Origin of the sequence: Paenibacillus barengoltzii NBRC 101215, from assembly GCF_004000745.1 — a bacterium.
Classification (GTDB): Bacteria; Bacillota; Bacilli; order Paenibacillales; family Paenibacillaceae; genus Fontibacillus; species Fontibacillus barengoltzii.
In genome coordinates, this window is record NZ_BILV01000023.1 from 1 (window position 1) to 57,671 (window position 57,671).

48 protein-coding genes (1 of these 48 running past the window's edge) are annotated in these 57,671 nt (G+C 53.6%); 9 read left to right on the forward strand and 39 right to left on the reverse strand.

Annotation, left to right across the window (positions count from 1 at the left end):
- Positions 1 to 305: 305 nt before the first annotated feature.
- The 3 genes from rhaD to rhaB form a co-directional block, all read right to left on the reverse strand.
- Entirely contained in the window at positions 306 to 1,151 is an 846-nt protein-coding gene (gene rhaD, locus PBA01S_RS08565; protein ID WP_371859516.1) for a rhamnulose-1-phosphate aldolase, read from the reverse strand.
- A 74-nt stretch (positions 1,152 to 1,225) separates the two neighbouring features.
- A complete protein-coding gene (gene rhaA, locus PBA01S_RS08570; protein ID WP_127575786.1) occupies positions 1,226 to 2,482 on the reverse strand; it encodes an L-rhamnose isomerase in 1,257 nt (418 codons plus the stop codon).
- A gap of 69 nt (positions 2,483 to 2,551) precedes the next feature.
- Positions 2,552 to 4,009: a rhamnulokinase gene (gene rhaB, locus PBA01S_RS08575; protein WP_127575787.1), complete on the reverse strand. Its 1,458-nt coding sequence runs from the start codon at positions 4,007 to 4,009 to the stop codon at positions 2,552 to 2,554.
- Between the two features lie 255 nt (positions 4,010 to 4,264).
- Here rhaB and PBA01S_RS08580 point away from each other — a divergent pair, with 255 nt between their 5' ends.
- Positions 4,265 to 5,020: a DeoR/GlpR family DNA-binding transcription regulator gene (locus PBA01S_RS08580; RefSeq protein WP_028537402.1), complete on the forward strand. Its 756-nt coding sequence runs from the start codon at positions 4,265 to 4,267 to the stop codon at positions 5,018 to 5,020.
- 22 nt (positions 5,021 to 5,042) lie between these two features.
- Here the strand turns inward: PBA01S_RS08580 and PBA01S_RS08585 are convergent, their stop codons facing one another.
- From PBA01S_RS08585 to PBA01S_RS08635, 11 genes are all read right to left on the reverse strand, one after another.
- Positions 5,043 to 5,774, reverse strand: coding sequence for a LutC/YkgG family protein (locus tag PBA01S_RS08585; protein ID WP_127575805.1), 732 nt, complete (start codon positions 5,772 to 5,774; stop codon positions 5,043 to 5,045).
- Positions 5,767 to 7,347: a LutB/LldF family L-lactate oxidation iron-sulfur protein gene (locus PBA01S_RS08590; RefSeq protein WP_085168770.1), complete on the reverse strand. Its 1,581-nt coding sequence runs from the start codon at positions 7,345 to 7,347 to the stop codon at positions 5,767 to 5,769. Before PBA01S_RS08590 ends, PBA01S_RS08585 begins: the two co-directional genes overlap by 8 nt.
- Complete coding sequence (locus PBA01S_RS08595; protein ID WP_085278102.1) at positions 7,344 to 8,072, reverse strand: (Fe-S)-binding protein; 729 nt, start codon at positions 8,070 to 8,072, stop codon at positions 7,344 to 7,346. The genes PBA01S_RS08590 and PBA01S_RS08595 overlap by 4 nt, the downstream gene beginning before the upstream one ends.
- 113 nt (positions 8,073 to 8,185) lie before the next feature.
- Complete coding sequence (locus PBA01S_RS08600) at positions 8,186 to 10,267, reverse strand: bifunctional aldolase/short-chain dehydrogenase (RefSeq protein ID WP_127575788.1); 2,082 nt, start codon at positions 10,265 to 10,267, stop codon at positions 8,186 to 8,188.
- Positions 10,268 to 10,967: 700 nt separating this feature from the next.
- The gene (locus PBA01S_RS08605) at positions 10,968 to 11,621 is read right to left on the reverse strand and encodes a ThuA domain-containing protein (protein ID WP_028537398.1); all 654 of its coding nucleotides are present in this window, start codon (positions 11,619 to 11,621) and stop codon (positions 10,968 to 10,970) included.
- A gap of 21 nt (positions 11,622 to 11,642) precedes the next feature.
- Positions 11,643 to 12,620, reverse strand: coding sequence for an aldo/keto reductase (locus PBA01S_RS08610; protein ID WP_085168767.1), 978 nt, complete (start codon positions 12,618 to 12,620; stop codon positions 11,643 to 11,645).
- Positions 12,621 to 12,679: 59 nt separating this feature from the next.
- Complete coding sequence (locus PBA01S_RS08615) at positions 12,680 to 13,408, reverse strand: SDR family NAD(P)-dependent oxidoreductase (protein ID WP_085278038.1); 729 nt, start codon at positions 13,406 to 13,408, stop codon at positions 12,680 to 12,682.
- Positions 13,409 to 13,547: 139 nt separating this feature from the next.
- Positions 13,548 to 13,979 (reverse strand): L-fucose mutarotase, encoded by a 432-nt coding sequence (gene fucU, locus PBA01S_RS08620; protein WP_127575789.1) that lies wholly within the window; start codon positions 13,977 to 13,979, stop codon positions 13,548 to 13,550.
- Positions 13,973 to 15,547: a rhamnulokinase gene (locus tag PBA01S_RS08625; protein ID WP_028537396.1), complete on the reverse strand. Its 1,575-nt coding sequence runs from the start codon at positions 15,545 to 15,547 to the stop codon at positions 13,973 to 13,975. Before PBA01S_RS08625 ends, fucU begins: the two co-directional genes overlap by 7 nt.
- 17 nt (positions 15,548 to 15,564) lie before the next feature.
- Entirely contained in the window at positions 15,565 to 16,224 is a 660-nt protein-coding gene (locus PBA01S_RS08630) for a class II aldolase/adducin family protein (protein ID WP_028537395.1), read from the reverse strand.
- Between the two features lie 45 nt (positions 16,225 to 16,269).
- A complete protein-coding gene (locus PBA01S_RS08635; protein ID WP_028537394.1) occupies positions 16,270 to 18,060 on the reverse strand; it encodes an L-fucose isomerase in 1,791 nt (596 codons plus the stop codon).
- A 212-nt stretch (positions 18,061 to 18,272) separates the two neighbouring features.
- Between PBA01S_RS08635 and PBA01S_RS08640 the strand changes: the two genes are divergently transcribed.
- Complete coding sequence (locus tag PBA01S_RS08640; protein ID WP_016311321.1) at positions 18,273 to 19,115, forward strand: AraC family transcriptional regulator; 843 nt, start codon at positions 18,273 to 18,275, stop codon at positions 19,113 to 19,115.
- 41 nt (positions 19,116 to 19,156) lie between these two features.
- Here the strand turns inward: PBA01S_RS08640 and PBA01S_RS08645 are convergent, their stop codons facing one another.
- The 22 genes from PBA01S_RS08645 to PBA01S_RS08750 form a co-directional block, all read right to left on the reverse strand.
- A complete protein-coding gene (locus PBA01S_RS08645) occupies positions 19,157 to 20,854 on the reverse strand; it encodes a DUF8769 domain-containing protein (RefSeq protein ID WP_127575790.1) in 1,698 nt (565 codons plus the stop codon).
- 4 nt (positions 20,855 to 20,858) lie between these two features.
- Positions 20,859 to 23,099 (reverse strand): glycoside hydrolase family 88/105 protein, encoded by a 2,241-nt coding sequence (locus PBA01S_RS08650; RefSeq protein WP_127575791.1) that lies wholly within the window; start codon positions 23,097 to 23,099, stop codon positions 20,859 to 20,861.
- Positions 23,100 to 23,140: 41 nt separating this feature from the next.
- Positions 23,141 to 24,988, reverse strand: a complete 1,848-nt coding sequence (locus PBA01S_RS08655; protein WP_307719236.1) for a hypothetical protein — start codon at positions 24,986 to 24,988, stop codon at positions 23,141 to 23,143.
- Between the two features lie 51 nt (positions 24,989 to 25,039).
- Positions 25,040 to 25,915, reverse strand: a complete 876-nt coding sequence (locus PBA01S_RS08660) for a carbohydrate ABC transporter permease (RefSeq protein WP_028537391.1) — start codon at positions 25,913 to 25,915, stop codon at positions 25,040 to 25,042.
- Positions 25,916 to 25,968: 53 nt separating this feature from the next.
- A complete protein-coding gene (locus PBA01S_RS08665) occupies positions 25,969 to 26,871 on the reverse strand; it encodes an ABC transporter permease (protein WP_028537390.1) in 903 nt (300 codons plus the stop codon).
- A gap of 80 nt (positions 26,872 to 26,951) precedes the next feature.
- Positions 26,952 to 28,568 (reverse strand): extracellular solute-binding protein, encoded by a 1,617-nt coding sequence (locus tag PBA01S_RS08670; RefSeq protein ID WP_127575792.1) that lies wholly within the window; start codon positions 28,566 to 28,568, stop codon positions 26,952 to 26,954.
- Positions 28,569 to 28,809: 241 nt separating this feature from the next.
- On the reverse strand, positions 28,810 to 31,068 hold the full coding sequence (locus PBA01S_RS08675) for a helix-turn-helix domain-containing protein (RefSeq protein ID WP_127575793.1): 2,259 nt from the start codon (positions 31,066 to 31,068) through the stop codon (positions 28,810 to 28,812).
- A 387-nt stretch (positions 31,069 to 31,455) separates the two neighbouring features.
- Positions 31,456 to 33,114 carry a response regulator transcription factor gene (locus PBA01S_RS08680; RefSeq protein WP_085278043.1) on the reverse strand — a complete coding sequence of 553 codons (1,659 nt, stop codon included), beginning with the start codon at positions 33,112 to 33,114 and terminating at the stop codon, positions 31,456 to 31,458.
- A complete protein-coding gene (locus tag PBA01S_RS08685) occupies positions 33,101 to 34,909 on the reverse strand; it encodes a cache domain-containing sensor histidine kinase (protein WP_127575794.1) in 1,809 nt (602 codons plus the stop codon). Before PBA01S_RS08685 ends, PBA01S_RS08680 begins: the two co-directional genes overlap by 14 nt.
- Positions 34,910 to 34,952: 43 nt before the next feature.
- Positions 34,953 to 35,789, reverse strand: coding sequence for a carbohydrate ABC transporter permease (locus PBA01S_RS08690; RefSeq protein WP_371859511.1), 837 nt, complete (start codon positions 35,787 to 35,789; stop codon positions 34,953 to 34,955).
- Between the two features lie 12 nt (positions 35,790 to 35,801).
- Entirely contained in the window at positions 35,802 to 36,677 is an 876-nt protein-coding gene (locus tag PBA01S_RS08695) for a carbohydrate ABC transporter permease (protein WP_127575795.1), read from the reverse strand.
- Between the two features lie 114 nt (positions 36,678 to 36,791).
- On the reverse strand, positions 36,792 to 38,108 hold the full coding sequence (locus tag PBA01S_RS08700; protein ID WP_127575796.1) for an extracellular solute-binding protein: 1,317 nt from the start codon (positions 38,106 to 38,108) through the stop codon (positions 36,792 to 36,794).
- Positions 38,109 to 38,412: 304 nt separating this feature from the next.
- Positions 38,413 to 39,432, reverse strand: coding sequence for a glycoside hydrolase family 130 protein (locus PBA01S_RS08705; protein WP_016311306.1), 1,020 nt, complete (start codon positions 39,430 to 39,432; stop codon positions 38,413 to 38,415).
- Between the two features lie 191 nt (positions 39,433 to 39,623).
- Positions 39,624 to 40,346, reverse strand: a complete 723-nt coding sequence (locus PBA01S_RS08710; protein ID WP_028537383.1) for a GntR family transcriptional regulator — start codon at positions 40,344 to 40,346, stop codon at positions 39,624 to 39,626.
- 11 nt (positions 40,347 to 40,357) lie between these two features.
- A complete protein-coding gene (locus PBA01S_RS08715) occupies positions 40,358 to 41,380 on the reverse strand; it encodes a sugar kinase (protein ID WP_085168752.1) in 1,023 nt (340 codons plus the stop codon).
- Positions 41,373 to 42,128 (reverse strand): 2-dehydro-3-deoxy-phosphogluconate aldolase, encoded by a 756-nt coding sequence (gene dagF, locus PBA01S_RS08720; protein ID WP_016311303.1) that lies wholly within the window; start codon positions 42,126 to 42,128, stop codon positions 41,373 to 41,375. Before dagF ends, PBA01S_RS08715 begins: the two co-directional genes overlap by 8 nt.
- A 1-nt stretch (position 42,129) precedes the next feature.
- Positions 42,130 to 43,233 (reverse strand): DgaE family pyridoxal phosphate-dependent ammonia lyase, encoded by a 1,104-nt coding sequence (locus PBA01S_RS08725; protein WP_016311302.1) that lies wholly within the window; start codon positions 43,231 to 43,233, stop codon positions 42,130 to 42,132.
- Positions 43,199 to 44,311: an amidohydrolase/deacetylase family metallohydrolase gene (locus PBA01S_RS08730; protein ID WP_085168844.1), complete on the reverse strand. Its 1,113-nt coding sequence runs from the start codon at positions 44,309 to 44,311 to the stop codon at positions 43,199 to 43,201. Before PBA01S_RS08730 ends, PBA01S_RS08725 begins: the two co-directional genes overlap by 35 nt.
- A 423-nt stretch (positions 44,312 to 44,734) precedes the next feature.
- Entirely contained in the window at positions 44,735 to 45,001 is a 267-nt protein-coding gene (locus PBA01S_RS08735) for a hypothetical protein (RefSeq protein ID WP_307719237.1), read from the reverse strand.
- Positions 45,002 to 45,046: 45 nt separating this feature from the next.
- Positions 45,047 to 45,325 carry a holin gene (locus PBA01S_RS08740; protein ID WP_016311299.1) on the reverse strand — a complete coding sequence of 93 codons (279 nt, stop codon included), beginning with the start codon at positions 45,323 to 45,325 and terminating at the stop codon, positions 45,047 to 45,049.
- A gap of 20 nt (positions 45,326 to 45,345) precedes the next feature.
- Positions 45,346 to 46,278 carry a peptidoglycan recognition protein family protein gene (locus PBA01S_RS08745; RefSeq protein WP_255315313.1) on the reverse strand — a complete coding sequence of 311 codons (933 nt, stop codon included), beginning with the start codon at positions 46,276 to 46,278 and terminating at the stop codon, positions 45,346 to 45,348.
- 428 nt (positions 46,279 to 46,706) lie between these two features.
- On the reverse strand, positions 46,707 to 46,994 hold the full coding sequence (locus tag PBA01S_RS08750; protein ID WP_028537377.1) for a hypothetical protein: 288 nt from the start codon (positions 46,992 to 46,994) through the stop codon (positions 46,707 to 46,709).
- A gap of 291 nt (positions 46,995 to 47,285) precedes the next feature.
- Between PBA01S_RS08750 and PBA01S_RS08755 the strand changes: the two genes are divergently transcribed.
- From PBA01S_RS08755 to PBA01S_RS08765, 3 genes are all read left to right on the forward strand, one after another.
- Entirely contained in the window at positions 47,286 to 47,642 is a 357-nt protein-coding gene (locus PBA01S_RS08755) for a helix-turn-helix domain-containing protein (RefSeq protein WP_164744127.1), read from the forward strand.
- A 121-nt stretch (positions 47,643 to 47,763) separates the two neighbouring features.
- Entirely contained in the window at positions 47,764 to 48,363 is a 600-nt protein-coding gene (locus tag PBA01S_RS08760) for an ImmA/IrrE family metallo-endopeptidase (protein ID WP_085168748.1), read from the forward strand.
- 3 nt (positions 48,364 to 48,366) lie between these two features.
- Positions 48,367 to 48,756 (forward strand): hypothetical protein, encoded by a 390-nt coding sequence (locus tag PBA01S_RS08765; protein ID WP_028537374.1) that lies wholly within the window; start codon positions 48,367 to 48,369, stop codon positions 48,754 to 48,756.
- On the opposite strand, the gene PBA01S_RS08770 is transcribed toward PBA01S_RS08765, so the two are convergent.
- Positions 48,741 to 49,904, reverse strand: a complete 1,164-nt coding sequence (locus PBA01S_RS08770) for an oxalate decarboxylase family bicupin (protein ID WP_028537373.1) — start codon at positions 49,902 to 49,904, stop codon at positions 48,741 to 48,743. The genes PBA01S_RS08765 and PBA01S_RS08770 overlap by 16 nt on opposite strands.
- Before the next feature lie 288 nt (positions 49,905 to 50,192).
- Between PBA01S_RS08770 and PBA01S_RS08775 the strand changes: the two genes are divergently transcribed.
- Positions 50,193 to 51,173: a glycoside hydrolase family 43 protein gene (locus PBA01S_RS08775; protein ID WP_028537372.1), complete on the forward strand. Its 981-nt coding sequence runs from the start codon at positions 50,193 to 50,195 to the stop codon at positions 51,171 to 51,173.
- A 57-nt stretch (positions 51,174 to 51,230) separates the two neighbouring features.
- Here PBA01S_RS08775 and PBA01S_RS08780 read toward each other — a convergent pair whose 3' ends face one another.
- Both PBA01S_RS08780 and PBA01S_RS08785 read right to left on the reverse strand, forming a co-directional pair.
- Entirely contained in the window at positions 51,231 to 52,520 is a 1,290-nt protein-coding gene (locus PBA01S_RS08780; RefSeq protein ID WP_051416777.1) for an S-layer homology domain-containing protein, read from the reverse strand.
- Between the two features lie 7 nt (positions 52,521 to 52,527).
- The gene (locus PBA01S_RS08785) at positions 52,528 to 54,177 is read right to left on the reverse strand and encodes a glycoside hydrolase family 27 protein (protein ID WP_127575798.1); all 1,650 of its coding nucleotides are present in this window, start codon (positions 54,175 to 54,177) and stop codon (positions 52,528 to 52,530) included.
- 363 nt (positions 54,178 to 54,540) lie between these two features.
- Here PBA01S_RS08785 and PBA01S_RS08790 point away from each other — a divergent pair, with 363 nt between their 5' ends.
- The 3 genes from PBA01S_RS08790 to PBA01S_RS08800 all read left to right on the forward strand — a co-directional run.
- On the forward strand, positions 54,541 to 56,139 hold the full coding sequence (locus PBA01S_RS08790) for a catalase (RefSeq protein ID WP_174844473.1): 1,599 nt from the start codon (positions 54,541 to 54,543) through the stop codon (positions 56,137 to 56,139).
- Between the two features lie 299 nt (positions 56,140 to 56,438).
- Positions 56,439 to 57,320, forward strand: coding sequence for an AraC family transcriptional regulator (locus PBA01S_RS08795; protein ID WP_028537370.1), 882 nt, complete (start codon positions 56,439 to 56,441; stop codon positions 57,318 to 57,320).
- 113 nt (positions 57,321 to 57,433) lie between these two features.
- Positions 57,434 to 57,671 carry the 5' end (the start) of a glycoside hydrolase family 27 protein gene (locus PBA01S_RS08800; protein WP_028537369.1) on the forward strand. Its footprint extends 1,046 nt past the window's final position, so the window shows 238 of its 1,284 coding nt (coding positions 1-238); the start codon lies at positions 57,434 to 57,436; its stop codon lies off the right edge, out of view.

The following is a 57,671-nucleotide window of genomic DNA, read 5'->3' on the forward strand; positions in this document are numbered from 1 at the left end:
GTTAGCCCAACTCATCAAGCGGCTTTCCTACACATTAAGCTCCTTCCAAACTCATCAAGCGTACAACAGCACACCAAACTCCTTTCCAGCTCATCAAGCTCCTTTCGAGAAAACCCCATCACGAAAAAACAGACCCCATTTAAACCGGAGTCCGTTTTCATGCTCTGGACATGTCTACTATGTCTACGATTATTTTCTCCTCTATACTAGCTCTCCATCCTTTCCCTCATGCCCTCCACGCACAATCCAAACCTCAGCATCTGCCCACGGCTTGTGCCCGCGGACCGAAACTGCTGTATCTTTCCCTAGCTCAAAATCCCTGGCTGCGGAGTTACGCCAAATGCGGCCGCTAAGTCGCGCAGCTGAGCGTCGGTGATTTTTTGCAACACCGGGCGATCGCCGAGCAGCATGTAGATTTGCGCGGCCTTCTCCACCGTCTCGATCAAGCCAAACGCTTCGTCGATCGTCGTGCCGGCGGCAAAAATCCCGTGCTGCGGCCATATCACCACGCGGTGCTCACACATCTTCGCTGCAGTCGCCCGCCCGATGTCCGGGCTGCCGGGCACCATCCACGGCACGATCCCGATGCCGTCGGGGAATACCACAAGGCATTCCGTGCACATTTCCCACAGCGTTTTCGTCAGCTTTTTCTCGTCCAGCTCATGGACAAAGGTCATCGCCAGCGTATGCGTGGCGTGGCAGTGCATAATGACCCGGTGTGCCGGATCGACCTTCAAGCGCTCGATATGGCTCATCAAATGGGACGGCAGCTCGCTGGTTGGCAACGCCCCGTCCCGCAGGCCCCACAGCACCTCGACTTCATCGCCGCCTTCACTCACCCGCAACACACCCAGGTTTGCCTCCGGATCGGAGATCACATTTTTGAAATACTTGCCCGAGCCCGTTACGATAAAATAACATCCCGCCAGCTCCTTCACCGGAAACGTCAGCGGCAGCTTACGTCGCTCCGCAGCAGAGGCGGTTCCGATATATTTTTCTACCTCCGCCTCATGGAGCAAATAGCTGATGTTGCCGCCGTTGCGCTCATCCCAGCCCAACCGCCACATATGGTACGTAATTTCCGCCATCTCCCGGATAAACGGGACTTCCAAACCTGGGAGCCGCCAACCCTTCTCCACTTCCGATAACATTGTACTCACAGTAGGTTCCTCTCCTTACTCAAATATATAATGCTAAAAAAAAGCAGCTGCATGAGTTACCTTCGTTACCGCGCCGCGAGCACCTTCGTCTCGTAGTCTTTCAGTTCCGCCAGCCACGCCTCCCGCACCGGCACACCTTGGGAAGCGCAGAAGTAATCCCAAATCGCGCCGTACGGATACGATTTAAACTCTTCGACCAGCGCCAGTCGAGACGTGTAATCGCCGTCCAGCTCCAGCTGCTTTAACGTGTCAACCGGCTCCAGCATCGCCCGCAGCAGCGCTTTTTGGGTGTTGCGCGTACCGATGACCCAAGCCGCGATATGATTGATGCTGCCGTCGAAGAAATCGAGACCGATATGCGTGCGGTCCAGCAGTTCCCCACGCACCAGCTCACGAGCGATTTCCAACAGCTCGTCGTCCATCGTTACGACGTGGTCGCTGTCCCAGCGCACCGGACGGCTGACGTGCAACAGCAGCGCACGGCCAAACAACAGCCAGGAGGACAGCTTGTTGGAGATCGTCTCCGTTGGATGGAAATGACCGGCGTCGAAGCAAACCGCTTTGCCCCGGGATAACGCATAGCCCATGTAAAATTCATGCGAGCCAACGACATAACTTTCCGAGCCAATGCCAAACAGCTTGCTCTCGACCGCGTCGATGTTGTATTTCTCGTCGATTGGCTCGGCAAAAACTTCGTCAAGCGCCTCCATCAGACGGGCCCGCGGTGAAAGCCGATCCACCGGCGAGTCCTTGAACCCGTCCGGAATCCAGACGTTGGTGACGCAAGGCTGCCCAAGCGCACGACCAAACGATTCAGCGATTTTGCGCGATGCCTTACAGTGCTCGATCCAAAACTTGCGTATCTCCGGGTCCGGATGGCTGAGCGTAAATCCGTCCTTCGCTTTTTCATGGGAGAAGCAGGTCGGGTTAAAATCCAGCCCCAGCCCCCGCTCCTTCGCCCAATCGACCCAACCGGCAAAATGCCGCGGTTCCAGCGCGTCCAGCTCAACTGCTTCATCCGTATCTGCGTAAATAGCGTGCAGGTTGACTTTATGCTGACCCGGTATCAAACGAAGCGCTTGGTCCAGGTCTTGGCGCAGTTCCTCCGGCGTCCGCGCCCGCCCTGGATAACTGCCGGTAACCGCCAGGCCGCCGCCCAACTCCTGATCCTTGTTGAGGAATCCCTTAACGTCATCCCCCTGCCAGCAATGCAGCGAAATTTTGATTTGAGCCAGCCGGGCCAGCACAGCGTCGACGTCAATTCCATGGCGTTCATACAGCTTTTTTGCTTCGTTGTAGCTGGTTTGAATCGCGTTGTCCATGTTTGCTCCTCCTTTTTGGCCTAGATTCATTTATCTATCCGCTCAATGCTATAATCATCAATCCAATCGTCACCGCGCCAGCAAAGCCGCGAACCGTTTCCTTGCCTCTGCTATCTCATCGGCATGGTTCCCGTGAGGAACATACGTCCGGATCGAAAAAGACCGCCGAATCAGCTCACGTCCCTCGCTAATATCGCGAATAGCGCCGCTGCTGATCATCTGTACCAACAGATTCCCCAGCGCGGTGGACTCCGTTGGCCCGGCTTCCACCAGAATGCCCGCTACGTCCGCAGTCCATTGGCACAGCAGCTCATTGTTGGCACCGCCGCCAACGATGTGGAGCTTCTTCGGTTTTTGGCCGGTGAGCCTTGTCAGCTCCTGCAAGTAAACGTCATAAGATAAGGCCAGACTGTCAAAAATGCACCGCGCTACCTCACCCGGTGTACCCGGAACGGGCTGATTCGTCTCCCTGCAATACTGCCGGATTTCCTCGGTCATCTGCGCTGGATTTAGCAACCGGTCATCGTTGCAGTTGATCAGGGACCTAAGCGGCGTCGCGGCCTCGGCCAGCTCCACCAACTCCGCATAGCTGTACTGTTTTCCGTAATCCTTCCGGACCTCTTGGATCAGCCACATGCCCATGATGTTTTTCAAAAAACGGTACGTCCCGTACGCGCCCCATTCATTCGTATAATTGTGCTCCATCGCTTCCGGGGTCGCGAGCGGCTCCTGTCGCTCCACCCCGATCAGTGACCAGGTCCCGCTGCTCAGATACGCCCACGAATCACCGCTGGCCGGTACGCCCAGCACCGCAGAAGCCGTATCGTGCGTCGCCGCCACGATCAACTCGCATTCGGGCAGCCCATACTCCTGAACCAGCTCCGGCTTGATGGCCCCCAGCCGCGTCCCCGGCTCCGTCAGAGCCGGAAACTTCGATCGGGACAGCCCCAGAAGCGCGAGCAATTCCGGATCATAGTCGCGGGTTTGCAGATTCAGCAAAGAGGTGGTTGACGCATTAGTCATCTCGCTGATCCGCTGCCCGGTCAGCAAATAATGGAGATAATCCGGTACAAGCAAGATGTGCTTGGCTTTCGCCAACTCCTCACGATCGTGCGCATACAACTGATACAACGTATTAAAGGCTAAATGCTGAATCCCGGTTTTCTCATAGATCCGTGCAAATGGGATAATCGCGTGTACCTGAGGGACCGCCGCGTTCGTCCGGGTATCGCGATAAGCATATACTTCGCCGATCCGCTCACCTTTCTGGTCCAACAACGCATAGTCCACGGCCCATGTATCGATGCCCAACGTGCAGCGCTCGATGCCGAGCTTTTTCGCCTGTTGCAAGCCGCGGAGAATTTCTCGGTACAAATGATCGATATCCCAGTAACAATGCCTGTCACGCTCAGAAAACCCGTTATCAAACCGGTGGATATCCTGCAGCGACAGATGTCCGTCCTGCAGGGTTCCCCTTACCAGCCTCCCGCTGGAGGCGCCGATATCCACGGCAACGTAATCTCTCATCGCTAAACGCACCTCGCTCTGGAATGCTGCCTGTTCCTAATTTCATCCTATGTCTGTTTTTCTTTGAAGTCAACATAAACAAACAATTAATATGTTGTTTTATTTTTGTTTTTGTCTTTTTCGTGAAAATGTTCCTCTGGTCGCCTCCGCTCGCTTCCTCATAACCGGTTGCCAATCGCCCCTTTTTCTCGCTATGATGGGAAGGAATCAAGACCCTGGCGTCTTGACAATATGAACGGACCCGAGGTGAACGCCATGTTGGCGGCAGAACGCAAACAAAAAATTATCGACCTGCTGTATCAGGACAAGCGTGTTCTGGTATCCGAGCTCAGCCGGATGTTCGAAGTGACGGAGGAGACGATCCGCCGTGACCTGGAAAAGCTCGAGAAAGAAGGTATCGCAACCCGCTCCTACGGCGGCGCGATGCTCAATCGGCACACGAACGAAGACTTGCCATATACGACGCGGAACACGCTGAACGTGGAGATCAAGCGGGCCATCGCACTGAAGGCCATCGATTTGGTAAACGACGGCGACACGCTGATGGTCGACCCGAGCTCGACTTGCTTTGAATTTTTGAAGACACTGCATTCGAAAAACAACATCACCGTCATTACCAATTCCGTCAGCGTCCTCCACGAATTCGCCAGCTCGAACCTGAACATCATCTCCACCGGCGGTTCGCTGCGCGCCCGTTCCCTGTCGCTGGTTGGTCCTGCCGCCCAGGAAACGGTGCAGAAGTACAACGTCGACACCGCCGTGATCAGCTGCAAGGGCATGACGCCGGACAAAGGCATCTCCGATTCCAATGAGCCGGAATGCGAACTGAAGAAGCATATGCTTCGCCATGCCGACAAAGTGATTTTGCTGGCTGACCATACGAAGTTTGACAAGAATGCCTTCGTCAAGCTGGCCGATTGGGAGCAGATCGATTATTTAATCACCGACCAGCGCCCTTCGGAAGCTTGGCTGGAGCTGCTGCAAAGCAAGAACATCGAAGTGTTGTACTAGCACACTCGTTTCCTCACTCGGCTTAACCGACCAGCAGGGCGAACACGATGCCTGGGCCATGCACTCCAATCGTGAGATCGTTTTCAATATCCGCCGAGCGGCTGGGGCCGGAGATAAAATGGATGCCCGCAGGCAGGGCTTCACGCCCGGCTGCATCAAACGTCTCCAGCACCTCGCCCAGGCGGGTTTTTAGCCGTTCGACCGGGACGATGGCGAACAGTGCTGTCGGCAGCAGGCTGACCGAGCGCCCTTTCTCTGCCGCAGACTGAACGACCAGCGAACCGGTGTAGGCGACGGCAGAGTCCGACGCTACGATGCCGAAGTCCGCTTCTGCGGCCCGGGCGATCCAGGCCTCATCACGGTGCCCGTTCCATACGGACACCTTAGCTCCCACGGCAGCCAACGCTTCATCCAGCCCAAGCTCCGCGAGTAACCGATCGTCCTGGCGCACGATATAACGGGCGCCAAGCTCTTGCGCCTTGACCGTGATAAACTCCTTGGCCGCCTTTAAATCGGGGAGTCGGGCAACATGCCCGCCGGCTGCTGTCAAATTGTCTTCAAATCGCGCCAAGCGCTCCTCCAGCCCCCATTCCAGCTCACGCCAATACGTTGGCGCACCTCGAAACGGATGTGCCGGTGCCTCCTGCTGCCGCGGCCGTTTCAACTTCCCGGCTATCCGGTTCATGAACTGCTCCTGCTTTTGCCGCGCTTCCGCTTCCTTCTTTTTTAGCCATGCGTTATATTCGTTATCCATCATAGGTTTGACCTTCTTTCCGTACGAACGCAGGACCAGCATGATCCCCGGCGCTTCTTTGGGTTCGATCCGCTGCTTCACGCCCTTCCACCTTCGCCGCACGCCGGTTTAACGCCGCCTTCATTCGCTCCTGTGCCGCCTGTGCAGTCACGGTTAGGGCAGCGGATGCGCGCAGCTCATGTTGAAGCGTATCCCAGCGCTCACGGAACGGTTGGTTAGCCAAGCTTGGGGCAATGCGGTATTTGTTCCACCCCTTGAGCGGACCGATCCGCGCCGGAATTTCCCCGTTGCGTACAACTAGCCGCTGGACAACTCTTCCGGCCTTCAGCGCGCGATGAAATCGTTTGGAACTCGCCGTCACTGCGGCAAATCCCTTCATCCCCGCCGTCTCCAGCTTGTTGCCATAACCTTGCTCAACCTTGCGGCGACGCAAATACACAAGCATGTCGTGCAGCGGGATTTTAACCGGACAAGCTTCATAACAAGCGCCGCACAAGCTGGAGGCCGAAGCAATATCGTCCCATTCCGCTACGTTCTTGTTAAGCGCTGGCGTCAACACCGCTCCGATCGGGCCGCTGTACGTTCCGCCATAGGCATGACCGCCAATATGGCGATAGACCGGACAAGCATTCAGGCATGCGCCGCAGCGAATGCAGTTGAGCAGCTCCTGAAACTCCGGATCCCCCAGCTGCTCGGATCGGCCGTTATCGAGGATGATGATATGCATCTCCTCCGGACCATCTCCATCCGCCGTACGGCGCGGGCCGGTGATACCGGACATGTACACCGTCAGCTTCTGACCGGTGGCCGATCGCGGCAGCAGCGTAGCCATGACCTCCAGGTCACTCCAGGAGGGGATAATGCGCTCCATGCCCATAAACGTAATTTGCGTTTTGGGCACGGTCGATACCATGCGGGCGTTGCCTTCATTCTCGAACAGCACAATCGAGCCCGTCTCGGCGATGGCGAAGTTACAACCGGTCATGCCAATGTCCGCAGAGAGAAACTTCTCCCGCAGCTTCCGGCGCACAAACCCGGCAAGCACACTTGTCTCCGGCGGCAGCTCTTCCCCGGCCTCGCGGGACAGAAGTTCGGCGATCTGGTGACGGTTCTTGTGAATCGCCGGGATGATGATATGCGAAGGTGCTTCCCCTGCAAGCTGAATGATATACTCCCCCAGATCGGTCTCCACCGCCTCGATGCCCGCTTCCTCCAGCGCTCGATTGATGTGCAGCTCTTCGCTGACCATCGATTTCGACTTCACGACAGAGCGGGCTGCTTTATGAGCAGCAATCTCCAAAGCGATCTTCACCGCTTCCGCTCCCGTTTCGGCAAAATGGACATGCGCCCCATTCGCCCGGGCTTGTTCGGCAAACCGATTCAAGTAATAATCAAGATGCGCGATCGTATGCAGGCGAATTTGCCGTCCTCGTTCCCGCCATTCCTCCCAGTTGCCATGGTCTTCGGAGGCTTTGCGCTTCCCGTCCCGCAACCGTTCGGTTGTAAAGCGCACTGCTTTGCGCAAAAACTCATTGTTGAGCGCCAGCTCTGCCCGTTCCTTCACAGTCCTCATGCTCCGCTCACTCCTTCGTACAGCAGTTCAGCCAGATGCATGACTCGTACCGGCTGGCGGCGGTAGCGCAGTTGACCGGCGATATTCATCAGGCAAGCCATATCCAGACCGGTCAGCACCTCAGCGGACGTTTCCAGCACGTGATCTGCTTTTTCCGTCACCATCGCTCCAGAAATATCCGCCATCTTCACCGCAAACGTTCCGCCGAACCCGCAGCAATCCTCCGCAAACGGAAGCGGGACAAGCTCCAGACCCTTGACGTTTTGGAGCAGCGCCATCGGCTCCTCCTGAATGCCAAGCAACCGGCTGCCGTGACAGGACGGATGATACGTGACCTTATGCGGAAACACCGCCCCAAGATCGGTTATGCCCAGCACCTGGACGAGGAACTGGGTAAATTCATACGACTTTGCTTTCAGTTCTTCGGCCATCGCCAGCCGCACCGGGTCGTGCTCAAACAGCTTCGGGTAGTGATGGATCATCCCGATACACGAGCCGGAAGGTCCAATCACGAAATCGCTGTCCGCAAAAGCCTCCAGCAGCGTAGCCGCCGACCGCCGAGCTTCCTCCCAATACCCGCTGTTAAACGCCGGCTGGCCGCAGCAAGTCTGACCTTGCGGAAATTCCAGGCGGACCCCCACCCGGGCCAACAAACGGGCCATCGCTTCCGCGATTCGCGGGTACACCGCATCGCCGATGCAGGTAGCGAACATGGATACTTTGATGTCCGTCTTCGCCGCTGCCGTTATCGTGTCCGTTTGATTCCTCCGCTCCATCCTCGCACCTCCCATGACTTGATCTCCAACTTAGAAGCAATCTTCATATGAAATATTCTGCCTTACCGTACAAAAGCCGCCGGAACACCCCCATCAATCGTCAACATGCATCCGGTCGTTTTCGCCGCCTTGGACGAAGCGAAGAAGGCAACCCCTTCCGCAATATCTCGCGGATAAATATTAACCAGCAGCGTCGTACGCTTGCGGTAATACTCCTCCAATTGATCCGGCTCAATACCATAAGCGGCCGCTCGTTCGTTCCGCCAGTTGGAGTTCCAAATCGCCGAGCCCTGCAAAATCGCATCCGGCAAAATCGTATTCACCCGAATGCCAAGTTCTCCCCCTTCCGCCGCAATACAGCGGGCTAAATGAGCCTCCAACGCCTTGGCAGAGCTGTAGGCCGTAACGTTTTTGCCGGCATATACGGAGTTTTTGGAGCCAATGAACACCATGCTTCCACCAAGCCCCTGCTCCTTCATCAGCTTGAACGCTTCCCGCGCAACGAGAAAATATCCCGTTCCCAGCACCGACATATTCAGATTCCATTCCTGCAGCGACGTTTCGGTGAACGGGCTGGACGTGGCTAAACCAGCGTTGTTGACGATAATATCAACTCCACCGTAGGTCAAAGCCGTTTCGGCATAAGCCCTTGCAACCTGCTCCTCCTGCGTTACGTCCATTTTCACGGCCAACGCTCGATTTTCTCCGTATTTGGCGTTGATCTCGGCTGCAACCTTTTGCGCCCCTTCCAGATTGAGGTCCGCCAGCACGACATGAGCCCCTTCTTCCGCCAGTCGCCGTGCCGTTTCACTTCCGATGCCGCCAGCGCCTCCAGTGATAAACGCAACCTTGCGCGAAAATTCGGCTTCCAACGGAGCCAGCGACAATTTGTACAGCTCGAGCGGCCAATATTCAACGTTGTAGGATTCGTTTTCGCTGAGGGATACGAACCGGCCAATGGCCGTCGCGCCTTTCATCACCGCGATCGCCCGATGATACAACGCCCCGCTGAGCTTGGAATTCACCCAACTTTTTCCAGTGTTTAACATACCGATGCCAGGAATCAAAATCACACGCGGCGCTGCATCGAACATCACGTCATTCGCCTGCTTGTTGCGTTCAAAATAAGCCTGGTACTGCGCTTTGTACTCCGCGATGCCTGCCTTCAGCTTCTCCTTCAAACCGGCGACATCGGCGGCATCCGGCTTCCAGTCGATGAACAAAGGCACCACCTTGGTATGCACCAAGTGATCGGGACAAGCGGCGCCAACCTGCGATAGCTCGCCTGCATCCCGACTGCAAACGAATTCGAGCACATCCGCCTCATCATCAAACGTCACGATGACCGGCTTCTCCCCACTGGCCAGCCCCCGAACCAGCGGCATGATCTCGGCAGCAATCGCCCGGCGTTGTTCAGCTTCCAACGGCTTCGCAAATTGCCCGCCAAATACGCGGCCTTCCGCGGCTTGAGCAGCGCTTTTTGCTTCAATATACGCTTCCGCCTCATTGATAATGGCTATTGTTTTAGCGTAGCACTCCTCCTGCGTCTCCCCCCAGGTTACCAAACCGTGCTTCTCCATCAGCACCAGCTCCGCATTGGGGTTAGCCAGCACGCCTTCGGCGATCATTTGGGACAACTTGAAGCCCGGACGAATGTAAGGCACCCAGACAAAACGGTTGCCATAGATTTCCCGGGCAATCTCTTGGCCGTTGTCAGCGCAGCACAAGCTGATAATCGCATCCGGATGGGTATGGTCCACATGCTTAAACGGCAAAAACGCATGCAGCAGCGTTTCAATTGATGCCCGTGGATGTTTGGCGTCAATCATGCAATTTGCCAGATAAGCGACCATCTCTTCGTCCGTCATTTCCTCCCGCTCAAACAGCGGACGGATGTCGTCCATGCGCAATCCGGTGAAGTTGCCCGCCTTCATCGTCGCCAGGTCCGAGCCGCTGCCCTTCACCCACATCACCTCAATGTCCCGGCCGCGGAAGTCTTTCTCGATCGTTTTACTCGATGTGTTACCGCCGCCCCAGTTACAAACCCGACGATCTGCACCAAGCAGATTCGATCGGTAAACCAGCTGCTCCAAATCTGAGGATAATACCGATGCTTTAGATGAGTCCCATAAGTTCTGTACCATGATCTCTTGAACTACCTCCATTTTGGTTTGTTTGGTTTTTTCTTTATTTTTGTTTGTTTTAATTTTAAACCATTTGGGTTGTTTTGGGTATAGCGCTTTCACAAAATATTGCTTTAGCACTCTGTCCCCCTCACTTGACCTCTCTTACCCCTCTCTTCTGCCCCTTTTGCACCATTATCCCTTTCGCTCAGGTGGTGGTCTGGAGCTCAGGAGGTACAATTCAGAGAAAGGATCTGCATTATTTGTTGCTTCGTGAGGAACGAGAAATGGAGAATCGGTAAGGGAATGGAAACAGGGAGCGGGGAACGGCAACGGGCAACGGACTGCGGCAGCGGGTAACAGAGAGCAGAGAATAGAGAACGGAAACAGGTAACAAAAACAGAAACAGGAACAGGAACAGAGCATAACAAAGCAGAGCAGATACAAAGCAGAGCAGATACAAAGCACAAACAGAATCAAGCAAAACAGAAGCAGAGACAGTATCGGAATCGGAAGCAGAAGCAGGAACAGAAGTAAGAACAGAGGTAAGAACAGGAAACGTCGTATGGGGAACGCCACCCTGTTTTGCACCTGAACCTGACTAAGCGGGATAATCCTTAAAAAGACCGGCAACGAGCACCTCATCTCCACCTCCTCCACCAAAAAAAGAACTGATCCCATAAGCAACTGATGTGCTATAAGGATCAGTTCTTCCTTTAACTTATTTTGCTTTTGCAGCCCACTTGGCCCCGCCCCGCAGCAGCTTTGCCACTTCGGGATGCTGGAACGAAGGCAGATGATGCCCCGGCATCAGGAATACCACTTTGCCAAGTCCGTATGAATGCGCCCAAGCCGCCGGCCAATCCTGGCCCTCATGGCGGTACGTGAGCAGCACCTTTTTGGCACAGAACGGATCGAATTCGAAGCGGTAAGGCTCCTCCGCCAACGTAAACGGTTCGATTCCCTCCACAACCGGATGACTGGCGCCGCCAGAGTCAACTGCCACCCCAAACTCCAGCTCCGTGTAAGGCGGATGCTCTATAAATTTAGCGCCGATCAACTGGGCCAGTTCCGGGCGCACCTGCAGCGAGATTCCGTTGTGCACGACAAGCAGCCCGCCGCCATTCGCCACATAAGTGAGCAGTCCCGCTGCCTGCTCCGCGCTCACCGCCTCCTCCCAGCGGTCGGTATAGGAGATGAAGAGGTCGTATTTCTCCAAGGCACCTGAGGCCAACTGATCGTAGTCCAAGCTGGTCGTCAGCTCGAAATCGTCCTGCAGTATCTGCCGTAACTGTTCCTGTACTGCGTCCAACGGATGATACGGCGCATCCGCGTTATTCCCGATCACCAAGGCTTGCTTCCGCACATGACTCATCTTCCGTCTCCCCCTCTCTTTTTACCAAGCATAAGCTTGAGGTGCTGCACCGCCTGGGCCTGGGAAAATTTCATCCAATCGCTTCATCACCGCTTCATCCAGCTTGATCTCGACCACTCGGAGCGTATCTTGGAACTGCTCCAACGTACGCGGTCCGATAATCGGTGCAGTCATCGCCGGATGCGCCAGTGTCCAAGCTAATGCCACGTTTGCCTCGCTTTCACCCATCTCCCGGCAAAGTGCCGAAAACGCCTCAAGCTGCGTACGGAATTTCTCGTAGCGGTTGTCATTCGCTGTGCGCGAACCCGCCAGCTTCTTCGCCGCGTTGCCGCCCAGCAATCCGCCATCCAGCGGGCTCCAGGCTACGACGCCAATCCCGAGATGCTCCGCCGCCGGCAGCACCTCCAGCTCCGGTAAACGGCAGAGCAAATTATATTTGTGCTGCTCCGAGACGAGGCCAAGCATATGGCGGTTCTTCGCCTCATATTGCGCCTTCACCAAATCCCAGCCCGCAAAGTTGCTGGACCCGACATAACCGATTTTCCCTTGGACAATCGCAATTTGGAACGCTTCCCACAACTCATCCCAGGACACATTACGATCAATATGGTGCATCTGGTACAGCTCGATATGGTCGGTTTGCAAACGGCGCAGCGAGCCTTCCAGATGCCGGCGGATTTTGTAGGACGACAATCCTGCCGGACTATTCGGACCGTCCAATGGATCGCTCATATCGCCGTGTACCTTCGTTGCCAGCACGACTTTTTCCCGGCGTCCGCCCCCTTGGGCAAACCAGCGGCCAATGATTTCTTCGGTCTTACCGGCGTTTTTGCCCCATCCATAAATGTTCGCGGTATCGAAAAAATTCACTCCCGCGTCCAGCGCCGCATCCATGATCCGGAACGCTTCCTTCTCATCGGTGTTCACGCCGAAATTCATCGTGCCCAGACACAGCTTGCTTACCTTTAAACCGGAACGTCCCAAATACGTATACTCCATTGATCATTCCTCCATTTTTTATCAATTAATTTCATTAATGAAAAAATAAGGCTCTCAACCTACCACGGTAACACCTGACCCTCTACATCGAGGAATACGGGCTTCTCCAGAGATCTGTCTTCCCGTTCCATCGCCTCGCGGATAATGCCCCACAGTTTGCTAGCGGATTGCTCCGGTGTGAGGGTCGCCGCAGAATCCTTCTCGCCGCGCATAAACGTCTGCACCCAACCGGGATGCAGCACCAGCACTTGTCCGCCTTGCGCTTTGATGCCGTTATGTACGACGTTCGAGTGCATATTCACCGCCGTCTTCGACATCGTATAAGCGAACCAACTGTCTCTGTAGCACTGGCCAACGCTGCCCGCTTCCGAAGAGATATTGACGATCGTACGGCCGTTGCTGTTCAGGATCAGCTCAATTATGGCATTCGTCATACGCAGGCTCCCCAGTGCATTCACGTTATACACCTGCAGCATTTCTTCAAAGTTCAGTTCGCCAAGCACCGTCGTTTCGATATCGCCCAGAATCGCCGCATTATTGATCAGCAAATCGAGCGAATCCGTATGCTCCTTCACTTTGGCTGCAGCAGCCTGTACACTGGCATCACTCCCCACATCCAGATCCACGAGGATAAGCCGATCGCCGTACGTTGCAGCCAGCTCCGGCAACGCCTGTTCCTGAAGGTTATATCTCCCGGCAAAAACCAGGTGCCCTTCCTCAAGCAGCTGGCGTACCAATGCGAGTCCGATGCCGTGATCGGCCCCGGTCACCAATGCCGTATACCTCATTGTCGTCCACTCCTCTCCTTCGAAGCTTGCCTGTTTATGTTCATCTGACAGGGCCGCAATCTCTTTTATTGTAAACGCTTTTATCCGACGATAAAAGAGGGCATACCTTGCGGCAGCCCCCCAGATCCGTGTTTGAGCTTTAGGGTGTGACGACGCCCTTTTTCAGAATGAGATTGGCATATAACGCTCTCTCCCCGGTGGAGACGATCGCATACGCCTGTTTGGCCAGCTCGTAAAAAGCAAACCGCTCAACCTCTTCAAACGGCTGGTCCGCTGGATGATAGCGGCTTACAATTCTGCGATAGTCGTCCCAGATTGGTGTTTCCACTGGGTCGCCGGGCATCACCGCCATCAACGCTACCGGATGGTCCACGTAGCTGTCGAGCGGGAACAAGGGCAGGATCGCTTCCAGCAAATCGGGAATGCCATGACCGTCACAACGAATCAATCGCTGGGCATGGCTCGCAGCTGGAAAATTGCCGTCGGCAAGCACGATCTCGTCCGAATGCCCCATCTCCATTAAAACCTTCAGCAGTTCCGGCGAAATTAAGCTGGATATGCCCTTTAGCATGGGATCGACCTCCCTAATCGTTCGAATCGCTCATAGGCGGCAGCCCAGAGAGCGCTGCGTTTCTCGTTCTCCGGCCTGGTCGCTTGCTCCGGCTCATACACCTGTATCGGGAATGAAGCCTTCACCATTTCCAGGCCTTCTTGCAGGTCATGCAGCCAGCCGCCGGTCCGCAGCTGAACCAGCAGATTGCCGATGGCGCTGGCCTCCACCGGTCCCGCCCATACCGGGCGGCCAATTGCCTCCGCAGTTAAGCGGCAGAGCAGCTCGTTCTGAGTTCCGCCGCCCACCATATGCAACCCGGTAAATCGAGAGCCGGTCAGCTCTTCAGCCTGCTCCAGCACCTGGCGGTAGCGGAGCGCCAGGCTTTCGAGGATGCAGCGGGCGAAGGCACCAGGCGAATCCGGTACCGGCTGACCGGTATCCCGGCAATACGCCCGGATCTCCTCCGGCATATCGGCCGGATTCATAAACCGCAGATCATCCGGATCGATCAAGCTGCGCAACGGCTCGGCCTGTTCCGCCATTTCCACCAACTCGGCATACGTGTAGGCTTCGCCAGCCTGCTCCCATTTGCGTTTACATTCCTGAAGGATCCACAGGCCCATGATGTTTTTGAGCAAATGGTACGTGCCGTCTACGCCGCCTTCGTTGGAGAATTGGCGTTCCAGCACCGCCGGCGTGAGCAAAGGCTTCGCCATTTGCGTCCCCAGCAGCGACCAGGTGCCGCTGACCAAATAGGCGAACGCTGGTGTATCCGCCGGCACCGCCGCCGCAGCGGACTCCGTGTCGTGCGAAGCGACGGCCACGACCTTGATCGGCGGCACATCAAGCTCGGCGCACACCTCCGCCGTCAGCTCCCCGATCACGGTTCCAGGGGGAACCGGATCGGAGAAGATTCCGCTCGGGATGCCCAGCTCATCCATCAACGCGGCGTTCCACGCGCCCCGCCCCGGGTCGAACAGCCCGGTCGTGGTCGCCATCGTAAATTCACAGACCCGCTGGCCGGTCAGGAAATAGCTCAGCAGATCCGGCGTGAGCAGCAGCGTTTCGGCCAGATCGAGCTTGGGGGAGCCGGCTTTTTTCATGGCATATAGCTGGTATAACGTATTAAAGGGCATAAACTGCAATCCGCTTTCGCGGAACAAACGCTCTGCCCCAACCAGGGCAGACACTTCCTCCACCAATCCTTCCGTTTGACGATCCCGATAATGATACGGGATGCCCAGCAGCTCGACGTTCCGATCCAACAGACCAAAATCAACGCCCCAGGTGTCGATGGCGCAGCTTTCGGGACGATACCCGGCCTGGAACGCTTTGCGAATGCCCGACTTGATCTCCCGCAGCAGCATCGGTGTATCCCAATGCAGGTGCCCGCCAATCTGAACCGGAACGTTCGGGAAACGGTGGATTTCGGTGATGTGCAGCTTCCGAACGCCAGGCATGACAGCGGCGGCACCGGTGGTGTCATCCGGGCTTTCAGAACGGATCTCGCCGATGAACGCCCGACCGCTGCTTGCGCCCAAATCAAACGCAAGGACGCAAGGAATGCGTTGTGGTTCCGATGACATGCGTGTTCACCGTCCGATCACTTCATTTTTTGAAGCAGTGCAATCCGGTAGTCTTCACTTTCGAGGGCGGCGATGTCTGCGACCTCCTGATCCGTTAGCGGGACAGGGGTTCCCGCCGCTTTGGCGCTTAAATAAATTTTCGCGCTCTCCTCCACTACCTGGGTCCGGTAGAAGGCCTCCCGCAAATTTCGGCCCGTCGTCACCAGGCCGTGGTTCCCCAGCAAAATCGAGCTCGCTTCATTCACCTTCTCGGCGACTGCATTCGCCAGCAATTCCGTCGTTGGGATCAAATAAGGGATAAATGCCGTTCGGCCGACCAATGCGGCCTGGTCCGGGAACATGATTGGCAGCTCCCGCTCAATCAACGTAAACGCGATACAATGGGATGGGTGCGTATGCACCATTGCTCCCATGTCAGGCTTTTGGCGGTAGCCGTAAAGATGCATCAGCACCTCAGACGACGGGCGCAGGCCGATATCGGTCACCTCTCCGGTTGGGATATCCACCTCGATCCACTGCTCCGGCTCGATCTCCTCCAGCGCGAAGCCGCTGGGCGACAAGTACATTTTGTCGCCGGACCGGGCGCTGATGTTGCCCCCCGGCCCAACGACCAGCCCGCTGTCGACGATTTTGCGGGCGTATTTGCACAGTTCTAGGCGCGTTTCCATGTTTTGCATGGCGTTGTTCTCCTTTTTTATGAGGCTTGGTTGTCGAGTCACAGCTTATTTGTATAACGGCCCAAACGCAGCGCAAGCCCGGAAGTCGGCGCTCTCCGCATCCTCAGTACCGAACAGGCCCCAAGCCCGCGGGCGGAACACCTTCTCCTTCGGTACGTTGTGCATGCTGACCGGAATGCGCAAAATCGAGGCCAGCGTAATCAAGTCGGCGCCGATATGGCCGTAGCTGATGACCCCGTGGTTCGCGCCCCAATGATCCATCACGTCATAAACGCTGGTAAACGCGCCGCTGCCGGTCAGATTTGGAGCAAACCACGTTGAAGGCCACGTCGGGTCGGTCCGCTTGTCGAGCGTATCATGCACATGCTCCGGCAGGTCCACCGAGTAGCCCTCGGCGATTTGCAGCACGGGGCCAAGCCCTTTGACCAGGTTGAGCCGGGTCATCGTCATCGGCATGCCGCCGCGGGTCAAGTAGTCGGTGGAGAACCCGCCGCCCCGGAAATATTCCAGCGAAGCCGGACGGAACTGAGTGGCCTGCAGCATGCGCGCGACCTCTTCCTCGCTGATCTCCCAGAACGGCTTGATGACGGGATCGCCGTCTTTCATCTGCTCGCCGGTGCCGTCAAGCGCCGCCGAACCGGAGTTGATCAGATGCAGGATGCCTCCTGCTGCCCGGCCCTCCAGCTTGTAGCCAGTCACCCGCTCCACGGATGCCGGGCTCCAGTACGTCCGCACATCGGCAAAAATTTGCGCCGTATTCGTCAGCAAATAGCCAAACAACATGCCAACGCCGTTGAGGCTGTCATTTTCCGTAGCCACAATATAAGGCGCACGCGTCCCGTTCCAGTCAAACGACGAGTTGAGGATCGTCTCCATAAAATCGCCGTTCGGGAAATGATCCGTCCACTGGCGCTGTCCCTGGAAGCCGGAGGCGATCGCGTGATGGCCTTGCGCTTCCTCCTCGTAGCCCAATTCCGCTAGGCGCGGGTTGCCGATCATCAGGTCACGCGTGATCAGCGTCATTTTGACCACCGTCTCCCATTCCAGGTCTTTCCGCTCCCGCGATGTCTGCAAATGGGCCGGGTTATTGTCCGGACCTTCTTGGCAGTTCTGCTTCACCCAAGCCAGCGCCGCCTGGTATTCTTCGGGATCGTATATCCCTTCCTCCATCCGCCGCGTGAACTCGGTCATGTCGATATACTCGTTGCGCATCCCCAGATACTCTTGGAAAAAGGTATCGTTCACCATCGAACCAGCAATTCCCATCGACACCGAGCCCATCGACAAATACGCTCGATCACGCATCATCGCGGCTGCCAGCCCGCTCCGGGCAAAACGCAGCAGCTTCTCCTGCACGTCCGCCGGAATCCGGTCATCGCCTTCATCCTGCACATCCTCGCCGTAGATGCCAAAGGCCGGAAGCCCTTTTTGCGCATGGGCGGATAACACGGCGGCCAAATACACCGCTCCCGGTCGGCCGGTGCCGTTAAAGCCCCACACCGCCTTTGGAATCTGCGGATCGGTATCCATCGTTTCCGTGCCGTAGCACCAGCACGGCGTTACAGTGATGGACACCCCGACTTCCGCCGCCTTGAATTTCTTCGCTGCCGCCGCCGCTTCAGCGACGCCGCCGATGCAGGTATCAGCGATCACGCATTCGACCGGTTGTCCGTTCGGATAACGGAGCTCCGCCTCTAACAGCCGAGCTACCGCTTTGGCCAAGTTCATCGTTTGCTCCTCCAGGGATTCGCGTACCCCTCTTCGTCTGCCGTCAATCGTTGGACGAATGCCGATCTTCGGGAACCCGTCCCGCCATCTGTAACCGTTTTCAACCATAGCCAACCTGCCTCCTTGGACAATGAATTATAGTCCCATTCTATCGTTCGCTCCGCCCGTTCGAGAACCTACTATTTTGCCATCTTCCCCGCACAACATCGCAAAAAAGTGAACCCTCCCGTGCCTCCGCATCTGCCTATTCCTAGAAAATCCTCCCATCCTGCCTCACATCCGTTATAATGGAGCTATCCAATGTTCGGGAGGAACTGATCGTGCCGAAAATCGAAATTCCTTATCGCAAAAGCGACCGTTTTCGTTTCAAAAAAACGCCCGAATTACTCTACGCCGGCCAGGTCGTCGACGAGCGCCGCTTCTACGCGCCGCCGCAGATCCACGATTATTGCGAGATCCTGTATATCGTCGAAGGCCGCGGGGAATTCCGCATCGGCGGCACCATCTATGAAGTACATCCCGGGGATGTCGCTGTCTATAATGCCGGCGTCCCGCATGAAGAGCGTTCGATCAGCACCGAACCGTTTAAGGTCATTTATTGCGGTGTCGGCAACGTGCATATTGACGGCGTGCCGCCGGGGCAGCTGCTGCCCGCCTCCGTCGACCCGGTCATTCCGTGCGAGAAATACGCCTACAAAGTGGAGAGCTACCTGTCGGAGATGCTTCAGGAATGCGACTCCCAAGTGCTCGGATATGAGACGCTCAGCAATAATCTGCTCATGTCACTGATCACGCTGCTATACCGGATCGTGGACGTGAAGCATCCGTTTGATCCGCTGAAGGACAAGAACGAAATTACCGTCCGCACCAAGCAATTTATCGATAAGAACTACACCCGCAGCATCACGCTTAAAGAGATCGCCGATACCCTCTACGTCAGCCAACACTATTTATCTCATCTCTTTAAAAAAGAACTCGGCGATTCCCCCGTCAACTACCTTATTAACCGCCGGATTGAAGAGGCCAAGCGCCTGCTCCGGGAAACCAATGCGCCGATTCACGAAGTCGCCGCCCGGGTCGGTTACGGGAACGACAAATACTTCTCGATGCTGTTCAAGAAGGTGACCGGCCAATCGCCCAGCACTTTCCGGGAAATGAACTAAGCCTTGCAGCGATGGGCTGCAAGGCTTTTATTTTGCCAGTTTCAAGAGGTAACCTCCAGTTGGAATTCCATATGTGTGACTGCCTCTGGTGATCCCGGGCGATAGGGATAAATGATTTCCACGCAGCCATCCCGTTCCCGGACGATCGGCTCTGGAGCTGCAGCTTCCACACGCAGCGCCAATCCGGGAAAAGACCAGATCGTGGGGCTCACCCCCGATGCGGTCACCGCAGGGCCGCACACCTCAAAATAGACGTCCAGCGGTCTGTCCTGCTCCAAGATCACCGAGGCGGTCAATTTACCCGGCGACGCTTCTGCTTCCACATAATAGCCGCGCAGATGGGTGTTCCAGCTGCCCTCCGGCTCCCGGCGGATTAACCGCAACGCGTAGCGGCCTCCATCCTCACTCTGCCAATGGATCGTTGCCGGATGCAGCTGACCGTTCGTATTGCGGCTGCCTGAACATGCGCCGATCATCAGGTTCCGCCCCAGCCATGCAGTGGCCGTACACACGAAGCGGTTCTTACCGGGCTGATCCCGTTCGCACAGCTCGCGATATTGCCGAGTCACCCTCCGCTCCTCCGGCTCGCCAAGCAGCTTGGGCTTAACTGGCTCCGGTACATCCACGCCAACCAGCGCGATTATCGGATCATGCCCCGTCTCACAATTCACCCCGGCCAGATGCTTGAATCGTTCGCCAAACGCGAGATACAAGAACACGCCCAGCGAGCTGTGGGCCGTCATTTCCATCTCGTAGGCGCGGGCATAGGGGCCAGCCATATTTTCCAAGCCCGGGTGATAAAATAACGCAATCGTCTCCCACAACGCCTGCTCAATCGTATGTCCTATCGTTTTGAACCGATCGGTTCGGGCATATTTGCGGATTAGACCAAGCACGGTGAGGTCAACCCCGTAATAGGTGGTCGAATTAAACTCGGCGAACGTGCCAAATTCATGAAATTCTTCGAGGAATCGCTCTGCCTCACCGTCGGCATGACGAATCCACGCTTCATTGCCATAACGATACCCGTAATAATGGGTGACAAACAGATGCATCAGCTCGATGTTCGTATTCATCGGCACCGCATCCGACAGCCTGCGGTCGATGGAGCCGGTGACAGCTTTGACCATCGCATCATCCATGCGCTGAACCAACTCCCGGGGGAGTCTGGGCTCAAAATGCTCCAAAATCACGGCGAACGCGCAGGCGATAAACTCCCGCCAATTCGGGTCATAGCTTCGCCAGACCGGGGGAATGACTCGATCCGCCGCCCTCGCCAAGGCATCCTCTGCTTCCTTCCTGCTGACGTTTATTTTCCCGTTGCCTGCCACACCAAGCTCCTCGGCCAGATGACCGGAGATCTTCTCCAACAGGCTTGTAACGTAGTATGCGAAGCCCGGTCCGAAACGTTTCCACGGATAACCGCCCCGGGGAGGATCTGCCGCTTGCGGTGCAGTTTTAAACGTGCCGTGAAAGATTTCGTCCGGCGCATCAAGTTGCAGGTTCAGCACCTCATTCAACACAGCGCAAGCCCGCTCCGTATCCCCTTCGCCGTTCCGGATTAACAATCCGACGGCATAATGCGCACTGCCGCGAGTTGAATGCCACTCGCTCCGCCCGTCCTCCGCATTTCGCAGCAGGTGTTTGGCCTCGTCATAATGACGGTCCATTTCCTCCAACGCCTGCTTCACCAAAAACACCTGCTCCGGTGTCATGTGCTCCAGCATGCTGCCCGCCATTTTATCATCGTCCTTCCTCGGCAGATCCAAAGGCCTTCAACTGCATCACTTCCACTGCGGCCAACATCATAATGCCGATGCCGTGATTGTCGTTCCGAACCGTCCGCAGATCCTCCATATAATAATCCGGCGAGAAGGAATACCGGGAACCGCTGCAGACGCCATGGACATTGCCCTGGCGGTCAATCGCCTGCGCGGTCAGCCCTCTCCATCCTTTAAGCGCCGCCTCAGCGTAAGGCCCCTCGCGATCAAGCCAGCCGAAGCGAACGCCGCGGGAAAAGGCATAGACAAACATCGCAGTACAGGATGCCTCCAAATAAGCGTCCGGCCGATTTAGAACCTGGTGCCATAACCCGGAATCGGATTGAAGTGCGGCAATGCCTTGACTTAATTCACGGAACATCGCCAGCAGCTCCTCCCGATCCTCATGCGTTTCGGGCAGCCGCTCCAGCAGCTCGCTTAACGAAAACAGCACCCACCCATTCCCCCGTCCCCAAGGGATTCGGGTTGGCAGGCCGTATTTAAAGTCATAAACATGGGACATGATCTGCTGTTCGCTCATATACAGATAGCGCTTAAAGCGTAAAAACTGCTTCGCCGCTTCATCGATAGCATCAGCCTCCCCCGTCACCATCGAATAACGGACGAGAAACGGGGCGCTCATATACAAATCGTCTGCCCACATCGTATCAGCCGAATATTCACCTTCACAACGCCGGTAAAAGGCTCCGTCCTCCCGACGTTCTAACCGATGCAGCATAAAATCGGCGATCGTGTCCGCAATCTGGCGGAACTCAGCCTGCTCCGCTCCATCTAAATAAGCTTCCAGCATCGCGGATCCGAAGGAGCCGCAATTGTCCAGCATCCGCATGAGCACCAGCTGATGGTTGATCCCCGGAAAACCGTATTCCTCCCGGTCCCAAAGCGAGTATTCATACATTTCCGTACAGGTGGAAATATGGGAGAGGGCATAGCGCCGGATGTCTGGGCGATTTAATGCCTTCGCCGTGCGGAGTAAGCCATACATCGTCACGCCCAGCGGGTAATCCCAGCGCCCGAAATTGGTGGCTCCTTCTGTTGTCCACTTGTTGCTTAGCATGGCATTTTCGTAAAAAGGCCGCACGCGCATCTCCGGAGCATCCACCTCCCAGTAAATCGGGCCTCCCAAACCGTCAAACGGCCTCTTGAGCGTGCGGACCTCTTGCGGCTTCAGCATCCTTTCCGCCGGAAAGGGGCCGAGGTACAACCACGGGCTGGGATTGCCATGAACCTTCACCGGATCAGTGAAAGCCAGCGGCTTCCCCCCGGCTTCCGCCGCCAGTTCGAAGCCCCAGCGTTCCTTCGCGCTTTCCGTTCGCACCACGATCTGCCGAACTCCCGGCTGTACCTTTGCTTGAATATGGAACGGTCCACCGCCCGTAACGGTGGTTGCCAGCGTATCATCCACCCAGATCTGCGTCGTTCCCCAAACGGTTCCGCTCAGCTCGATGCTATCGGCGGAGGCTGGGATACGGACCGAACTCCAGGCATAAGCCGCTGCAGGCTGAGCCGGATTGCCACAGATTCGTTCCAGATTCGGCAGTCCTTGTGATTGTTCCGGCCATTTTACTGCCGGAAACCATTTCAACCCAGTCGCCGCTTCAGATCCTTGCCAATCCGGATAAGCCTGGCCTTGGTCGCTTCCACCGAAGCAGGCCGTCTTCACCGGCTCGGAATACACCCAGCCAGCACTCCCCTGCCGGTCGGCAAACGGGGCTAAGACCTGCAGAATCCGTACCTTCGCTTCATCGGCCCCGAACCGGCAGCCGAAGCCGGAGGGAGTTTTTCGCGCCTCGATCAGCAGTGTGTTCCAGCCCGAGGTGAATACGAGCGGCACCTTAATTCGCGCCTTGGGGTCGAGTTCGTCAACAACCGTAGAACGGTATTCCAACTTCTCGTTTACGAACAGCCGCACCGGCCCCAACGGCTCCAAGACACCGTCGATCGCCCGCTCCCCGTCACTCCAGACCAGCCCGTACGCATAGACGTAATCACCATCCTCCGCATGCGGAAGCTTGGCGGGAAAGTCCATGTCATACAAGCCTTCTGCCGTCTGCAAAATTCCCGTTTTGGAGAAAGTGCGCAGCGCAAACGGGATCGGCGGATTCGCCCCGATATACCTTGCGGCGATCACTTCCAAAATCCGTTCGTCTTCTTCACCGAAGCCATAATAGGAACTTTTCCGATCCTCCATATATTCGCCCAAGTTGATGTCTCCTTCCCTTCTAACCCTGGCTAGATCTTTGACTAGGGTGAAAGCTTGAGTTCAAACGTCCGGTCATAAGGTGTCAGCAGATTCACGACGAGCGCCCGGCAATTGACGGGGATCGCGGTATTGTTTAACCCTGCAGCTTGATGTTCCATCACACCGCCATGCAGCTCAATCCAATCCTCACCGGAGGAGAAGCGGACCTTCCCCTGCTTCCAGAACCACATCCCGTTCTCCGCCTGTTCCACCATCTCTTCGCCCGACATCTCGCTTTCTTGGCCAAAGAGGAACGTAAGCTGCGTTAGAATCGGTTCTTCACGGGCGCATTGAACGCGAAGGCTCCACCCCTCTGCGGTCTCCAAGACCTCGACCTCGACCCGATGCTGCTGCTCATGGGTAACCGCCCGCTGATGATGGGGCAGCAAATACCAGGGGCTCACCGGCCCACTCGCCGTTTCGGGCAAGAGCTCCTTCACAACGGGAGCATAATATCCCTTGCGTTCCGTAGCAGATAGGCGGTAGCCAGACTTTGAGCTTCGTCTCAAGCCGCGCTCCTGCACCTTACCCTGCTTCTCTCCCTGGTCGTGCACTTCCCTCTGCGCTTGTGCCTCCTCCGCCGCATGCTCAAGCACCTCCATCCGCTCCAGCTTCACGTACCCTGGCGCGAACGCAGATGCCAGCTGCACCGCCAGCAGCCGCACGCTGCCGTGTCGCAAGGCAAAGAAGGAATTCGCTTCCGTCATCACGGTGGCACTTGTCTTCCCATGCCGATGACGAGCAATTGGTGCGCCAAAATCGGGATGCAGCTTGCTGTGGTATATTCGCCCGTGGTGTCCGGCCGCCTCCATCCCGCTTAAGTATCGCTCACGTGGAAAGCTGCCGTTGAGCACGACCCGATAGTCTTCCGGCAAAGGGATAGGTGGAATCGCCGGCTGACGGAGCTCGGGATAACGAAGCAATCCCAGAAGCGCATGGTTCGGCAATCCGCCCGGATGCCTCAACGAACGGCCGGCCAGTTCGGCGATGGCCTCGAACAGCGGGTCTTTGTCGCGGTTCGCCAGCCATTTAGCCGCAAGGAAATAACCGCTCATATCAAACGGATAGCCATAATCCTGGCGTCCGGAGTAATCCGTGACCACCTCTCCGTTCGGGTGGATCAAATACACCATCATCCGCAGGTTGCGGCGAACCGGTTCAAGCAGCGCAGGCAACCCCAATTGCTCGGCAGCAAAGATCATAACGATGTCGCTGACCGCGTTATAGATTCCGTTGCTGCGTTCCGTCCACTCGCCGTCTTCCGTGCAGTCGATCCCTTCCGCAAGCCATGCTTCCGCCCGCTCCTTCAACTCCGGCCGTCCAGTCAGCTTGTACATGAACCCAAGCGCAGAGCACAATACCCAGCGATGATTGGGTGTATGACAACCGCCCGTCAATAGCACCGGCAGCGTCCGCTCCAGGAAAAGCCGAATCTTGTCTGCCGCTTCCCGAACCGGGGCATATTCGACCGTATGAGCATCGAGCAGCTCATAGACCTGGGCAAGTCCGCTTACTACAAAAGCGGTATCAGGCGGCGAATGCAAATTGGTCCAGGGCGGCGTGATTGAGCCGTCGGCATGCTGCGACCGCAGCATAAACTGGGCCGCCAGTTCCAAACGCTTCAGCAATGTCTCGCTGTGATAAAACCGGGAATCCTCGTTCACCAGAGCGCATGCCCAGATGGCCATATCCTTCGGCGTTCCGCCGTGGCTCGGCCAAGCGATTCCGTTTGCCGGGTCGATGACTCCGCCATAAAAGCGATTTTCCGGATCAAGAACCTGCAGCTCCATCGCCGCTTGCGCGAACTCATCGTTCATAGCCACCAGCTTGTCGTAAATTTCCTGTTCCAACCCGCCTCTCCCCCTCCGTGTAGTCACAGCATCAAAAAATAAACCGCTCCGTTATCCCTTCACTGCGCCAAGCATCACGCCGCTGACGAAATAACGCTGCAACCACGGGTATACAAGCAGGATCGGAATTGTCGCGAACATCACGCTCGCTGACTTCAAGCCTTCCGAAACGAGCTTCGTCATCGCACCAGCGCCTTCCGCTGCCAAGAGATCGGAAATCATGTTATTTTGGATCATCTGATACAGCTTTAATTGCAACGGGTACAACTCCGGACTGTTAATATACATCAACGTATCTTGAAATCCGTTCCACCGTCCGACCGCATAGAACAAGCTGAGGGTCGCGATCACTGGCAGCGACAGCGGCAAGATAATATGGATCAAGGTGCGAATATGACTGCTGCCATCGATCTCCGCCGATTCCTCCAGCCCCTCCGGAATGTTGTTAAAGAAAGTGATCAGGATGATCAAGTAAAATGGATTAACGAGTCCTGGAAGCACCAGAGCCCAGATCGAATCCAACAGGTTCAAGCTGCGAACCAAAATATACTCCGGGATGATCCCTCCGCTGAAGAACATCGTGATCACGACGACCGTCATAAACAATTTGCGGCCTCTCAGCTTTCGCTTGGACAACGGGTAGCCGGCAGCGATCGTCATCAACATGCACAGCAGCGTATACAACACCGTCAACAGCACCGTAAATCCCAAAGATCGAATCATTGATGGATCCTTGAACACTTGTTTATAAGAATCAAACGTCAATTCTACCGGAAGCAAGCTGACCTTCCCGGACAGAATCGGCCCTGCTGAGCTTAAAGATACGGCGAGAATATGAACAAATGGAGCAAGACACAGCAACGTGGCGACAGCAATCACGACAAAATTGACAACATCGAACACACGGTTAGCGGTTTGTTCCTTCACGTCCGTCCGCTCCTTTCCTCAACGTGCATACCACCTAAACCTCCCTATACTTCCTATATGATTCCTTCATCGGTAAGCTTCTTGGAAATATGGTTGGCCGACAGCACCATCACCAGCCCAACAACGGCCTGGAACAAGCCAACGACCGTGGCGATCGTGTACTGACCGGATTGCAGCCCGACGCGATAAACGAACGTACTCAGCACATCGGAATACTCGCGTACGGCTAGGTTGCCAATCACATATGGCCGATCAAAGCCAATCGTAATTAAGTGGCCCAAATTAATGATCAGCAGCATCACGATGGTGGATTTTAATCCGGGGAGGGTAATATGCCAGATTCGTTTTAATCTACCGGCTCCATCAATGCTGGCCGCCTCGAACAACTCTTTGTTGATGCCTGTGAGCGCCGCCAAATAGATGATCGTCCCCCAGCCTGCACTTTGCCACATGCCGATGAGCAAATATGTGACCAGCCAAATATTTTTCTCGGTGAGAAAAGGAACCGCCTCAAAGCCCATCGAGGTGATCACATTGTTGATCAACCCGGACTGCGTCCCGAACACCTGCGCGGCAATCCCGCCGATGATCACCCAAGAGATAAAATGCGGGATGTAGAGAATCGTTTGCGACAGCTTCTTAAACCATTGAACCCGCATTTCGTAAAGCAGGATGGCCAGAATGAGCGGGGCCGGAAAGGAGACGAGTAAATCCAAAAAATTCAGCATCAGCGTATTGCGAAGCGTGAGATAGAAGTCCCGCATCCCAAACACTTCCCGGAACGCCTCAAACCCAATCCATTTGCTGCCCCCGATCCCTTGAAAGAAGTTAAAATCCTTAAAGGCAATCTGAATCCCGTACATCGGGCCGTATCGGAATATCACAAAATAAGCGAGCGGTAAGGCAAGCAAAGCGTATAACTGCCAATATCTGCGGATATAAACTTTCCAGCTCACAGCGGTCCCCTCCTGATGCGTTAGTCAACTGCGAAGAGGGAGTAAAACAACCCCACTCCCCGCAGTTAACCTAACTCGATTTATTTGGATTTCATTTCTTTGTAGACAGCTGTGCGCTCGTCAAGGATCGCTTGGCCTCCGCTGGCCATATAGTCCTTCATCATCGATTCGTATACGCTTTCGAATTGCTCCGGCTTAGCCATCGTCACCTTGACGAGCATCTCGTGGAACTTCTCCTGCAACGTGGTTCCGTACTTCGTCTGCGCTTCAATTGGTTTACTCATCACGACGGGCTGAATCAGATCCGTATTCGCGATCTCTTGAGCCTCCGCAACATCCTGCTGATATCTTGGCGGGAATTGCATCGCCCGGGCTTTCAGGTTTAATTCATCGCTGCCCAGCTGCTTGCCGTTGGAGATAATCGCCATATCGCCGCTGTTAAACAGGCGGCTTAAGGCTTCTTCCGTTGGGTTCTCTACAGCAACCGGTACGCCGTCGACCATGGTATAGTTCTCGCCTTCGACGCCGTTTTGCATATGGAACAGGTGGTCATCGGAAGCCATCCACTCTAGGTATTTGATCGCTTCCACCGCACGTTCGCTAGATTTCGGAACCATAATGTACATGCCGTTCGGGTTGTACATCGGTTTAGCGTGCTTGCCCTCAGAGTTGGTGAAGACGTCGACCGATTTGAGAATCGCGCCGGGAACATTTTCCTGGAGAGTGGCGTAAGGGCCGTTTTCATAGAATGGATTCACATCATCCTCGCTGAAAAAGCCAACTTTCCCCGAGGATACGTCCTCGCCTAGTTTTTTCTTGTCTGTATCCAGCGCGAAGTCCTTGCTGATCAAGCCTTCATTGTAAAGCTTATTCATAAATTGCAGGCCGTTCTTAAAGCCTGGCAGCAACGTCGGATAATCATTGGAGCCTAGGGTTTGGGTCAAGGTGTAGGTTTGTTCTTCGGTTAACGGTTCGATGAAAGACCAGAGGAGAGGTTCATACTGCGCGTTGGCAACGGTCATGGCCATTGGGATGACTTGGCCGCCCGTTTCTCCAGGATCCTTCTCCTTAAAAGCCTTCAGCACATTGTATAGCTCCTCTGTGGTTTGCGGAACAGGCAGTCCCAGCTTATCCAGCCAATCCTGGCGGATGAAGGAAGCATATTTGCCCAACTGCGTACGTTTGGCCGAAACTGCATATTGCGTGCCTTCATATCGGCCGTATTGCAAAATTTCTTCGCCGAGGAAAGCCGTTAAGTTCGGGGCATATTGTTCAAGAAGCGGAGCCAGATCGGTCAAGCCGCCCTGAGAAGCATAGCGGTTAAACGTGTTGGTGTCATAGGTGAACACAATGTCCGGTACGTCGCTGCCGCTCGCCATCAAGACGTTCAGCTTCTCGACCTCTTCGGAACGGGGAATCGGTACAAATTCGACATCGATGTTATTCGGATCACCGAAGCTCTCCTGAACGTATCTCGTCAAGTAGTTGTCGGTAATCGTAGCTCCGGCCGGAGAATTCCCGCGATCGAACACCTCAACCTTCAGTGTAACCCGCTTGCTGCTGGATTCGCCCGATTGTGCTGAGCCACTGGGATCATTGGATTTCGAATTCGACGAAGACGAACAGGCTGTAAACAACAAGGAAGTAATCAAAATAATCGTAGTGATAGCTAATCCTGATCTTTTTTTGTTCCTCATCTTTCTTCATCCCCTTCTTCTCGAATAGTTGTATCCTCTGATCGGAAGACGTAAGACGTGAATTCGTGAATTGGCGGATTCACACTTTTTTCACTGCGGCTGACGCCCCCCGTCCAGATTGACCCAAGTATGCCATGGCTCGCAAAGGGGCAGCAATAAACTAGTTTCGGACGGATAAACCACCATCCTGATATCCAAATTGTGGTAAAATAAAGCGATTTCCCGCAATAAACCAATTTCGTTATTTCTCGGAATGCCGGGACTTCGCGGGTTTGAGCCTCAGCCTTCTGAAATCGCCGGGCGTCACGCCAACGATCTTTTTGAATACGCGGCCAAAGGTAATCGAATTGGCATACCCTACGCGAGTAGAAATGTTCTGGATCGTCTCGTCAGTTTCAGCCAGCAGCTCCTGGGCTCGCTCCATCCGCAGCTGAACGATAAAGTCAACGAATTTCATGTTGAACTCTTCCTTAAACAGATAGCTCGCGTACTTCGCCGAAATATGAAACCGATCGCTGATATGCTTCAAGGAGAGATCTGGATTCTCAAAGTTCTCCTCAATGTAGGTTTTAAGCTCGCCCACCATCGCCCGGTGGTTTTTGGTTTCGCTGTGTGCCACATATAAGCGGTACAGCCCTGTTAAGTAATCGGAGTATAGCGATTTCAACTGTTCCAGAGTGCCTGCCTTTTTCACGTCATGCTGCAATTTCTTCATCGCTGGACCGTGAAAATAGTTGTGAATCTCTTCAGAAAGAGACGCCAGCTCGTAACCCAGCATATCGATCAGCATCTGCAGCAGCATTCGGATATCCTCGTCCTTCAGACAATCGCTGGCCATCCGCTCAAACCACTGATCCAGACGCATGCGCCATTCGCCGTCCAAGTGCCGGAAATCGCGCACCAGTTCGGAAATCATCATTACATCCTGATGCCATCTGCGTTCGGCAGCCTGCGGCAGATCTTCGCTCAGGAAGATCGCCTCCTGACCGAGCGACAGCTTGTGCTGTAAGACGTCAAACGCTGCTTTATAGGAACGGTCAATGCGTTGCCATTCGTGTTCAACATGACCGGCACAGAATCGTAAGGAAAACCGCAGATGCTGCTCGATCCAGGCCTTCCCCTTATCCGCAAACCCGCGGATGGCCTGCGCCGCCGATTCATGAGTTGGGTCAACGCCAACGATCATGCCCAATCGATCCTCAGCGATCCATTCCGCCCAGCCGTAGAGCCCATCGATTTGTGCCAGCTCCTGAAGAACGTTCGTGAGCGCAAACTTGAGCGTATGCTGATCCCGTTCGGAGAACGAACTGCGAAAGTCCGGATAATTGCTGATTTCCACGAGAACAAACGCCAATTGGAGCGGCTCCTCCTTCGGCTGCACGCCCAGCTTCTTCAGGCGATCCCTGAGCATATCCGGCGTCTCGCCCTGCATCAGGTCATAAAACAGCTGGCGACGGCTGGTCAGCAGGTTCTCGCGCTGCTGCTTCTCGTAATCGGCAGCTTGCTGAATTAAATCCTCCAGCGCCCGGTCGATCAGCGACAGCTCATCCATCTTCAGGCCAAGCTCGTCCTCCCGCTGCCTGAGCGATTCGATGCGGCCGACCATCGCTCGGATCGGTTGATAATTTTTTCGAGTGATAAAAATCAAATACACCAGAGCGGCAACCACTGTCGCAATCCCAAGCACGACCCAGATATAAGAGATAAATGAGACCCACGTAAACAGCTGCCCGGCGGCAAGGCCGCTCTCGAAATGCCATCCGAGCACCTCCGATGTTACCCGATTGACAACGCGGTTCTTCTCTCCCTGTTGCGGCATATCGGAAGGACGCGTAGAGAACAGCAGCTCTCCAGATGCATCGCGCACGTCCAGGAAAGAAACCTCGCTGTCGTTCATGGAGCGAATCATTCGCTCGATCGCATACATATCGAGATTGATGACGACCAATCCATCATCACCGAAAGGGAGCGGTTCTCGCTTGTAGCTGGATATCACTCGTTTCTCCTGATCCGTGCTAAACTCCCGGTAGCCGCGAATCGGCGACCAGCTTCGATCCTCCAGCTTCGTTAAGGCGGCCTCAACGAAAGCGCGGTCGGCAAACGTTTCTAAATCCATCAGACCGCTGCGTGTCAGTACTCTTCGATCTTTGATCCGATAAATATAAATGGATTCAATCAGGCTGTCCCGAGAAGCCAATTCGCGAATGCTCGCTGCTACATCCAAGATGATCTGGCTGTCCTGTTCGGTGAGTGCCACGTTAAGGAAATCCTCGTACCGTTTGTTTTTTTCGACTTCCTCCAGCACGTCCATCTCGATGCCTTTCAGCGAGCTGGTCAGCCGCCCTACCACATAATCCGTTGTGATCCGATCGGCCTTGACCGTCTGCTTATACGAGATATCGCTAACAATAATTACGAAGATAAAAAACAACACTGCCACCGTGATCAAAAAGATGGGAAAGTACGATAACAGCATCCGTCGGTACCAATTTCCTCTCATTTCACCACTCCCACATCGAATGCATTTTCGTCGTCCACAAAAATAAAAAAGAAAGCGTTTTCTTAAGATTGTATGGACAGCCATTAGCGAAGTCAACGAATAGATGGAAGCAGAGAGGATTTTTTTAGGGGATGGGTAGTTTCGAGCATCCTTTTGCATCATTATCCCTTTTGTTAAGGGAACAGGTTGGAGGTATAGCATAAGAAGGATATGAGGTGCGGAGAAATGGATAGTTTGCGGTCCATGAAGGCACCAAGCTTGCTGGCGGATCAAACGGGATAATGGTGGAAAAGACGCCCAAAACAGGGGTGACTTAAGGAAAATAATACAGCGCGAGCCCCGTGACTGACGCCTTGGACTCTCGCGCTGTGGCGTTACCCCCGTCTCCTACTCTGTTCCCGATTCCAAACTGGCCGACGTTTCCCCGACGCTCTCCGACATTTCTCTGCTGACGCGCAGACCGCGGTATTCCTTTGGCGTCATCCCTGTATAGGTTTTAAACACGGACACGAAGTACTTATACTCTCTGTAGCCGACCTTGTCCGCAATTTCGAATACCTTATCTTGCGTCGTAGCGAGCAAATGCTTGGCTTGATCAATCCGCATCTCATTCATGTATTCCGTAAACCCTTTTCCCGTGCTTTGCTTAAAAATGTAACTGAAATAACTCGGCGTGATTTTCAGCCAAGCCGCAACCTCAGAAGCCTTCAGATCCGTGCGGTAATGGCCGATGATGTATTTTTTCGCTTTTTCCACAATCCAATACGACTTGTCGATTCCGTTCTGATCGATTAACCGCTTCAGTTCCTCCATATCCTCAAGAACAACAGTTTCTAATCCAGCATAGGAGTTATAAATATTCGGGTCCGGCTGTCCCCGGAGGGCGTAGTCCAACCCGGTCATCCCGCTTTTGCGCAAACGCTGGCGGAGCAGGGCAAACAATTCTTCATACACGTTCCAAGCTTCCGGCAGAAGATACCCCGATTCCCGGAAAAAACGAAACATGCCCTCGACCAAACGATGAACTTCTTCCCGATCCTGCTTAAATAACGCAGCTACGAGACATTGCACCATCTCGGTACTATCGAAGGCCGGCAACACCCGCTCCGACATCACCTCTTCACCATAACGGGGCGTCAGGACTTCTCGACCGTCCAGTACATGGAACGACAGCAGGCGTAACGCTTCAGCGCATCGAAGGGCAGTTTCCCCTAAATCCTCGTACACGGTGGAAACCCCGCCATAAATTCGCGCTCCGACTTCAGAGTTAATTGAGCCAATCGCTTTGGCCACCCACTCATCCCACACACCGGGCTCGATGCGGCTCTCCGCCGTCAGCAGGGTCATCAGCAGATTTTCATGGTCGAAGACGGATACTACATGGAAGGGACTGCCTTCTAACGCACGCTGCCAACCGAGCTGCCAGGCCTCCTGAACGGTCGCGTAGGGATCCGCCCCCATACTGGCATAGCGTTCGTGGAACTCCGCCAGCTGAGTTGCTGCAATTCGGAATTGCACACCGTTCAGTGAAGCTGGAGGCTCCTGGCCAAACGCCATCCCGTGCCGAGCCATGCCCGACAGCCACAACTCGATCTCCCGCGTCGTTTCTTCCTTGCCGCCGGTGTGGATAGCGGTAACGATTTTTTTCACGACCGAGCTCAATTCTTCAATATCGACCGGCTTCAATAAATAATCGCCCACGCCAACTCGAATGGCTTGGCGCGCATATTCGAACTCCTCGTATCCGCTGATCATGACGATTTGTACCTCAGGATGGCGGTGCCGTACCTCCTTGGCCAATTCCAGCCCATCCATACCGTCCATACGGATATCAGACAGAATCAGCTGGGCTCCATGCTCTTCAATGAGCCGCAGCGCTTCGAATCCATCATACGCCTCACCTACGACTTCCACGCCAAGCTGCGTCCAATCGATCGTATAACGCAGTCCTTCGCAAATGACCGCTTCATCGTCCACAATCAGCATTTTCACCAGTTTGCCTGCATCTGCAGGTGCTACATTCGTGATTCGATCATTCGGATTCATTGGGCTCACCTCCCGGATGGCCGGGCTCGGCAATAGGGAAACGAAGCCGTACCCACGTGCCCGCCGCCGTAGTATCGACAATCTCCAAACCATACGCCTGTCCGTAAAAAATCGTGAGTCTTTCATGGATGTTCAGCAAGGCTCCTTCCCGGATTCCGCCGGTTTCTCGCCGCCCCAACGCGTTGCGGATCACCTCCGCTTTCCCTGGATCCATCCCCTTGCCGTTATCTATCACGTCTACCCAAACTTCATCCTGACGGGCGTAACAACGCACGTTTATCATGCCGTACGGTTTGCTGCGATCCAGTCCATGCTTGATGAAATTCTCCACCAAGGGCTGAAGTGTAGCCTTCAACGTCACAGTCTCCTCAATCCCCGCCTCGATATATAACGAATACTTCAGCTTCTTCTCACCTAACCGGCGCTGCTGCAAGTACAAATACGATTGAGCAAATTCCAGTTCTTTGCGCAACGTGGTCTGGTAGTTTCCATTGCTCATGCTGGAACGGAAGAACTTCGACAACATTTCGATCAGTTGGCTCGACTTGGATGCCTGCTCCAAACGTGCCGTCCAACGAATCATATCCAGCGTATTATATAAAAAGTGCGGATCCATCTGATTTTGCAGAAGCTTCAGCTCGGACTCCCGTTCCCTTAACTCCAGCTTGTATTTATGCTCAATCAGTTGTTGGATCGTCTCGACCATCTCGTTAAACTTGCGGTTTAATTCGGAGATCTCGTCGTTGGATTTGACCGGAACCCGAGCGTTGAAGTCCCCGTAGGTAACTTTGCTGGTTTCTTTTTTCAGCCGTAAAATGGGGCGAATGATCGTGTAATGAAACCCGATCAATGCAGTTAAGCCCAGCATCATGATCGCCGCCAGAATGAACAGCATGATCATTTTAATGCCGCGGAACTCCTCAGACACCTTCGCTTCGGGAATCATGGCGACCAGTGTCCAATCCGTATTCTCCATTTTTTTATATAAAGTTAAATAACGTTGGCCTTTCACCTCATAGGTTAGGTCCCCTTGTCCGGAGGCCGACAGCTTGTCCAGCAACGACTCATTCGGATGAAGATCTTTCGGCGACGGTGGATTCGTCCTTAATATCTCCTGGCCTTCCGGGCCAACGATAAAGACGCTTCCCACACCGTCCTTGAAAATTCCTTTCTCCAACAAGCCCACAATGCTTGCTTCATCCAAGCGGATAATTAACCTTCCCAGCGGTAAGGTGATTTTACTGTAGGAATTGAGAATTCGGAACATCGACAGCACCCGAACCTCACCGTTCCAATCGCTGTGCAGCGAGTACCCTTCGGTCCAAGTAATCCCGCCTTTTTGGGCCTTTGCGGCCTCCTCCCATTTCGTTTCGTCTCCGCGGAACGGCTCACCCATTTCAATCGAGTTGCCGTTAAACCCGAGAATCTCAATGGAACGAATATATCCCTTTGACATCAGTTGAAACGTCAGGAAATCCTCGATATTCCGTTTCAGAACTGCTTGTTGTTCACTGCTCAAGGGTGGAGAGGTGCGCAGGAAGTTGCGCATATCTGGACTTAAAATGAAGTAATTGGCGATGTCTTCCACCATTTTGGTTTGCTCGCCAAGCTGGCCGACGACGTTATCAAGGTTCCGCTTCGTGGAATTGATGAACTGCTCCCGAAGCACCTCATTAAATTGAACTTGCACGACCACACCGACGCCAAACGTCGGCAAAATGACGAAGATGAGGAAAATGACAAGCGCCTTCCGCTTTAAGCCAAAGCTGCCTAGAAACCTTTTGTAGCTTGCCATCGCACATCGCCTCCGTCCGGTCGTGATGCTATGTGAACCTTAGTTACCCTTTGACCGCCCCTGCCGTCATGCCGGTAACCAGTTGTTTTTGCAATAATAAATAGAAAATAATGATCGGAATCAGCGCCATCGTCAGCGCTGCCATTTGCAACGTCAGATTCGCCGTTTCGATGCCTACGAAGTTGGCCAAGCCAAGCGGCAGCGTCTTGAGCTCTGATGAGCTGATTAATACTAAAGCGAACAAATATTCATTCCAGTTATAGATAAAGTTGAGGATAATGACGGTTGCCATTGCAGGTCTTGTAATAGGGAGGATGATCGACCAGAAAATTCGGAAAATACCTGCGCCATCCATGACGCCCGATTCCTCGAGATCCTTGGGGAATCCCCGCATGAAGCCCTCCAGAATAATGATCGTTAACGACAGGTGGAACGCTGTATACGGCAAAATCAACGATAAATGGGTATCTAACAGGTGTAATTTCTGCATGATCAGAAAGATCGGAATCAATGTTGCGTGAATTGGCACAAGCATGCCCAACAGAAATACGCCGTAAGTGAAACCTCGCAATCTAAATTGAAACCGTGATAGAAAATAGGAGGCTAAGGCCCCTAAAAATACGGTGACTACCAAGGAAGCAAAGGTAACAAACAAACTGTTCAGAAAGTATACATTCATATTGGCTACTTTCCACGCCTCCGCGTAGTTGGACACATGCAAGGCTTCCGGCAGCGAAAACGGGCTGAGCGCGTATTCCTGTTCATTTTTGAAAGAGTTAACGACCATCCAGAACAGCGGAATTATATTTATGATAGCGAATAGACTTAGAAAAGTGTAGGCCAATATTCGGAACCCAATGGACTTCATGCTCATAGCCATTCCCTCCTTTCTTTATGCATCTTTGTCTCGACCTAGGCGATTGACAATCGAGATCACGATCAAACTGAACAGTAAGATTAAGATTGCAACTGCACTGCCGTAACCATAGCGCATATTTATAAAGGCGCTGTTGTACATATGAATGGTCATCACTTCGGTTTGGTGTGCAGGACCGCCGCCCGTCAAAATCTGAATTAAGTCGAAGACGCGGAAGGAGTTACTGATGCTATAAACAACCCCAACCATCAGCGTAGTGCGAATCATCGGGATCGTAATCAGGAAGGTGCGTTTGAGCCCTGTGGCCCCATCCAGCTCGGCAGCTTCGTTGACCTCGTCGGGGATGTTTTGCAATGCGGCCAGAAAAATAACCATATATAGACCACAGTTCTGCCAGATATACGCCAAGCTGATCGACAACATGGACCAACGGTCATCGCCAAGCCAGTTCTGCTTCCAACTGTCGAGGCCCACGAGGCCCAGCAGGTTATTAAGCATCCCGTATTCCGTGTTATAAACCATGCCCCATATCAAGGACACCATGACGGAAGAGATGACTACGGGCATAAAGCCAACCGTGCGGAAGAACCCGGAACCCTTCAGTCCGCGATTCAGCAACAGCGCTAGCAGTAATCCAAGCGGAATTTGGCCGATCAGACCGGTCACCATGATGATGACGTTATTTTTGACCGAGAGCCAGAAGGTGTCGTTGCCCAGAATTTTCGTGAAGTTATCAAGACCAACGAACTCCATCGATCCGATGCCGTTCCAGTCCATCAACGAATAGTACAGCGACACACCGATCGGTACAATGGCGATTCCCAGATAGATGATCAGGGCAGGTAATAACCCAATAAAGATCGCCAGTTTCGCGCCTCGTAATGTTTGCATCAGGGGTTCCCTCCTTTATATCTAGATTCAACTCCGATGAATGAAGAAAACCCGAGGAACGGGTTTTCTATCACGCATCGATATGGATACCGTGCTATTGCCTCATCATCATGTCTATCTCATGTCATCCATCGCCTGTTGAACCTCTGCAGCCAGTTCCTCAGGAGTCGTACGTCCCATCATCATCGACTGCAGGCCATTTTGTAACACATCGACGACTTGGGTCGGAATTAAACTATCGAAGACCGGAGACATTCCGTTGCTCGTCAAAGCCAGCATTTCCTTCAAATAAGGACTTGCATCCTCAGGAACATCAATTTTCGCTGGGACCACTACGCCCTTACGTGCCAGTTCCTTATATAGATCCTCGCTGACAAAGAACTTCAGGAACTCTTGGGCAGCCTGCAGCTTCTGTTCATCCAACCCGCTCTTGATACCGATGCCAAATTGCATGATTCCGGCACTCTTCTTCGGATCGCCCTTACCACCTTCAAAGCTCGGCAACAAAGCAATCCCAAACTTATCGCCTTCTTCGTTATTCATCCGGATCCGCCCATCCACCGTTGCCGACGAAATATGCATGGCGGCCTTACCTTGGATCAAATAATCCTGACTTTGTACCGAGTCCATATTATTGGCATCTGTATTAAAAGCTCCCAGCTTAGTCAACTCATCAATAACTGCCAGTGCTTTCACGAACTCAGTGTCGGTAAACTTCGCCTTCCCTGCCAAAACAGCGGGCAAAAAGTCGCTGCCTGTAAAACGATCGCCAATGCCGGATACGTATGTGGATTGCAGCGGCCATTGTTCCTTGTTGCCTAACGAAATCGGTGTAATCCCTGCTGCTTTCAGCTTGGTTATTACATCGATAAAGCCTTCATAAGTATCCGGGAAATGGTCATAGCCCACCTGGGCAAACATCTCTTTATTGTAGTAAATGATATCAACAAAGTTTTGTTTGGTCGGGATCGCATACTGCTGACCGTCTACATTAAAGCCGCTCAAGGCATATTCCGGCAGGAGATCCTTCCAATTGTCCATCATGTCATTAATCGGTTGAAGCAAGTTCCCGGCTACCAGCGGGTCCAGATCCGCTCCCGGCCATATGACATTGATATCCGCCAAGTTGTTGGCAGCAGCCAGCGTACGCAGCTTCGTCTTGTATTGTGCAGAAGGCACGCTGTCTTGCTTGATAATAATATTGGGATGTTGCTTCTCGAACTCTGCAATACGTTCTTTATACACTTCGTTATCCACATTCGGGGTAGTCCAAGGGTGCATCATGGTTAACGTAATTGTCGGCTCCGTTCCTGAACCGCTAGTATTGTTCGCATTACTTGCACTATTACTGCCACACGCGGTGACCAACAACATCAATACAGCAAGAAAGCCAAGCATGATCGATTTTCTACTTCGGTTTGTTCTCCTCATCGTACAACCCTCTCCCTTATCGAATTTAGAACTTCCTAAGAAAATAACAGAAAATGATCTAATATATTTCTTCATCTGTTATATCGCTTATTATATAGACGGATCCGATATCTAAACATCCCATGATTTTTCGATTATATCTAATATTTTGAAGTAATTCTAAATATAACTTACTTAATATGTTATATATACTAACACAACTATTGTGTTGAGGGGTTGCAGCAGAAGTTGGAGCTTCTATTTGGTAACGCTTACATTAGTTGATTATAGATAACCGCTTTATGCGGCTATCTTCCTGCTAGTATTAAGCTTGCGAGTCTTTCAAAATATGGTCCACCAATTCATCTACCGGCACCGTAGCCAGCGCGATCGCGGTATCCGTCACCCCATAGTAGATATAGAGTAAGCCGTCTTTAACGACATTCCCCGTGGGGAAGATGACGTTTGGAATCTGATAGCCAAATTTCTCGTAGTACGTTTCCGGCTCCATGATGAAGTTTTTCGTGCGGGCGATGATCTTCTCTGGATTCTCCAGATCCAGCAGCATCGCCCCTACGCGGTAAACGACCTCATCATCGACGCCGTGGTACAACACGAGCCATCCGCGATCCGTCCTGATCGGCGGCGTCGATCCCCCAATTTTTCGCGATTCCCAGGCCATGTTCTCCGCTTTCGCCAGCAACTTCGGCTCTTCCCAATGGATCAGATCCTCGGAATAGGTAATCCACATCGCTGCTTTTTCCGTGCCGTACGCATCGCCGACGTATTCCTCCGGCCGCCGCAGCAGCACGAACTTGCCGTTAATCTTCTCGGGGAACAGGATGTTGTCGCGGTCATTGATATCCAGCGGCGTTGTGTCGGCAACGAATTCCCAATCGATCAGGTTCTTGGAGGCAACAATGGAGGAACGCGTCAGCCAATGTCCTTCCTGCTCTCCCCAACCGTCTGGGTATTTCGGAATGGAACGCTCCGGAACGCCTCTTCCTGTCGGATAATAACTCATTGCACATGGACGCAGCGCGTAGTTCATATAAAACGTGTCATCGATTTTTACAATCCGCGGGTCCTGCACACTGCCGTACGGGAAACCTAGCATGTCCGGCGTAATGATCGGCTCGTCCTTTACATGGGTGAAATGCACGCCGTCTTCGCTTTCCAACAGCCCCAAGTAGTTTTTGCACGGAGTCAGCGATCCTGCCGTCCGTTCGATCATATAAAATTTGCCGTTATCCATGATCACCGCCGGGTTGAATACCGTCACTTTTCTCCACTCATATCCTCCCGGCACCACAATCGGGTTTTCCGGATGTCTCGTGATCTTCACCTGCGTTCCTCCTCTTAAACCCCTCTAACAATCTAGGTATCAAAATCTGTATTGTTATTATAGCCCCGGCGTTCTGACGGAAATATCCCATAAACTTTCAAAAATATCTGAATTATTCAGATCATTTATGGGGCAAAAAAAAACAGATTGCGGCATTTAATGCAACAATCTGGGGCCTGGCATTCTCCTTGTTATGCATCATAATCGACAATGTAACTTTGCAATTCCGTATTATAGTACCCAACGCTATATTCGGCCAATCTTCCCTGGGCATCCCGCGAATACCGCAAACGCTTCAGCACGGGGACTCCGTCTGCCAATCCCAGGAATTGCTTCGCCTCGGCGGGCGGAAGAGCCACCGTGAACTCGTCCCTCAGCTTGTCCAGCGATACGCCCCACTCTTCCAGAACCTCATAGAATGAGTGGTCGCGGAAATCTTCAAGCTCCGGTTCCGACGGTTCTTTCCAAGTGACGGCCAAATAATGCTCGTAAAAAATATAAGGCTCGCCGTCGAGATGATATGCTCGTTCCAGCTTCAAGCAGCGCTCCCCGAACAGCTTGTGAAGCTCGGAGCCCGCCTCGTTCCACAACGATGCGGCACGGAGCCATTCCTTGCGAATCTGATGATTCTCCTCCACTAGAATCTCCGTGAAGTGCTTCCATTTCGACCATTTGGAGGCGGCTTTGTTGCGGATCACTTTAGTACCTTTGCCGCTGCCCTTCTCCAGATAGCCTTCCTGGACGAGTTCCTGAATCGCGCCGCGGACGGTGATTTTACTCACGCCAAATTCCTGCTCCAGCTGAGGCTCCGAAGGGATATTCATACCAAGCGGGTATACGCCATGTAAGATCCGTTCTTTCAGGATGTTTTTGATTTGTAAATACAACGGTCGATCTTTGCGGGACAACCTCACGAACCTGTACCCTACCTTTCCACATCGCCAGCGGCGGATTGCTCCATCGCCCGGAAGATATCTGCCTCCGTCGCCATCGGGGTATCACCCGGCACCGTATGCGCGAGCATGCCTGCCGCTGCCGCAAACCGGACGGTCTTCTCCGGTTCAAAGCCCTCCAACTCCCCATGGATCATCCCGCTCGCAAAAGCGTCTCCTGCCCCTATTCTATCATAGACGGAAAACGTCAGCCGTTCGGAGAACGCAAAACATCCCCCTTTGTACAGAAATCCGCGCAGCGAATGCGAGTTGTCGCCGTGGATCTGGCGATGGGTTCCGGCAATCACAGAAATGCCGTAGTTATCCGCCACGATCGGTATCAGCTCCTTCAACTGCTCTTCCCGATCCTGCTGGTTCGTAGTCATTCCCAAGGTCAGCAGCGCGTCTTTTTCATTCATCATCACGATGTCCGCCAATCGCAGCATCGCTTCATAATGCGGTTTCGCCTGGACATAGCCGTCTTCCCCCCATAGGGACGGACGGTAGTTGCAGTCAAAAATCACCTTGCCCCCCTGCCGCTTCACGGCTTCGGCGAACAACTTCATATGGGATCGTACGTCATCGTTCATCGCCAGCGTGATCCCATCGAAATGGACCGCCTCCATGCCAGCGGCAATGTCCTCGTAATCATAGGTTCCTTCCGGCGCAGTGTTAAAGCTGCTGTCCAACCGATTCGTATAGGTGACGCGGCTGGGCCGCACGCCAAAGCCATTTTCCAGGAAGTACATGCCTATGTACTTGCCTCCCCGGACAATGTGGGCCGTGCCGATGCCCAACTTGCGAAGGTAGGCGACAGCTGCATCGCCCAGCGGATTATCCGGCAACCGTGTGACTAGTACACCCTCATGCCCGTAGCGGGATAAAGCCGACACCACATTTACGCCGGTACCCGAAAAAGAATACTTCAACGTATCCGCCTGCGCTAACGTCTCATACCCCGGGACCTGCAGGCGCATCATTACTTCACCGAAGGCGGCAATACGATGTTTAGGCATAAGCATTCGCCAGCTGTTTCATGATTTGGGTCAGCAGATGCACATCTTCGGTCCGGGTGTTGCCGGTCTCTTTGTCGATGATCGAGGTATATACATGCGGAATGACTTGTGGAACCCCGGCTTCCAAGGCAATGCGCACGATCGGCTCAAAATTGTCCAGGTCGATTCCGCCGGTCGGCTCCAGCGCAAAATTCTCCTTCGCACAAGCAGCCGCTACCGCGCGAAGCTCTTCTTCGCGGCTTAAGCCTTGCATTGGGAAGTATTTGAGCGCATTGCCGCCCATATCGCGCACCAGCGCAATCGCTGCTTCAACCGGAACAATCGCTGGCTTCTCCTGGGCTGCGCTGGCCGGGCCGGTGGAGATGTTCACGTATCCCGCTTGCCCCGTCGGGGAGACCAAGCTGTTGATCCAGCCATCTTGTGCGCCAAGATTCGCTCGGGTCGCTCCAACCGCCGGGAACACCTGATTGATATGGCTGCCGGCATAATGCTTGGCGATCTCGGCAACGACGGCCGCCTGACGATTATCGCCGGCACCCAGACCGATCGACACTGCATCGTCAATTACCCGGCCGTATGCCTTCATTGCCGTTACGGCTTCCTCAACGCTAGCGTAGTCCTTCGACAGGACCCCAACGAGCACATAACCTTCCGCCGCTTCAAACACTTCCTTGGCGTTCGGAATATCTTTAGCCAGGACGTTGAGGGCTACCCGATTTTTATAAAAGCGTTTTGCGATTTGCGACATCTTATTGTCCTCCTGCCAATTCGCGAATTTTTGCGGCAATGACCTCGATATCGTCCCCCATCAGCGGGCGTGGATCGATATCAAAATACCCTTGTCTCACCCCATAATCCCGGGTGTAAATGGCAATATCCCCCGTTTGCAGCGCATGTACCATGTCCTTCGCCGAAATTCCAGCTTGCTGCGGGTCCACCTGCACTCGCGCCCGGAAAATCGCTCGCCCGGCTTCGTCCTGCACGATAGAGACCCGGATTCCCGGAAGCTCACTCAGCGGCATCAAGGTTTGCAAAGCCTCTTTTTCGCGCTCACTGTTGTCGGGTTTCACGGCGTACTCGTCCAGGGCTTGCAGCAACCCAAAGGTCGTTTCCTTGCCCACCTTCATGCTTCGTCCGATGCCGTGCAGCTGCACCTTTACCCATTCGATGTACTTGCGTTTCCCGGCAACGATACCGGAGGTCGGGCCTTCAATCGCTTTGGAGCCGCTGTAAATGGCCAAGTCGGAGAATTTCACGTACTTTTGCAGATCCTCCTCCGCCGCGGCATCGACGATCATTGGAATTTGATTCCGCTGCGCGACCTCCCACGCCTCTTCAACGGAGATCATGTTCTTCTGCACGGCATGATGTGATTTCACATAGAGGATCGCCGCAGTTCTGTCGCCGATCGCGTCTTCAATGTGCTCTGCTCGCCCTTCATTCGCGTAGCCCGCCTCCACCAGCTTGCCGCCGCCGAGGTACACCATCGTTTCCACGGGAGCGCCGTACTGCACGTTATGCCCCTTCAGCATGATGATTTCGTTACGGGGGATTTCCTCCTGATGCAGACGCAAGCTCTTGCGTCGGTCGCCTTGCGTTACGATTGCCGCAACCGACAAAGCGATGCCGCTGGATGCCGAGTTGACGACCACCGCTGCCTCCGATCCCACATGTTTGGCGACATAGTCTCCCGCCTTGTCCACGAGGTCAGCGATTTCGACGTAGCTTTGGCCGCCCCGCTTCATCGCGTCCATCACCGTGTCGCTTGGCGCCGATACGCCAAGGATGCTCATCCGCCCGCTGGCGTTAATCACGCGCTTAAGCCCATACTTCGCATTTAATGAATTTTCCATGGACGATCACTCCTTTCGCTTCGATACGGCGCTTCGAGACGCGCCGTTCTCCTTCCGAATCAACGAGTTCCACAGGTTCTTCCTTCACGACGAACAACGTTAAGTGGGCCGGGTCTCCAACCTGAATGCGGCCCAACTTCTCACGGCCCAGCCATTGTGCTGCTTGAGTGGTTACCGCAGCAATGACTTCCTCAAGCGAATAGCCAAGATAAAGAAATTTGCTCAGCACGTTGGCCATGCTGTACACCGGACCATTCAGCCGGTTCCCCCGGTAGATGTCGGTGCTGATCGTATCAGGGTGGATCCCTTGTCGCTTCGCCGCCTCGGCCACCCGAAACGAGAAGCTGGCCGTACCATGGCCTACATCAAGATGCACCCCGCGGCGGATTGCCTCGTTTAACACCGGGAGCGGTTCGCCAGCTTCATCAAATAAATTGTTCGCTTTCCCGTTGAGATAATGGGTAATGATATCTTTTCGTTGCAGCAGCGGGATCACCTCCCGGATATCGGGCGGCGCTGAGCCGATATGCACCATCAGCGGCAGCCCCGTCTCCAGCGACAGCTCCCTTCCGATCCGCAGCGGCATGACGCCGTTGTCGCGGACGACGCTCTGGCTGATTCGCGCTTTCAGGCCAACGATGGAGTCCCGATACTCGGCAAGTGCAGCCTTCAAGCGCTCACGGTCGATCCAAGCTAACTCCGACAGTTCGTCGATGCGTTTCAGTCCAATCCGCGAGATGTTCAAAAAAGCCAACAGATTGGTCTCCGCGTGCTTGCCGCTGGCCAGCAGATCGCCGATCCGATCCGCACCGCAGCTGCCGGCATCTATAATTGTTGTGACGCCTTGCTTCACGCCAATCTCATCGATCTCGTCACCGTACGGGTCGAACTCTGGAAATGCGTGGACATGCATATCGATCCAACCGCTGGACACATAGTGGCCGGTCCCGTCCCAGTCCCGATCGCCGCGAGCCTGGCCGGCTTCCGTGATCTCCGTGATGATCCCATCCTCGATCACAATGTCGATCGCTTCCCCATTAACTCTTTGGAGATGGCGATAAACGACTCTTTCCTTCATCATAGCTCGCCTCTTTTTAATAAGGATCGTTGTCATGCCTGCCTCTGATTGAATTTAGCATAACATGGAAAATGACTCTTGAGAATATAACGTTATAATGTTTAAATATTGGATTTCTCGTACATTAATTTCATCTTAGCCTCCCAAAAGTCCAGGAAATATCCCACGAAATTACGATAATATCCGAAAAAGTTGTAATTTCACACTGTGTATTAAGCAAAAAGCCCCCCGTATCACTTGGAAAGTGACCGGGGGAACTAGTAAGCCAGTAACTCTACCAAATCAAAAAGAAATAGACCCCCACGCGTTAGGTAAGGGTCTATTCCTTTTACCAAACATATTGACAATGCACCTACTAATCATCAAGATTTGAAATGCAAAAAGGGCCGCTCGCGAAGCGAACGGCCCAAAATATAGGGAGGCTCAGGAGGCAGTATGCCGCCCTTTTGCCACAGGTACACAAGCTAATATGTTCTCGATCCGAAAAGCCCGAGGGGCATGGGAAGTCAGGCAAGTCGCCCGAACCAAACCGCCCCGCACATCATGAACTTCGATCCGCCGCTGCGTAATCTTGCCTGTACGGTCAAGGTAGATGATTTCTACGGTGCGACCGATGTATTTTTCCACCAGGATCATCTCCATATAGGAACGTTTGTTTGTATTATATGCAAACAATTGATCTTTATTCAAGTGGAAATGACCTCCAAGCAAGATCATGCTGTCCCCGAAGCCCGCTTATTTGTCCTTCGTTCTTCCTTGGCGTTTGTTCCCGAGCTCAAACAACCCGGTGGCCGATAAACCCGCTAAACCTCCCGCCCACAGTCGCAGCACCAGCTCCATTTCCGTAAATGGGTACGCCGCTGCTCCAACCAAAATGCCGATGATTACCCCGATGAAAGGGATCAGATTTTTCGGCAGGTTGAAAGTTGTTTTCACAAGTTGAACCAAAGCTAATACAAATACGGACAAGACCGAGGCAAAGGCCAGTACATTGGTTAAAATCTCGTTTTGCATGACGATGATTCCCCTCCTTCTTATTGCTCCGGGATGCCCGCCGCCCGGCGCAGGTAGTTAGCTAAGTTGTTAAAATGCTGCGCTCGTGCCATATTCCCTTCGTCCCGTGCCTTAAACCAAGCCGGAGAAAGCCAGCGGAAGATGATTTCCTGTGCATTGCTTTTTGGCAGTGGAATCAATGGGCCGGGAGTGGACGAAGAGGCTAATGGAATGCCTGAGGCCACCCGTAGATTGTTCGCTAAATTGTGAAAATGCGTCATGCCAACTTGGTCCCCTTTGGCACGTGAAGCAAACCATGCAGGAGAAACGTAGTTGTCGATCAGCGACTGTGCGATGGAAGCGGGCAATGGCGTAAACGATGTATTTGAGTTTGACGTCGGGCTAGTTGTACGCATGGTCTTGAGTTCGGCTGAGATATCGTCCAGCAATCGGTTCATCGTTTTTCCGCCTGTAGCCAGAGCCTTATCAGGATCCTGTCTTCGCGCGGGATCCAGTTGCCTGTGAGATGGAATAAAGACGTAAGGGTTCTTGTTCCATTTGTAACAGCAATAAGCCAGATACCAGACATACCGCTTGTACGCTTCCGTAAATTTTATGCGCCCGCCGTAACAAAATTCCACCCCGATGGCCGCATCATTGGCATCATAGCCAAATAAATCGTTGTCCGTCGTCACGTTGTACAGCACGTGCCAAGCTTTTTCCGCAGGATCCGAGCCAGTGCCTGTCGGGATAATTTCAAGAATTTTTGTATCATCGATAAACACATGGGCCGAGGCCGTACGATCCTTCAGCGAGTTGAAATAGGCATAGTGGTTGTCCGCCGTAGCCCCCGGATTCCCCGTGTCATGTGCCACAAAAAACTCCGGGGTTCCCGTCGTCAACCTCGTCCCTGGTCGGACGTTAGGCCGCCTTGCAATGTATCGCCTTTCAATCCGGTATTTTTGTGTATCCATAAGCGATTTCACCCCTTCCATTTATGCTATTCGTCAAGGTATCCCCTTCGCTTGTGCGCTTGTGAGTACGATTCTAGGATTTTCATCATAAAACAAAAGAGCCTGCGATGATTTAGCAGACTCTGGTATAATTTAGCATGTACAACTGAACTTGGGTGGGACAGTATCGCCTCCAGATGGGAGGTGATGCGTATGCAATTTTCGTTTTCGGAAGTGATCATGCTAGGCATGTTTGTCCTTGCACTGCTTACTTATCTGAATAAACGAAAATAACCCGCCCAGGTTAGCGCCGAGGTGCGGGTTATTCTCTGAAGTACATTTGGAGGTTTCCCACCCAAGTGTTGTACCGGGGAGGCTGTGGCGCAGCCTCCTTGTTTCTATTGTTATCTTAGCATACTCTTCCATATACCTCAATCATACCCAAGAGCTTATTCCTCCAGCCGATCGATCCGTTTATGGGCTTGTTTTGCTGACTCTTCGACGCGGGTCAGCCGCTCGGAGAAGGCTTCAAATCGCTGGCCTTGCAGCTTCTGCTCGATTTTCATGTCGTCAATGAGTCTCTTGAGATTTACGATCTCTGTTCGTCTCATCGCCTCAGCTTCAGCCGCTTCCTCAGCTTCCCTCCGCATCGCTTTCGAGCGCCCGGCCCAGCCTAATGCTATCCCACTAATTGCCGCTAAGGCCGATGTGATCGAAGTTAGTGCAGTCATGTCCATAAATCTCACCTCTCTTAAGTTTCTTTAAGCGAAGTTTATTACCATTTTGGAAATCCCTATCTTCCTTATCTTCAATTGAGCTTGTCCAAGAAAAGTTTGGATAGAGTGTTTTCCACCCTCTTTTTTACCAATTTGGTAACCGCAACCTGATTATATGTTGCCATTTTGGTAATGTCAAGCCATATGATTACCGATTTGGTAATATAAAAAATTCCCATCCTTACCACCTTCTCTTTACCAATTTGGCAACTTGTGCTACACTAAATGAAACGGTTAGGAAGAGGAGTAACCATGCAAACGCTAGGCGAACGAATCAAATATCTTCGTGAACTACGTCAGCTCACGCAAAAAGACCTCGCCTCCCAAGCCGAAATTTCGGTCGTGCAGCTATCTCGGTATGAGACCAACGACCGCAAGCCGGATCCGGAGGTGCTGCGTAAGATCGTTGACGCTCTGGATACCAGTGCCGATTATTTACTAGGCCGGACCAACGACCCGTCTTCAGCAGTGGAGAAAGGCATGAGTTTGTCTTTTTTCGGAGGACCTGAAGCGTATACAGCGGATGAAATCGCCATGATGGAGGCAGCCCTCAAAGCATATCGGGAGCAGAAGAAGAAGCTGCTGGACGGAGACGAATCGAAAGGCTAAATTATTCGAAGATAACGAGTTACATATAAAATCAACAAGACAACTACAACGGCCCTGATTCTAAGGGCCCTTATTTCGGACTATAGACCGAACATACATTCTTATCCAAGAGGTGACTTGAATGTTGTACGCCTATTATCGCGAGACTCATCTGGAGCAATGGATGAATACCAAATATCTGAATCACGGGATCTCATCCCCCGCCGATCTCGACATCGACCGCATCGCCGAAGCCTTCGGGATCGGGTTAGTCTATGGGAATCACCCGTCCTTTTCGGACAATGAGGAGAATGTGATTTTCTTGAACAAAATGATGCAGGCGGATCAGTCCCGGGTCGTCTTTTTCCATGAACTTTGCCATGTGCTGCGCCATGCCGGAGATCAGCGGCGGATGACTGAGCTGTTCATGCATGCCCAAGAGACCGAAGCTGAGCAGTTTGTGCTCTATGCCGCCATTCCTTTCTATATGTTCGCCAAGCTGCCGGTGCCGGATCATCGCAGCGAAGCGGTGGCTTACATTGCCGAACAGTTCCAGGTTCCCCCGGAGCTGGCGGAGCAGCGGTTGGACCAAATCCAACGGCGGGTGCTGCAGGGCAGCCTCATCGCAGCTGCCCAGGAGGCAACCCGCCGCCAGCGCGAAGCGGAGCAGAGCTGGTCGCCGGAAACCCGGCGGGTACTGTCCCAGCTGGAACGACAAATCGGAAGTCGAGGAGGGCGGTAAAGAATGCGGATTGCGGCATATTGCGATTATTATACGGACTCGATCCGTCCGCTGCAGTTAATTGTGGATCTCCAGCCAGGGGATGTGGATTGGTCGGAAACGCTGTATATCCCGGTTTCGGGACCGTTTGAGCCGTTTGCTCCCGAGGATTTTGGCGACCTGCCCTGCGTATCTGTCCTGCTGGAAGACCTCGTTCGACCTAAGCTGGAACAGGAGCCATCAGATCAAATCTCAGCTGGCGCACCGGACACATCGCACTCCCATCCATCGCAACAGCTGCTGGGCATCCGCCTGCCGCAAATTGCTGCCCGCTGCGGCGATCCCTCGGACATCCAGCGCCTGGTGTTGCAGATGGACGAAGTCGAAGAAATTCTAGGCTATGTCATCGGTTGATTGGGATGGTCGTATTTGACAACCGGCCATTTTTGCTTGCGCAGCGCGTCCATCAGCAGCGGCCCGACATTCAGATTGCTCTCCACCAGCTGATGCGGCGTCAGCGCCATCCATTGATTGAGCGACACATCCGCAAATCGGTCACTGCGGAACATCTCCAGGAACCAGATGCTGCGGTCGCCGGTATTCTGGATATAGTGGCCATAGGCAAACGGTACATACCCTACATCCCCTGCTCTGACGTTAAAGGTACGGGCAGCGCCGTTACCGGCAAATACGGTCATCCGTCCTTTCCCGGACAAATAATATTGCCATTCATCATTGTTGGGGTGCCAATGCAGCTCTCGCATTGCACCAGGCTTAATTTCCACAAGGGCAGCCGCAATCGTCTTGGAAATGGGGAAGTTCCGCGAATCCGCGATCCGTACCGTCCCGCCCGGCGTTCGAATCGGCTCTTGGGCCAGCAGGCTGTGCTTGAAGCTGAGAGGAATTTCGCCGTACGGCGATTCAATCCTTTGCGTGTCGATCGGCCCCGGAACACGGTCCTGATAAATATACACCTGCTCTTTCGGGATATGGTCGAACGCCTTTTCAGGCACGCCAAAATTCGCAGCAAGCACCTCTTTGGGCGTATGGGCAAACCAGTCGGAGATCGTCAACGTATTGAGGTCAGAGAAATTCCCGTCATCGAACACAAGCAGAAACTCGCAGCCTTCCTCCAGCCCTTGAATCGAATGGGGAATCCCCGGTGGAAAATACCACAAATCCCCCACGCCCACATCGGCGATAAAGTTCCTCCCGTCCTGATCCACCGCTGTAACCCGGGCACTGCCCGAAATCATAAACGACCATTCTGCCTGCTGGTGCCAATGCAGTTCCCGCACTCCCCCCGGCGTCAGACGCATATTGACCCCCGCCAGCGTCGTGGCGATGGGCAGCTCCCGAACCGTAATTTCCCGGGACCATCCCCCATGGTTCAACTGCATATGCGTATCCGAAAAAGAAAACTTCAAATTCGGAATCAATCCGTTATCGGTCACTGGAGGAACCAGCATATCGGGATTCTCGCGATCCCGCATGACGTCACGCGGGCCTGTATCGGTAGCCCCGGCGCCGTCAGCCCGTATCGGCTGAGGGATCGACGACATCGCGCCAGCTTGATTCTCCGGCTGCCTGGAATCAGATGAATCCAAATGATCCGACATTCACCATCACTCCTATCTGGACATGTTGCTGCTAATTTTTACCAAAACTTATTTACACAGTGAACCTATTCCCGTATGAGCAAAAATATGTAGTGATTCATTTCCACTTTTCCCATAAAAATCGACGATTTCGGAGAAAATAACGTTAAGTGCTTGATAGTTGCCTAAGCTTCTGTATAATTAAAGTTAGTAAGTTTAGTCAACAAACTAACTAGGTAAAGGGGAATCCTTGTGGAAAAACCTGTACGTCCGAATGAACCACTTGTAACTCACATTTATACGGCAGACCCATCTGCCCATGTGTATGAAGGCAAGATCTATATTTATCCATCCCATGACATCGATCATGACGGTCCAGACAACGACAACGGTGACCAATACGCCATGGAGGACTACCATGTCCTGTCGCTGGACGACTTCAACTCTCCATGCGTCGATCACGGTGAAGTCCTGCATGTGCGCGACGTCCCATGGGCCAGCAAGCAAATGTGGGCTCCGGATGCGGCTTATAAGAACAATACTTACTATCTCTACTTCCCTGCGCGGGACAAAGATGGCATTTTCCGTATCGGCGTAGCGACCAGCTCTTCGCCTGCCGGGCCTTTCAAGGCGGAAGAAAACTATATTCCAGGCAGCTTCAGCATTGATCCGGCTGTTCTCGTGGATGACGACAATCGTGCCTACATGTATTTCGGCGGACTTTGGGGCGGCCAACTGGAGAAATGGCAAACCGGCACCTTCAATCCGGACGCAGAAGGCCCGGCACCAAATGCACCGGCGCTTGGACCACGCTTCGCCGAGCTGAGCGACGATATGCTGACCTTCAAATCCGAACCGCAGGAAATCTCGATTGTGGATGAGGATGGCAATCCGCTGTTAGCCAAAGATGAGGAGCGCCGTTATTTCGAAGGGCCATGGGTGCACAAGTACAACGGGTATTACTACTTGTCCTACTCCACCGGAACGACCCATACGCTGGTTTATGCGATCAGTAAGAACCCGCAAGGTCCTTTCGTATTTAAAGGTAAAATCCTGGAGCCAGTCATCGGCTGGACCACTCACCATTCGATCGTGCAATTCCAAGATAAATGGTACCTGTTCTACCATGACAGCTCGCTGTCCGGCGGTGTGAACCACAAACGCAGCGTTAAATATACTGAGCTGCATTACAATCCGGACGGCACCATCCAAACCATCGATCCATATAAATAAGCACCAAGAAGGAGCGCCCATCGGCTGAAGCAAGCCGGGTGGCGCTCCTCTTTTATTTCATTTCAGCTGTTCTCCGCCTTCTGCTCTCGGCATCGCGGTGTGCTCTGTCGATGCTTCCGCAATCTCATAAAATGCCCAATGCGTCTGCGGAACGTCACGCCACACCGGAAGTACGTCGGCTCCGCCAAACAGCGGCCCCCGCTCCAATGCGCGGTTCAACACCGTCACAGCCTCGGCCCGTGTGACCAAAGCCGTTGGCCGGAACGAGCCGTCAGCATATCCGCTGACGATACCCGCCGCTTGAGCCGCTAGGATCGCCTGCTCCGCCCAATGACCGGCAGTGTCCGAGAAGCCTGCGCCTCGCTGCCCTGCAGCCGACTTCATCAACTTCACGGCGATCGCCGTAATTTCCGCCCGTGTGACGGGCTTTTCCGGCTTGAAGCTGCCATCGGCATAGCCTTGCATCAAGCCCATTCTGTACGCTTTGGCAATCGCCTCAACGGCCCAATGACCTGCCGGAACATCGCTGAAGCGAATTGCTTGGCCCGCTTCCTTCATTTCCACCGTTTTAACTAACATGGCGGCCATCTCCGCGCGAGTGATCGGGTTCTCCGGTTTAAACAAACCACCGGGGTAACCGCTGATATAAGCCTTATGCATAGAGGTTAACGCTACGTCCGACTTCACTAAAGCAAAGGTGCTGAAATGATCGACGGTGAATTTCAACCCTTTGCCGTTGGCTAACGGAACAACTTCCCCCGTCAGGAACTCCGTTGTTCCGCCGGAATGTTCGACATAGACCCCGAGTTTAGTCGGGTCTACTTCATCTGCCATCCCCGTTAACGGCAGAACAAGCTCGACCTCCCGGTTTTGTAAATTCGTCTCGATTTGAACCGGGCGGCCGATAATTGTAACTTCATTACCTCCTGTAGCCGTAAGCACAACCTCAGCCTGGTTCGCGCGCCCTTCGATTTCCTTGGTTTGGGCGGCTGCTTTTACCGGCTGGATCGTCATCGTCACATCACCGCTTGCCCCCTGCAAGGAAGCTGCCGGAATCGTGATCTCCCCGTTTACGGTTCGAAATTGCAAGTCAAGTCCACGCCCCGTGAGCAAGGAAATGACGTCGCGGGCAAGCGAAATCTTGATGGTGCTCACTTCATCCTTCGCATCCGGGATCATCAGACTCAGCGAAGCGGCGCCTTCTTCCGCCAATTTGTTAATCGCTTCCCGAAGCTTAGCATCGGCCGTCAACTTGATTTCATCCTGCTTCGAGCCATCAGCTGCGGTCGTCCGAACGATGTCGACCGGGATAGGACTGGATGGATCGCGGATAATTTCCGGTTCCACTGGACGGCTAGGCGGCGTTGACGGTCCAGATGGAGGCGAAGGCGGGTTCGTCGGATTGGTTGGCGTTGTTGGCGGCGTCGATATAGATCACCCAATGCTCTCCCGTCTCAACGACGGACTCGGGCGCCGCTTGCTCTAAGCTTTCCACCAAGTTGCTCACTTCTGGCGCAATTGGATTCGTTGCATCGGAAGACTCCATAATCAGGACGTTCAAATCTTGGGCATCCTGTACCAGCTCTTTACCGCCGTTGCGCGTCCAGCTTCCGGTATATTTCACGCCTGTGTCGTCATCATTCACTTTGGAGGTTCCGTTCTTGGCTGTAACCTTGAACAAACGCGAAGCATGCGGCTCCAAATAAATGTTGGTCATTCCGGTTGCATCATCGCCAAGCTCCTTATGGGCCCACAAATCGCGGACCGAAGCAGCGCCGTCCAAACCGATGTCGCTCCACTTCACATTCATGGATGCGCCTTTGGTGCCCAGATTAAACAAAGCCACCGTGTATGTGCCATCCCCATTATTGGCGTACCACACCTGTTGATTGGTTGCCATCGATACGGGATGTGCCGGGCGGCCGGCTTGGTTGACGGCGATCACCTCATCATTCGTCAACAGCTCCAGACCATAGCTGTCCAGGTTAGTTAAATCGTCGCCGGTGTAAAATTGCGCACAGGCAATCGCCCACAGCGTTGCCGCGGTCTGCCGCTCGTCTCGGGTCAAGCCGGACGTCTGCCCGTTCCCAATGTTAAGCGAGTCGAAATCGTTCCAACCGCCGGGGCCAGCGTCACGCCACCACAAGGCAGCATCCGGGAACAACCGGGCGATGTTCGACCATTGGGTCATCCCAATGTTGCGGTCATACGCCTCCACATCCCAATTGACGCGCCAGCCATTGGCGTATTTTTTCCAGAAGTCTACGTAGTTGTGGTCCAGCGCCCAGGACAGTTCCAGCCATATTCCGTGCTTGGACAACGCCATCGACCAGGCCTTTACGTCATCCCGCGCGTCGATCGATAGGTCGTTATGGCCAGACCCGGGAGTCACGCTGTCGAACTTCACGAAGTCAACGCCCCAGGAGGCGATCAGATCCGCGATGGAGTTCACATATTCCTGCGCCCCCGGCTTGGAGAAGTCGATTTTGTAATCGATATCCCAATAGTCCGCTGGTCGAAGCGGCTGAGCGGCGATGTCCTGCATATGGTATTCCGTGCCATAAATCGGCAGGTTCTTCTCGTAAGCTTCTTTGGACAAACCGGGAATCAAATAGATCCCGACCTTCTGTCCATTATTATGGATATAGTCCACCAAATTCTCAAAACCGTTAGGATACAACGTTTCACTTGGAAGCGGCCGGCCGTATTCGTCCATGCTGCCGTTCCAGCCTGCGTCGATGTTGATGTATTCGTACCCGTGGGCTTGCAGCTTCTCGCGCATGGCATCGGAGATCATCTTCAGCTTCGCTTCCGAGGTCCAATTTCCCTCCGGCCCGTCGTACACCTGCAGGCTGTAGCTGCTCCAACCCATATAAGGCTTCAATGCCAGGCCGTTATCGGCGGCATGGGCCACCTTGCTCTCCGTGCCAAAATAAGCAAAGGGCACTAGAGTCAGCGCCGCCGCTAACCAGCAAACCAACGTCTTTTGCAGCAAACGGATCATCAATTCATCTCCTTTGGTAGATATTGTGGTCCCTGTTGGACGGTTGGTGGTTCAATGATTCAGTGATTCTGTGATTCATTGAAGTTCGGTGCCCTCCCCCTTTCTGCGATTAAATTATCTTGGTAGCGCTTACATATCTGTCCGATGAAATGATCTCATGAACGTGCCGGCTTCGCCTAGGTACATCTCTTCGTTTGGCGTACACTTCCTCCTGATTTCGATGGAGCATCCAGCGGATCTCAGCAACCATTTTTTCGGGCAAGGGACAATTTCCCATATATCGTTCCCTATATTTCCATTAAATGTATATTTACTCCGTTCACGGTACACGCTATCCCCATATCAATCATTGGAGGTCATGTTGTGGATAGCCAAGCTGGAACAAACTACGAATCAACGGAAGCCGAACATATTTTAACGGACCGTCAGGGTCACCCCATCACGGACAATCAGAACGTCCGGACCGTAGGAAGCCGGGGGCCAACCACCTTGGAGAACTATCATTTCCTCGAGAAAATCACCCATTTCGACCGGGAACGTATTCCGGAACGAGTGGTACACGCGCGGGGGGCCGGGGCTCATGGTTATTTTGAAGCTTACGGCAAAGTCGGGGACGAGCCGATTGCGAAATATACCCGGGCCAAGCTGTTTCAGGAGGCCGGAAAACGGACGCCGGTGTTCGTCCGCTTCTCAACCGTGATCGGCGGCGGGGAATCCCCCGAAACGCTCCGCGATCCGCGCGGATTTGCGGTGAAATTTTATACGGAGGATGGCAACTGGGATTTGGTGGGCAACAACCTGAAGATCTTTTTTATCCGTGATCCGTTGAAGTTCCCGGATATGGTGCATTCCTTCAAGCCCGATCCAGTCAGCAAGCTGCCGGACCCGGAGCGAATGTTCGACTTCCTGTCGCAAACGCCGGAATCGACACATATGGTGACTTTCCTGTTCTCGCCTTGGGGCATCCCGGCAAACTACCGTCAGATGCAGGGTTCAGGGGTCAACACGTATAAATGGGTCAATAAAGATGGAGAAGCCGTACTGGTCAAATACCATTGGGAGCCGAAGCAAGGGATCAAAAACCTGCTGCAGCACGAGGCCGACGAGATCCAGAAGACCAACTATAACCATGCCACGCAAGATTTGTATGAGGCGATCGAGCGCGGTGATTATCCGGAGTGGGAGCTGTGCGTGCAGATCATGAGCGATGACGACCATCCGGAGCTGGACTTCGATCCGCTGGACCCCACCAAGCTGTGGGATCCCGAGAAATTTCCGTTTCTGCCGGTTGGCAAAATGGTGCTGAATCGCAATCCGGAGAATTATTTTGCCGAGGTAGAGCAAGCGGCGTTTGGGACCGGCGTGCTGGTGGACGGGCTGGATTTCTCCGATGACAAGCTGCTGCAAGGGCGGACCTTCTCTTACTCGGATACGCAGCGTTACCGCGTGGGGACAAACTATTTGCAACTTCCCATCAATGCGCCAAAAACGAAGGTTGCCACGAACCAACGCGGTGGGCAAATGGACTATCGGGTCGTCCACAATCCGGGCACGAACCCGCATGTCGATTATGAACCGTCAACGAAAGAAGGCCTGAAAGAAGCGGACAAACGAGGCAAAGACCATGAGCCGCATTACGACGCCAATCTGGTTCGACGGAAGATCGAACGCACCAACGATTTCGCTCAAGCCGGCGAGACCTACCGCAAGTTTGATGATGTGGAGAAAAACGAGCTGATTTCCAATTTGGTGAACAATCTGAAGGTGTGCAGTCCTAAAATACAGGAAACGTGGATCAGCTACTTTACCCAAGCTGACGAAGAGTATGGAAGACGCGTGAAGGAAGGGCTTGAAGCGGCCAAGCGGGAAATGGGAGCCGCAGGCAAGCATACCAGCACAGCGGACGCAGATCAAGCGATGGATAAAGCCAAAGGGATGGGGCACGAGTCCGATCGGTATTAATGAACAAAACCTGCGAAGGCCTTGTGGGCAATCGCAGGTTTCTTTATAACTCGCCGCAGCCCAGCAAATCCAGCCGCAGCGGCGTAAAGGTCTCCCGCAGCTTGCTAGGCTTCAGCGCGCGGCAGCCCTGCAAGCAAACCGCTTGGGATCACCAGTGTTTTCCCCCGCCGACAGGAGCGTTTTGTCCCCATATTCCAGTTGTCCTTATGTTTTCTCCTTTAAACTTATGGGATAATGGCCTTATCGTTCCAATCTATGGGATGCGATATTCATCTTTACATGGTTGAAGGAGGATCCCTATGGACATGACAAGGGGAACTTACGGTTTCCGGTTCGCTGAAGACCAAGAGCTTCCGCTGTGCGTGTTGTTTGCCGCCGGCTATGACTCTATCACTGATCCTTCTTATCACTGGGACGGATTAGAGCGAACGGACGGACCTTTGCTCCTATTCCAATATACGTTCTCCGGAGAAGGGGTCTTTGAGCTGGGTGATTGCTCTCACCGCGTTACCGCCGGACAAGCGTTCCTCGCCGAAATTCCAAGTTCCCATCGCTATTATTATCCGCAAGAAGCTTCGGCGCCTTGGGAGTTCCTGTTCCTGCTGTTTCGGCCGAATGTGGTACTTCCCTTATGGCGAAAATTCCTCAGCGAAGCCGGAGCAGTTCCTTATCTTCCCGAAGACTCCACACCGGTGCGGTTGGCGCGTATGATCATCACTGATGCGGGAGCAGGTCGGATCACCGATCCCTACATCGCCTCATCTTGCGTTTACCAGTTCGTCACGGAATTAGCCAGAATGCAGGTTACGTCGCAGAAAAATAAAGAGAACTGGCCGGAAAGCGTCAAACGCGCCGCCGAGTTGATGGAGAGCAACTATGCGCAGATGATCAGCATCGATCAGCTTTCCGAGCATGTTGGCTTGTCCAAGTACCACTTGATCCGCCGGTTTTCGGACAGTACAGGTCTTACGCCAGGCGCTTATCTGACCCGTGTCCGCACCGAAAAAGCGATGGACCTGCTTCGCGGTACGTCACTTAGCATTGAGACCATTGCTGAGCGGGTAGGTTATTCCAGCGGAAGTTACTTCATTAAGGCCTTCCGCCGTTTGACCGGGCTCACCCCAGGAGAGTTCCGCAGCGGGGGCGAAAGTCTGGTCTATCGCAAGCTATTCTTCGATTAAACGCAATATTTTGCTATTCATATCGCAAAGTTACTATAGATATAGCAAAACTCCTTTAGGTAAGATGAACCTAACAAGAGCAATAAAGATCCATCCGTAAAGGAGTTTTGCAAATGAACCATCAGCAGATTGCCCCAACTCCACCGCTAGGTTGGAATAGTTGGGACTGCTACGGCGCAGCTGTGACGGAAGAAGAGATTCGGGGCAATGCGGAATACATGGCCAAGCATCTGAAAGACTTTGGTTGGAACTATATCACCGTGGATATTCAATGGTATGAACCAGGAGCCCTTTCGTCTCAATATCGGCCGTTTGTTCCGCTTGTGATGGACGGCTATTCCCGGCTGATGC

Excerpts from the sequence above, each read along its gene's own strand:
- PBA01S_RS08675 (WP_127575793.1), bottom strand. The coding sequence starts at position 31,068 with ATGAGAGGAAATTGGTACCGACGGATGCTGTTATCGTACTTTCCCATC.
- PBA01S_RS08755 (WP_164744127.1), top strand. The coding sequence starts at position 47,286 with ATGCAAACGCTAGGCGAACGAATCAAATATCTTCGTGAACTACGTCAG.
- PBA01S_RS08630 (WP_028537395.1), bottom strand. The coding sequence starts at position 16,224 with ATGCAAAACATGGAAACGCGCCTAGAACTGTGCAAATACGCCCGCAAA.
- PBA01S_RS08615 (WP_085278038.1), bottom strand. The coding sequence starts at position 13,408 with ATGAGGTATACGGCATTGGTGACCGGGGCCGATCACGGCATCGGACTC.
- PBA01S_RS08740 (WP_016311299.1), bottom strand. The coding sequence starts at position 45,325 with ATGCAAAACGAGATTTTAACCAATGTACTGGCCTTTGCCTCGGTCTTG.
- PBA01S_RS08785 (WP_127575798.1), bottom strand. The coding sequence starts at position 54,177 with ATGATCCGTTTGCTGCAAAAGACGTTGGTTTGCTGGTTAGCGGCGGCG.
- fucU (WP_127575789.1), bottom strand. The coding sequence starts at position 13,979 with ATGCTAAAGGGCATATCCAGCTTAATTTCGCCGGAACTGCTGAAGGTT.
- PBA01S_RS08625 (WP_028537396.1), bottom strand. The coding sequence starts at position 15,547 with ATGTCATCGGAACCACAACGCATTCCTTGCGTCCTTGCGTTTGATTTG.
- PBA01S_RS08585 (WP_127575805.1), bottom strand. The coding sequence starts at position 5,774 with ATGGATAACGAATATAACGCATGGCTAAAAAAGAAGGAAGCGGAAGCG.
- PBA01S_RS08580 (WP_028537402.1), top strand. The coding sequence starts at position 4,265 with ATGTTGGCGGCAGAACGCAAACAAAAAATTATCGACCTGCTGTATCAG.
- PBA01S_RS08590 (WP_085168770.1), bottom strand. The coding sequence starts at position 7,347 with ATGAGGACTGTGAAGGAACGGGCAGAGCTGGCGCTCAACAATGAGTTT.
- PBA01S_RS08600 (WP_127575788.1), bottom strand. The coding sequence starts at position 10,267 with ATGGTACAGAACTTATGGGACTCATCTAAAGCATCGGTATTATCCTCA.
- PBA01S_RS08610 (WP_085168767.1), bottom strand. The coding sequence starts at position 12,620 with ATGGAGTATACGTATTTGGGACGTTCCGGTTTAAAGGTAAGCAAGCTG.
- PBA01S_RS08645 (WP_127575790.1), bottom strand. The coding sequence starts at position 20,854 with ATGGCGGGCAGCATGCTGGAGCACATGACACCGGAGCAGGTGTTTTTG.
- PBA01S_RS08700 (WP_127575796.1), bottom strand. The coding sequence starts at position 38,108 with ATGAGGAGAACAAACCGAAGTAGAAAATCGATCATGCTTGGCTTTCTT.
- dagF (WP_016311303.1), bottom strand. The coding sequence starts at position 42,128 with ATGTCGCAAATCGCAAAACGCTTTTATAAAAATCGGGTAGCCCTCAAC.
- PBA01S_RS08730 (WP_085168844.1), bottom strand. The coding sequence starts at position 44,311 with ATGAAGGAAAGAGTCGTTTATCGCCATCTCCAAAGAGTTAATGGGGAA.
- PBA01S_RS08695 (WP_127575795.1), bottom strand. The coding sequence starts at position 36,677 with ATGCAAACATTACGAGGCGCGAAACTGGCGATCTTTATTGGGTTATTA.
- PBA01S_RS08770 (WP_028537373.1), bottom strand. The coding sequence starts at position 49,904 with ATGTCGTCGATCCCTCAGCCGATACGGGCTGACGGCGCCGGGGCTACC.
- PBA01S_RS08690 (WP_371859511.1), bottom strand. The coding sequence starts at position 35,789 with ATGGCTATGAGCATGAAGTCCATTGGGTTCCGAATATTGGCCTACACT.
- rhaB (WP_127575787.1), bottom strand. The coding sequence starts at position 4,009 with ATGAGAGATTACGTTGCCGTGGATATCGGCGCCTCCAGCGGGAGGCTG.
- PBA01S_RS08760 (WP_085168748.1), top strand. The coding sequence starts at position 47,764 with ATGTTGTACGCCTATTATCGCGAGACTCATCTGGAGCAATGGATGAAT.
- PBA01S_RS08765 (WP_028537374.1), top strand. The coding sequence starts at position 48,367 with ATGCGGATTGCGGCATATTGCGATTATTATACGGACTCGATCCGTCCG.
- PBA01S_RS08715 (WP_085168752.1), bottom strand. The coding sequence starts at position 41,380 with ATGCCTAAACATCGTATTGCCGCCTTCGGTGAAGTAATGATGCGCCTG.
- PBA01S_RS08685 (WP_127575794.1), bottom strand. The coding sequence starts at position 34,909 with ATGGCAAGCTACAAAAGGTTTCTAGGCAGCTTTGGCTTAAAGCGGAAG.
- PBA01S_RS08750 (WP_028537377.1), bottom strand. The coding sequence starts at position 46,994 with ATGGACATGACTGCACTAACTTCGATCACATCGGCCTTAGCGGCAATT.
- PBA01S_RS08795 (WP_028537370.1), top strand. The coding sequence starts at position 56,439 with ATGGACATGACAAGGGGAACTTACGGTTTCCGGTTCGCTGAAGACCAA.
- PBA01S_RS08670 (WP_127575792.1), bottom strand. The coding sequence starts at position 28,568 with ATGAGGAACAAAAAAAGATCAGGATTAGCTATCACTACGATTATTTTG.
- PBA01S_RS08725 (WP_016311302.1), bottom strand. The coding sequence starts at position 43,233 with ATGGAAAATTCATTAAATGCGAAGTATGGGCTTAAGCGCGTGATTAAC.
- rhaA (WP_127575786.1), bottom strand. The coding sequence starts at position 2,482 with ATGGACAACGCGATTCAAACCAGCTACAACGAAGCAAAAAAGCTGTAT.
- PBA01S_RS08635 (WP_028537394.1), bottom strand. The coding sequence starts at position 18,060 with ATGGTTGAAAACGGTTACAGATGGCGGGACGGGTTCCCGAAGATCGGC.
- PBA01S_RS08605 (WP_028537398.1), bottom strand. The coding sequence starts at position 11,621 with ATGAGTCATGTGCGGAAGCAAGCCTTGGTGATCGGGAATAACGCGGAT.
- rhaD (WP_371859516.1), bottom strand. The coding sequence starts at position 1,151 with ATGTTATCGGAAGTGGAGAAGGGTTGGCGGCTCCCAGGTTTGGAAGTC.
- PBA01S_RS08680 (WP_085278043.1), bottom strand. The coding sequence starts at position 33,114 with ATGAATCCGAATGATCGAATCACGAATGTAGCACCTGCAGATGCAGGC.
- PBA01S_RS08745 (WP_255315313.1), bottom strand. The coding sequence starts at position 46,278 with ATGGATACACAAAAATACCGGATTGAAAGGCGATACATTGCAAGGCGG.